The sequence below is a fragment of the Arcicella aurantiaca genome (assembly GCF_003148625.1).
Classification (GTDB): domain Bacteria; phylum Bacteroidota; class Bacteroidia; order Cytophagales; family Spirosomataceae; genus Arcicella; species Arcicella aurantiaca.
The window spans coordinates 82,049-139,719 of sequence record NZ_QGGO01000011.1 but is presented as its reverse complement, the minus strand read 5'-3'; the positions used below and the strand labels follow the sequence as shown (position 1 = coordinate 139,719).

The following is a 57,671-nucleotide window of genomic DNA, read 5'->3' as shown; positions in this document are numbered from 1 at the left end:
TGCCATGTCTTTACGCTCACGTTCAGACTGTTCAATTCTTTTCTTTATTGCCTCGGCAACCGTAGGGTTTTTGTGAAGATAATTATCAAGATTAGTTTTGATAAAATCTCCTATAAAACTTCTAACAGATTGAGAATTTGGGTCAGGCGAAATATTACTTGAACCTAATTTTGTTTTTGTTTGAGATTCAAAAACAGGTTCTTGAACTCTTACTGCAATAGCACCAACGATACTTGCACGTACATCTTCAGGAGCATAATCCTTTTTATAGAATTCACGAACTGTTCTCACAATTGCTTCACGAAAAGCTTGTAAGTGCGTTCCTCCTTGTGTTGTATTTTGACCATTCACGAAGGAATAATATTCTTCTCCGTATTGATTTCCGTGCGTGAGGGCAACTTCAATATCGCTTCCTTTTAAATGGATAATTGGATAGCGTCTTTCATCCTCAGCAGAATACTTATTTAATAAATCAAAAAGTCCATTTTGAGAAAAATATTTTTGACCATTAAAATTAATCGTCAATCCTGCATTTAAGTAGGCATAATTCCAAATCAGATTTTCTAAAAACTGCGGTATATAGTGGTAGTTTTTAAAAATTGTATTATCTGGTTCAAAAATAACGTGCGTACCATTACGAGCGTTCGAGTCAGCTCCATCAGGTGATTCTGTGATTAATTCTCCCTGACGGAATTCTGCCCACTTCGTTTTTCCATCACGGAAAGATTGTACTTTAAAATAAGAGGCTAAAGCATTAGTTGCTTTTGTACCCACACCGTTTAGACCAACAGACTTTTGAAACGCCCCAGAGTCATATTTACCCCCAGTATTAATTTTTGAAACGCAATCAATAACTTTACCTAATGGAATACCACGCCCATAGTCACGAACTTCAACACGGTGGTCAGAAATTTTAATTTCAATTGTTTTCCCATTCCCCATCATGTGTTCGTCAATAGAGTTATCCATGATTTCTTTTACTAATACATAGATACCATCATCGGCAGAAGAACCGTCTCCTAATTTACCAATATACATACCAGGACGAAGGCGGATGTGTTCTTTCCAATCAAGTGACCGAATATTATCTTCGGTATATTTTACATTTTCAGGTATTGTGGACATGATAATTTTAAAGAAAGGATTTTATAGATTAAGTGATTTGAGCATCAACATTGGCTGACATTTAAAATAAATGCCTAAAATTACCAAAACTCTTTACAATAAGAACAACCAATTAAAATTATTAGTCGTCATTAAAGAGACAAAACTACAAAAAACATTAAGATTTTATAAAATTAGCAAGATTTAATTGTTATCAGAATAATTAAACTATCAAATGGTCGTGCGAATTCACTAAAAGTTGATTTACTTTGTGTTTTGAAATATGCCAAATACCTAATTTGGTTCGTCCATACTTTGAAAAGAAACCCTTTTTTTAACCCCAAAGGCTAAGATTTAATATGTCAAAAATCACATTAGCAATTCGTTATTGTAAAGAAATGAACAGTTTAACTCATTTTACACCTACTAAAAAGTTATTGGTACTTCTGTTTATTTTCGCAACTTTTTTACCAACTGAAAATGTACTTTCTCAAGGATTTTCGCTTGGTTCACTTCAGAATCTAACTTTCCCAACTCAAATGCCGAGAACTTCAACGGCAACATCGTCTGCTCCCACAACGACAGCACGAAAAGTAGTTGAAAGCGGTAAAGAGCAAGCAATTAGCGATTCTATTAAATCGGCTCGTTCAGCGAGTTCAGTAGCTCCTGTTGTAGATTCGGCGGCTATGTCTATTCGTAAAAAACTTTATGGATTCAATATTTTCAACAATCCGAATATTTCTTTCGAGACTTCTTTGAAAATTCCAACTCCTAAAAATTATATTCTTGGTACTGATGATGAGCTTTTAATTGACATCAATGGTTTCTCAGAAGAACATTACAATCTACCAATCACTTCTGAGGGTTATATCAAAGTTCCTAAAGTTGGAAATATCTTTGTAAGTGGAATTACTATTGAAGAAGCAAAAAGAAGAATTACTGATAGATTATCAAAAATATATGTTGGTCTAAAATCTTACAATGGTGCAGCCCCAAACACAACTGCTACTGTGTCATTAGGAAGTATTAGAACGATTAGAGTTTCTATTTTAGGAGACGTTGTTGCTCCAGGAACTTACTCGGTTTCATCATTATCAAGAGTAATGAATGCTCTTTATTTAGCGGGTGGACCCAATGAAAATGGTACTTTCCGTGAAATTAAAGTAATTAGAGATAAAAAATTGATTGCACAAGTTGATTTATATGATTTATTGACAACAGGAAATCTTCGTCAAAATATTTCTTTGCAAGACCAAGATATTATCCAAGTTGGTTCTTATAAATCAAGAGTAGAAATTAAAGGTCAAATCAAAAAACCTGCAATTTTCGAAAACCTTCCCAATGAAAGTTTAGAAAGAATTATTGCAGAATATGGCAATGGCTTCCTTCCTGATGCTTATCGTCAAGTATTAAAGGTTCAAAGATTTACAGATAAAGAAATTAAGTTAATCGACTTAAACAGTGATTTATTGTCATCTTTTTATCCAAAATCGGGTGATGTAATTACGGTTGAGCAAATCTTAACCAACCGTATTGAAAATGCAGTTACTTTAGACGGAGCTGTATTTAGAAGCGGTCGTTATTCAATCAATGATAACCCAACGTTAACTAAATTAATTAAACGTGCAGAAGGTTTTAAACAAGATGCTTTTTTGAAAAGAATTTCAATTACACGTTTAAGAGAAGATTTAACGAAAGAAAATATTTCTGTAAATTATAACGACATCGTTTCTGGGAAAACGCCTGATATTGCTCTGCACAGAGAAGATATTATTATGGTTTATTCTGTTCTTGATTTAATGGAAACCTATACCGTCCGTATTCAAGGTGAAATTAACTTAAAGGGTTCTGCACCTGTTGCACCTGCGGTAACATCAGGCTCGACAGGCGTATCCGATACACCATCGACTTCTGCGGTTAGCGAAACGCCAATTGGGTCGTTCCCTTACATCAAGAATATGACTGTGGAAGATTTAATCCAAAAAGCTGGAGGATTGAAAGAATCTGCTGCAACAGGTAGAATTGAGGTTATTAGAAGAAAGAAAAATATTGGGAAAGATGACCCTGCTCAAATCACTTCAACAATTGGAGAGAAATTCAATTTTTCAATCAATAATGACTTATCTATCAACGAAACTGCGTCTAAATTCATTCTTGAACCATTTGATGAAGTATTTGTTCGTTCTTCTCCAAATTATGAGAAACAACAATTTGTATCTATTGAGGGTCAGGTAATTTTCCCAGGTGTATATGCCTTAGAAAGAAAAGACGAAAAACTTTCTGAAATATTAAAAAGAGTTGGAGGTTTAAATGCTCAAGCATATCCAAAGGGAGCAACGTTAATTCGTAAGTTCAAAATCACAAAACAAGAAGCAGATAGAAAAAGAGCTCAATTGAGCGATTTAAGTGATAATTCTTCAGGAGTTTCAGTAAAAGTTGAAGAAGTTAAAGAAGAAACAGAAGAATCTATTGGTATCGACTTAGCAAAAGCTTTAGAAAATCCGGGAAGTATTGCAGATATGCTTTTACAAGACGGAGATATTATTAGAATTCCGAAAGAACCTCAAACTGTAAGAATGCAAGGAGAAGTATTATATCCTACTTCAACAAGATTTTTAGATGGAATGTCATTTAAACATTATATCTCTGAAGCAGGAGGTTTTACAGAAATGTCAGCAAGAAGACGTTCTTACATTATCTATGCAAATGGTTCAGTTGATAGAACACGTAAATTAGTTGGTCTATTTAATATATATCCAAAAGTAGAACCAGGTTCTGAAATTGTAGTTCCCAAATTGAATACTAAAACAGGTGCTACTCAACAGTTAATTCAGACAATTGTAGCAGTTTCAACGGTATTATCAAGTACAGTTGGGTTATTAGCGCTACTAAGAACACTTAAATAAACTTATTTTTACTCAGGATGTCAGATAATCAATATAATATTTTACCAGAAGACCAATTTTCATTCAAAGATATTGTTGTAAAATTGGTCTCATTCAAGGATTTAATACTACGAAATTGGAAAGTCCTTATTTTAGCTGTTATTGTAGGAACTGGAGTTGGCTATCTCTTTGAAAAATTAACGAAAGAACCCGCCATTTATATCGCTAAAATCGTTTTTAATATGGAAAACGGAGGTGGCGGTGGTGGAGCTGGTGGTCTTCAAGATTTAGCAAGTGCTTTTGGAATAAGTGCAGGAAGTTCTTCAGGAGCGAATTTGTTTAGCGGAGACAACTTCCTTGAATTATTAAAAACTAAAAACCTATACAATCGTGCAGTATTGACGAAAGTAAATGTGGGTGGAAAAGATGTCATTTTTGGAAATTACTATTTGAAAAAAAGTGGAATTTTAGAAAATGAATTAGAAGATGACCAAGCGATTCAAACATTTAAGTTTGACCATGACAGCTATGAAACTGCAACTCCCAACGAAAAATCAAGAGTTAGACTTGTTCAAGCTTATTTAATGCCAAATACGGTGGTTGCGAACGATAGTAAAAAAGCATCATTTTTGACCCTTGCAGTTACGAGCCGCAATGACACTTTATCATACGTTTGGGCAAATTTATACTTGAAAATTGTAACCGATTTTTACAAAGAAACTAAAACACAGAAAACACGTGAATTAAGAGATTTGATTAAACATCGTGTTGATTCCCTAAAAAGAGAATTATACTATACTCAAAATGCTGCTGCACGTTACGCTGACCAAAATCAACAAATTATTGTTCAGGAAGGCTTAGTTCAACAACAAAGATTACAAACTAATAGTGGACAATTACAAGGTATGTATTTTGAAGCGTTGAAGAATTTGGATAACCTTAATTTCTCAATGGCAAAAGAAACCCCACTATTAACCCGCATTGATGATGCAGAATTACCAATTTCTCCAGAACCAGACCCAACAAAAAAAGGACTTGTCATTGGTTCAATCATTGGTTTATTATTAGCAATTATTTATGTGGCGTTTAAAGAAACTTTAAGCGAAATCAAAACAAATTAGTAAAAAACAAATTTATGCACGAAACAGTCATTGAGTCAGGAAGGTCAGAAAAGTATTATTGGCAAGACTTGTGGAGATTTAAAGAATTGTTATTCATTTTGGCAATTCGTGATATTACAGTAAAATATAAACAAACATTTGTAGGCGTTGCATGGGCTATTTTTCGTCCAGTATTAACAGTAGCCGTTTTCGTTTTTGCATTCGATAAAGTGGCTAAAATTGAGAATAAATCAGAAATTCCTCTGCAAATAATAATTTTCACAGGGGTAATATTTTGGAATTTCTTTGCTATGTCTTTTCAACAAGTAAGTAATAGTATTACAGGAAATGCTAATTTGGTTTCAAAAGTATATTTCCCAAGACTATTAATGCCATTGAGTTCAGTAGCAGTTCCATTATTAGACTTTTTGGTTGGATTTGTAGTAATGATTCCTTTTTTAATATACATGGGATATACTCCAACATTCAATATCTTATTTGTACCGTTCTTTTTAGTTTTAGCTTTTTTCTCAGCATTTAGTTTAGGCGTAATATTCGCCTCTTTAAATGTTCAGTTTAGAGATTTTCAGCAAATTGCTCCATTGATTGTTCAGTATGGTTTTTTTGTTTGTCCTATTGCTTATCCAATAGCAACTATTCAAGAACTGTCTTGGTATCCTATTTATCAATGGATAAATCCATTAGCTGGCATAATTGAAGGATTTAGATGGTGCTTGATTCCAAACTATCAATATTTTCAATGGGACACCATCATTCCATCAGTAATATTTGTAACAATCACAACCATATTATCTGTAATATTTTTCCGTAAAAAAGAAAATTCTTTTGTGGACTATATTTAATAATAGCAGTTTTTGTTACAGAATTATATATTAAAATTGAAGACATGGAGTAAATCTCCTTTGCAAAATGACAGTAATTGAAGCAGAAAATATAAGTAAAAGATATATCATTGACCATATTAATGGCAATGCAAAAGGAAATACTCTCCGTGAAATTGTAACTGACAACATCAAAAATCTTTTTACAAAAAAAGAGACCAATCAAGTTAGTCACGAAGACTTTTGGGCATTAAAGGATGTTAGTTTTAATATTAACCAAGGAGATAGAGTTGGAATTATTGGTTCTAATGGAGCAGGAAAATCCACTTTATTAAAAGTATTAAGTAGAATCACCGAGCCAACAGAAGGTAAAATCACCATTAAAGGTAGGGTTGCCAGTTTGTTAGAAGTTGGAACAGGTTTTCACCCTGAATTATCAGGACGTGAAAATATTTTCTTGAACGGTGCAGTTTTGGGAATGAAACGCCAAGACATCAAAAAACAATTTGATGCAATCGTCGATTTTGCAGGTGTTGAAAAGTTTTTAGATACTCCCGTAAAACGCTATTCATCAGGAATGTATGTTCGTTTAGGATTTGCAATATCTGCTCACCTTGAACCCGAAATATTAATTGTTGATGAAGTATTAGCAGTAGGTGATGCTGATTTTCAAAGAAAATGTTTGGGTAAAATGAAAGATGCTTCAACTTCTGGAAGAACCATTCTTTTCGTTAGCCATAACCTTACCGCTGTACAAGGACTTTGTAATAAAGCCATGTTTATGCAGAAAGGACAATTGATGGAGATGGGTGAAACTAATCAAGTTTTAGCAACCTATTTAAGTCATGTTCAAAAAACTGCCTTAGAATCGTGGTGGGATACGCCAGAAGAAGCTCCGGGAAATGATAAAGTTCGTCTGAAAAGCATAAAATTAGTTCCAAGTTATTTAGACAATCAAAAACATCTTGATGTAAGAACTCCATTCAAAATAAAAATTGAATTTTGGAACATGATGGAAAATGCTAATCTAAATATTAGCCTTCACCTAAATTCATTAACGGGCGAATGTATTTTCAATATTGGAACAGAATCAAGAGCTTTTGACAAAGGAGTTATTTATGCAGAATGTGAAGTGCCTGCTGATTTCCTTAATGATGGCTCATATTCGATTTCGTTTATGGTTGTAAAAGATACTGCTTCTGCCATTTACAACTTTGAAGAATCTCTTATTTTTGAAATTGAAGATTACCGTGAAGGAACAGCATGGTATGGTAAATGGCCTGGTTATGTCAGACCAAAAATCAATTTCCCTATTACTCAACTTGAACTTGAAAGCATTAGTTAGAGAATGATAACTATCATGTTTTTGCTGTAAATTCATCAAAAGCCACATAATCTTCACAATCTGACTAAATATCAAATGATAAACGTTACCAAAACATATTTACCTCCCTTAGAAGAATACCAACAATACGTTGAAAAAATCTTTAAAAGCAACCAACTGACCAATAACGGCCCGATGGTGAAAGAATTAGAACAAAAACTTAAAGACTTTTTGGGAGTTAAACATTGTTTATTTGTTAGCAACGGTACAATTGCCATTCAAATAGCATTGAAGGTTTTAGGCATAACAAAAGAAGTTATCACAACGCCTTTCTCCTATTGTGCTACTACTCATTCTTTAATTTGGGAGAACTGCAAACCTGTTTTTGCAGATATTTTAACAACCGATTTTTGTATCGACCCAGAAAAGGTAAAAGAACAGATAACAGAAAATACCGAAGCAATTTTAGCAACTCACGTTTATGGCAACCCATGCGATGTTGATAAATTAGCCCAAATTGCTGCTGATAATAATTTAAAACTTATCTATGACGCAGCTCATTGTTTTGGGGTAAATGTTAATGGAACTTCGATTTTTAATTACGGAGATATAAGTACGTGTAGCTTCCATTCAACCAAAGTTTTTCATAGTACCGAAGGTGGAGCAATTTTTACGGATAATGATGATTACGCCTATCTAATTGACCGTTACAGAAGTTTTGGACACATCGGTGATAATTATTTGACAATTGGCATTAACGGTAAAAATTCAGAATTTCATGCAGCAATGGGATTGTGTGTTCTACCGAGAGTGGGAGAAATAATTGAGGCTCGTCGTCAAATATTTGCTTTATACGATTCTCTTTTAAATTGGTCGAAATTAGTAAAACCTGTTGTTTCTCTACCAACTGAAACAAATTATGCCTACTATCCGATATTCTTTGATTCAGAAACTACGCTACTAAAAGTAAAATCAAATTTAGAAGCTAAAGGAATCTTCCCAAGGAGATATTTTTATCCGTCATTAAGCAGTCTAAAATTTGTAATTGAAGAAAGTAACTGCCCAATTTCCGACGATTATGCTAAAAGAGCCTTAGCTCTGCCTTTATATTATGATTTGAGTCACGAAGATGTTAGAGTTATTGCCAATATTGTCAATGATTGTCTATAATTTTCTTCTCAAATTAGCTAACTCATAAATATCAGCATACTACAATAAATGGTATTTTTCTATCCAATAATTTTTCTAATATTTATCGGTTTTGTTATCCGTGTTGCGGCTCGGGTATGCAAAAAATCATTAATTGACATTATCATCACTGCGTATGTAGTATTTTGTGGTAGTGTAATTTTTACTGGTTTTGTACTTTCAGAAGTCGATAAAATTAATGATAGACGCTTTTGGGCATGGGGTGTTTTCATCCCGACCTTTATCTTCTATATTCTTTTTGCCAAGTTTTTTGCAAGAGATAGACGAGAAAACTTCACATTCTTTGAAATCATTGGAAGTAGAATTCAATTAGTTTGGAATTGGTTTGGGGGACTTTCGCTATTTTTAAAATTTGTATTTGGGGGTTTATTTTTAACCTTTGGAATAGTTGAAATTACCAATCTATTATTGATATTCTATACGCCACCTAACGAATGGGATAGTATGACAGGGCATTTGAATCGCCTTTTATATTATTTAGACCACGGTACAATGGCTCATTTTGGAGGAACAAACTGGAATATTGACACCTATCCAAAAAGTATTTGTACCATTCAGATATACAATTATTTGATGTCTGGTAAAATTGAAAACTGGTTCAAAGCCATTCACCATTCTGCTTATTTAATAGTTGGTTTCGGAGCATTCGGGATAGCACGTAGTTTAAGCAATAATTTCTCAGCAGGTGTATTTTGTGCCTTAGCAATTTGGTTACTTCCCAATGTTTTAATGCAGTCGGTAACTACCGAAACTGACATCGTATTAGCATCATATTTAACTTGTTTAGTATATTTCTTATTTACCTATCGTGAGAAACTTTGGCGTAGATACCTGTATTTGGCAGGCATGACTTTCGGAATTGCCTTAGGACATAAAATCACATTTGCCTTTTCATTTCCTCCACTATTTTTCATTATACTTTACACTGTTTTTTATGAAGAAAAATGGAGCAGAGTCATTGACATAAAAAAGCCAAGTTTCAATCCACAAAAACAATATGAAAAAATCACAGATAATACTTCTGTGTTTTGGCTAATTTTTGCCCGCTTCAAACACCTTTTTGTAGGTTTACTTATTGGTATTTGCTTGTTTACATTACCAACAGGATATTTGAAAAACATCCAAGTTTATAAACATCCAATTGGACCTCCAACAGCTTTAAAACATCAATCTGTTGAACGAGCAGGAACAACAAAAAACTTAATCATTCAAGGTTCACGAAATGTGATTCGTTATACCATCGACATGGTGAATTTAGACGGTTTAAGAAACTGGGATAAAGGTGAAAACATCAATGATTTGATGAAAAAACCACTCATCAAATTAGAAAAGAAAACGCCTTTAAGATTAGAAGAAACAACTGATTTTACGATTATTCCTTTTACTTATCACAAAAGATTTGAATTTTTCAATGCCAATCCATCTTGGGGTATTTTTGGTTTTGCATTTATTCTACCTTTGATATTTTTAGTTTTAACAGGTTTTATCCGTAAAGGAATCGGGTATTATATATTAGGAATAGCGTTTTTACTACACTTCCTTGCACTTTCATTTACGGCAGCTTATGACCCATGGAAAGGTCGATACATGATAAGTACCGCAGTTTATGCCGTTCCATTTTTATCCCTTTTATTTACAAATTGGAAACTTGAAAGTTTTAAATTTAGTGTACAAAAAATTTATGTAGGTTTAGTCGTATTTGTCGGAGCATTATCCGCAATATTGGCAGTTTATCTCAATGAACGTTGTTTGCCATTTGCAGCAATGGGTAGAAAATCAGCATTTGATACAGAAAGAGTAGCTTTTCAGACATGGGCAAGACCAGACATTACGCCTGCTTATCAGAAATTCAACCAAATAGTTCCTCAAAATGCCACAGTTGCCGTTGCAACTATTAACGATGACTACGAATATCCACTTTGGGGAAATAAGTTAACTCGGAAACTAATTGTTGTAAACCCATTTGAAAAAGGTGTTCAGCCAATGCCTAAAAATGCAGAATATCTATTTTTTGCAAAAAGTGTAATCAAACCCATTAAAGGTGATATTAGGTTAGGGACAGATACAACCTTGACAAATTTGATTGTAAAAGGTGAAGATTATTATTTAAGAAAATTAAACTAATAAGTAACACAGACTTTAGTCTGTAATCCAAAAGTTTGTAACAGACTAAGGTTTGCGTTACAAAATGAATAATCCTATGAAACTTGCCATTATGCAACCCTATATATTTCCTTATATCGGGTATTTTCAATTAATCAATGCAGTTGATAAATTTGTAATTTACGACGATGTCAATTTCATTAACAGAGGTTGGATAAACAGAAATAGGATTTTAGTAAATGGAAAAGATAGTTTATTTACCATTCCGTTGAAAGATGCAAGTCAGAATAAATTGATAGATGAAATTGATGTTAATTGGGATGCGGCTTGGAAAAATAAATTTCTAAAAACGATTGAACAAAGCTATAAAAAAGCCCCATTTTACAAAGAAGGACTTGAAATTATCGAAAAAACGTTCAATGTGGAAGAACTTAATACTTCAAATGTAATTTTCAATAACCTAAAAGTAATTTGTGAGTATTTAGATATTAAAACTGAACTTGTACCTTCTTCAACGATTTACCAAAATACTGATTTAAAGGCTCAAGAAAGAATTTTAGATATTTGCTTACAAGAGAAAGCCAATCATTATATTAATCCAATTGGCGGCTTAGAATTATACGATAAAGCATATTTTGAATCGAAAAACTTAAAACTCAATTTTATCAAAGCAAAGCCAGTTGTTTATTCACAGTTCAAAAATGAATTTGTGCCTTGGCTTTCGATGATTGATGTTTTGATGTTCAATTCAAAAGAAAAAATACAAGAGTTTTTAAAAGAGTACGAACTTGTTTAATCAATAGCGTTCTAAAGCTAAAATTTCTATAAAATGGCAAAAGTAGTAGTATTCGGAACCGAATTAGTTGCTGAATTAGCACATTATTATCTGACCAATGATTCAGAACATGAAATCGTTGCTTTTACAGTCAATCAAGAATATATAAAAGAACCTACTTTTTGTGGGATTCAAGTTGTTCCTTTTGAGGAAGTTACAACGCTCTTCCCTCCTACTGAATATAAATTTTTCGCTCCACTTTCTGAACGAAAAATGAATCAGGTAAGAGCCAAAGTTTACCAAGAAGCAAAAGATAAAGGCTACGAATTCATTTCTTATATCAGTTCAAAAGCAACAGTTTTGACAGATAAAATTGGTGAGAATTGCTTTATTTTAGAAGATAATACTATCCAACCCTTCGTGACGATTGGTAATGATGTGGTACTTTGGTCGGGTAATCATATCGGGCATCACAGTACCATCAAAGACCACGTTTATTTTACTTCTCACATCGTACTTTCGGGACGTTGCGTGGTTGAACCTTATTGTTTTATAGGGGTAAATGCTACTATCAGAGACGGAGTTCATTTGGCAGAAGGTACGTTAATTGCGATGGGAACGAACTTCACAGGTAAAAAAACCGACGAATGGAGTATCTATAAAGGTAACCCTGCTGAAAAAGCCAAAATTTCGAGTAAAGATATTAATTTGTAAAATGTACCATAGATTCAATTCTATGTTTACCAAAAGAATTTAGGTTTGCAAAAAAGATAATTCAACTAAATATCCACTTTTCGCAAATCACTTTTCGCTTACTATAATAAGATGAATAATTACGAACAAAATTTTATTTGCCCTAAAACAAAAACGAAACTTGTTTTATCTGAAGATGGCAAAACATTACACAACACTTCTGAAGCTGAACCACTTAGCTATGAAATTGACGAAATCGTTGATTTGACTTTTCCGAAAGAGCTTTTTGAACAAGATAGAAAAGAACGTGTTGCTTACGATGATGCCTTCCAAAGATATGACCGTGGTGTAACTTGGGTTTTTGAATCATTAAATGCTGACGAACAAGAAAATCGTGAGAAAATGTGTTCGCTTTTAAATCTTAAACCTGGAATGAAGGTTTTGGAAGTTGGAGCAGGTACAGGTAAAGATTCGGAATTAATTATCAAAGGAATTGCTCCAAATGGAGAAGCTTTTCTTTCAGATTTATCGCCAAAAATGTTACAATTAGCCAAGCAACGTCTTCAACCAGACGGAGTTACGGTTAATTATTTCATTGCCAACGGTACCTATTTACCATTTGAAGATAATACTTTTGATGCTGTTTTTCACTTCGGGGGAATCAACACTTTTGCAGAACGTAAAGAAGCTTTTGAAGAATTTAATCGTGTAGCAAAAGTCGGTGCAAGAATTGTAGTTGGTGACGAAAGTGTTCCTGCATGGTTGAGAGAAGAACCAACTTACAAAACTTTGATGAAAGCCAACCCCATGTTTGCTGACGAAGTGCCTTTGCAAGATTTACCTAAAAATATTGGAAATTTTGAATTACACTGGATTTTTGGTTTTGGATATTACGTAATGGCGTACAATAAAACCGCAGTAAAACCAGAAGTTGATGTTAACTTACAAATTCCGGGAAAAGATTTTGAAGATAACTGGCGTTTAAGAGCAGAGAAAAAATAAAATAGTTATGAGTTATGAGTTATGAATTATGAATTAAAGTACACAAGTTTATTCATAATCATAACTCATTATTCATAATTCACAACTAAGATTATGTGGATTAAAAAAGGAGTAGTTTATAAACCAAACGGTTCGTTGGCACATAGTATGTCGCACGCACAAGTACCATTTGCGTACAAACACGATGATTTTTTAAGAGTATATTTTTCGTCGAGAGACGCACAAGGACAATCACGCCCAACATTTATTGATGTTGATTATGAAGACCCTACCAAGATTTTGTATATTCATAACAAACCTGTTTTAGAATTGGGTGGACCGGGTGAATATGACGAAACAGGTGCTATGCCAGCGTGGTTTGTGGATATGCCAAATGGAGATATTTGGTTGTATTATACAGGTTGGAATAGGTCGCATAATTCATACAGACTTTCGATGGGACTTTCTGTAAGTACCGATGGCGGTTTGACCTTCAAAAAAATGTTCAGAGGTCCAATTATGGACAGGTCTATTTACAATCCAATTTGGGCAGCTCAACCTTCAGTAATGTACGATAATGGCGTTTGGAGAATGTGGCACATTTCTGGACAAAAATGCGAATATATCAACGGCATTCCAGAACCATTCTACGACTGCCGTTATGCAGAGTCAAAAGATGGGATTCATTGGGTTTCAAGCGAAAAACCAGTATTACCTTTTGATGATTTCCTTCATGCAGTTGGTCGCCCAAGTGTGTATAAAGAAGACGGTATTTATAAAATGTATTATTCTTATCGCCACACAGTAGATTATCGTACAGACCGTAATCAAAGTTATCGTTTAGGTTATGCAGAATCAAAAGATGGTCTTGATTGGGAACGTAAAGATGACTTAGTCGGTATTGCAAAATCTGAAAATCCTGCCGATTTTGACTACCAAATGATTAATTATGCTCATAACTATGAACATAATGGTAATAAATATTTGTTGTATAACGGAAATGGGTTTGGAACATCAGGCTTCGCTTATGCAAAGTGGGAAAAATAAGAAACTGAACTGATTATTATCATTCAGCAACTTTTTAGAGTTACCTACCTTTAACGATTATAAACGTTAATAAATTTATTTATGGCATACTCAAAAGAACAATTCAATAAAGATGGATTTCTGATATTGAAAAACTTCTTTAACCAAGAAGAACTACAAAAAATATATACAGATGCTCGCCAATTATTTGCCATTCAAATCAAGCAAATTTTAGGGAAAGACGTTGATATTAATAATAAAGACGAATTTGAACAAGCTATGTTTGAATTCTTTGAAAAAGATTTTACGGCTTTTGTAAACACAGGAAAACAAACGCAACATCTTATTTCAATGCACCGTTTGGGTACTGACGAACGTATCATTGCTTTATTGCAAGACCTTGGTTATGAATTTCCAACCATTGCGGTTCGTCCTGCAATGCAATTCAACAGCCGTTATCTTTCAAAAGGTGGAAGCCATTGGAAATTGGGAGCTCACCAAGACTGGAGAACAGGACAAGGTTCATTAGATAGCGTTGTACTGTGGTTTCCTTTGGTAGATTGTAATGCAGATTTAGGTTCATTACAAATTATTCCTGCAAGTCATACAGACGGTTTAATGAAAGCTGATACTTCTGGCTATACGGGAAGCATTCAAGAAGAAATTGAAGAAGCAAAATATGTGCAAACAGAATTTGAAATTGGTGATTTATTGATTTTTTCTGCATTCTTAATTCACAGGTCAGGAGAAAACATTACCAAGAATATTCGCTGGTCAATTCAATTAAGATATAATAACATTGCTGAACCTACTTTTAGAGAAAGAGGTTTTCCGATGCCATATATTTATAAACCAGAAGAAAATTTGGTTACTCCTAACTTCCCGCAAAAAGAACAGTTAGAACAAGTTTTTGCATAAACAATACAATATTCAGTATCTTTACAGACCTACAAGCTTTCTTGTAGGTCTTTTTTATTCCAATTTCACCCAAAACTTCTCAATATTCTTTTAAATCTACCGTTTATACATTCATGAAAACCTTGGCATAGTTTTCTACGTAGTTATAGTAAAAATTTGACCATTAAATAGACCCTAAAAATCTTCAAATGAAATATTTATCCTTGCTAATTTTTTGCTTTGTTTTTATATCATGTACAACTGAGATTGAGCTTCTTGTTCCCGAAACACCATCAGGTATAGTCAATAATGTCCCCTTAGTTTATGAAGAAAAACTTGATATTGCCTACGGAAAAAGTCTCGCTCAAACCTATGATTTATATCTCCCAAATACACGTAATGAACGAAATCCTGTAATAATACTTTTGCATCCAGGTGCATGGAGAATTGGTGATAAAATGTTCGTTAGTTCAATTGTAAAATCATTAATGAACAAACGGGTAAATTGTGCTATTGTTAATATGAATTATCGCTTAACTTCTACAACAGGCATAACCTATATTCAACAATTGGAAGACATCAACAACTTACTTCTAAAAATAAAAGGAGAATCAAAAACACTTAAAATTTCAACTAACTTTTTTGTAGTTGGCTTGAGTGCTGGAGGACATTTAGCGATGCTTTATGCCAATAGCCCCATAGGAAATAAATTAGCAAAAGGAGTTGCAGGTATTGTTCCACCGATAAATTTAACTTCCAAAACCCTAAGAGAGGGTAATATTGGTACAGATATTACAAAATTGATTGGTAAAACTTATACCGAATCTCCAAGCGAATATATTAAAGCAAGTCCAATCTTTCAGTATAACCTTGCAAGTCCGCCGACCATCGTGTTTTTTGGAGGCAAAGATGAAACCGTTCCCGTAGAGCAAGCAAATTTATGTAAACAGGTTCTTTTATCGAGCAGAGCAAAAAGCGAATTCAACTTTTATGCTGAACAACCACATGAATGGAATAATTGGGATGAACCAATAGATAAAATCATTAAATTTGCCGAAAAATATTTATAGTCTTTAACAGACCTAAAAAACCAACAATGATTAAAGTTAGCGTAATTGTACACACATATAACCATGAAAATTATATTCGTCAGACACTTGATAGCATTCTAAATCAACAAGTTAATTTTGAATATGAAGTGATAGTAGGCGATGATGCTTCTCCCGATTCGACACCACAAATAATTAAAGAGTATCAGCAAAAATTTCCGCAAATTATTAAACCAATGCTTCATCCTAAAAATTTAGGAGGCTTTGGAAAAAATAATACTTTAGCAACACTTTCTGTTTGTAAGGGACAATACATTGCCGCAATGGATGGTGACGATTATTGGACAAACCCTCTTAAACTACAAAAACAGGTGGATTTTTTGGATAATAATGCAGATTTCGTTGCGTGTTTCCATAATGCACTTATCCATTTTGAAGATGGCTCACATCCAGATTCTTATGTAAATGATAAAACTCAACGAGTTGTCACAAGCATTGAAGATTTGGTTGGCGAAGATGAAATCTGGTACATGGCAACGTCCGCAGTGATGTTCCGAAATGGTATCATGACGCATTATCCAAAATGGTTTCATGAATCAAAAAGTGGAGATATTCCAAGATACATCCTACTGGGTAAACATGGAAAATTCTATTATATTGATGAAGTCATGTCGGTTTATCGTAAAAATGGAGGTGGAATGAGCTTTACCGACGGAAAACAAGATGCAGATTTTCTTTTTAATAGAATCGGAATGTATAAAGGTATCGACGGCGAATTAAATTATAAATTTCATAAAACTGTAAATAAGAATATTGCTCGCTATTATTTAATGCTTGCCAATTCTATTCAATATGGAGATAATTTCTTTTTAAGCCGTTTTTACGCTTTAAAATCTTTATATCTTTCAAGACCAAATGCCAATAATCATCTGAAAGAAGTATTACAGGATTACATAATTCCTAAAATTTTTATGAAAATTTATGCCAACGTAAAATGGCAAATTAAAAAATTATTCTAACAAAAAAGGACTCTCAAATCATTTTGAGAGTCCTTTTTGTTTAGGTTTTTTGCTTCTTCTTTTTCGCTGCTGGAAAAAGTACATTATTAAGAATTAAACGATAACCGGGTGAATTAGGATGAAGGTTTAAATCAGTCGGTTCTTCATTCACAAAATGTCGATAATCTTCTGGGTCGTGACCTGCATAAAAACTAAAAAAACCTTTCAAAAATGTACCATGAATATACCTTGCCTCATTCAAAGAGCGATTTTCTCCCAACACTGTTACCTCTGGTTTCAAAACTTGCTTTTTAAATGAAGTAGTTTGTCCCATAAACCCATGAATGGTAGTCTCATGGTTCTGAGTAAGCATTGTCGGAATTGGGTCCCATTTTGCCGAGAATTGAAACAAATTAAAAAAGTCATTTTCCTCTTGCACAGGTCTGGACTCATTTGGATAAGCCTCAATATTAGAAAACTCAATTACTTGTGGATGATAAATTAAATTAAAATTCTGAAAGGCAAAAGTATTTGAAAAATCTAATTTAGAATCCGCCGCATTATCATAGCCATCTCCATCATAATAAGCATCAACAATATCAAGTCCATCTGCCGCTAAAGCAATATCATACGTATCTGTGGCGGTACACATCGCAAACATATATCCACCACCTGCAACAAATTCTTTAATTTTTTTAGCAACATTTAATTTTAATTTTGACACTTTATCAAAACCAAATTTAGCTGCATTTTTCTTGTCTTCTCGCAATTGTGCCTGATACCAAGGCTGTGAACTCTGATTCCAGAATTTCCCCATTTGTCCTGTAAAATCTTCATGATGCAGGTGTAACCAGTCATACTCAGGTAATTTACCATTCATAACTTCCTCATCAAATACTAAATCATAAGGGATTTCGGCATAAGTCATGGCTAAAGTCACGGCATCATCCCAAGGTTGTACTGTTTTGGGAGAATAAACAGCAATTCTCGGTGGTTTCTGCAATTTCACAACATCCATATTAACATCTGGGCTACTTACTTCAGCTCTAATTTGTGCAGCATCTCCTTCAGAAATTACCTGATAACTAACTCCTCTAATAACTAATTCATTTTCAAATTTCTGAGTTTGCGGAAACATAAATGCCCCGCCTCTATAATTTAATAGCCATTCAACTTCAGTATCATTATTTTTCAAAATCCAGTAGGCAATTCCATAAGACTTCAAATGGTTTTTTTGGGATTCATCCATAGGAATAAGTATTTGTGAAGCCCACAAACGCCCAGCCATGAGGAAAAATATGATAAACGGAAAGATTAACCTTTTCATTGGAGTAGTAATTTTTAAGAACTCAATTAAATTTGTTAACGAAAAATAGGCAAAATATAAAGCCCTTAACAATATTAAAAACATTAACGAATGTAAAACAAAAATAGTGCAAAACTTCATTGAAGACACTGAAGTAATGGATTATCTTAAAAATGTTCGTTGAATATAAGTTTCAAGACCAAGCATTTCAAATCACAAAGCAATGAATATATTAGAAAATACAAGAGAAGCTCTGCGTTCAATTAAAGGTAATTTATTAAGAACAATCCTTACGGCTCTCATTATTGCGATAGGTGTAACAGCTTTGGTTGGTTGTTTAACGGTAATTGATGGGATTCAGAGTTCGGTCAATAATAGTTTTGCTGGACTTGGAGCGAATGCCTTTGACGTAAGAAATAGAGATATTTATAAAATTAGAAAGCAGGGAGAAAAAGAAAAACGATACCCTAATATCGATTACAGAGAAGCAAAACTCTACAAAGAAAAATACGGAAAAGCAGCGATTGTTGGTCTTAAAATTAATGTTACTTTCAATGCAGAGGTAAAGTATGAGTCGAAACAAACAAATCCTAACACACGGATTATGGGTACAGACGAAAACTTTTTTGATATAAAAGGATTTAAAATTAACTCAGGAAGGATTTTCTCAAGCAACGACCTTGAAAAAGGAACAAACGTCTGTATCATTGGCGTGGATGTGATAAGTCAACTATTTGATAAAAACATCAATCCACTTGATAAGGAAATTACCGTTTTAGGTCAAAAAATGAAAGTTATTGGACTTTTAGAGAAAAAAGGAAGCATGATGGGTGGAGGAGATGACCGTGTTATTTTTGTTCCCTTAGAAGCTGGCAGAAAAATGGCAGTTGGCAGAAATCTTACTTATGATATTGTAACATCAGTACCTAATATTAAAGATATTGAAAATGTTATTGAAGAAGCAAGAGGAGTAATGAGAACCATCAGACAAGATGAACTTGGTTTTCCTGATTCATTTTCTATCGAGCGTTCAGATTCATTAGCTAAACAATCAGAAAGCATTACAGATATACTTAGAATGGCAGGTTTTGGAATTGGATTCATTACGCTTTTAGGTGCAGCAATTGCTTTAATGAATATTATGCTTGTATCAGTGACAGAAAGAACTCAAGAAATAGGCATTCGGAAATCATTAGGAGCAACACCATTTTTAATCAGATTGCAATTTCTAATGGAAGCTATCGTAATTTGTTTATTAGGTGGCTTTGGAGGAATTATTTTGGCAATAGTAATCGGTAATTTATTTTCTAAAATAATCATGGGAGATTCTGCCAGTTTTATAATTCCATGGGTTTGGATGACCTTAGGCATTACTGTTTGTGTAGCAGTAGGACTTTTCTCAGGAATTTACCCTGCTTACAAAGCATCAAAGCTCGACCCAATAGAATCTTTACGTTATGAATAATTTATTTTTCTTAGAACTCCTTAGTTATCAGAAGATTAGGAAATTTGTTAAATAAAAGTTACTTTTTTTACCATTTTGAGGTTGTGTAGTCCAAATCTATCCTCTATATTTGCATCAAGTTTGAGAAAAACAAATGCCCGGATGGCGGAATTGGTAGACGCGCTGGTCTCAAACACCAGTGTCTTCACTGGCATGCCGGTTCGACTCCGGCTCCGGGTACTTCAAAACCCTACAATTAGTAATTTAATTGTAGGGTTTTTTGCATTAAAACCCTACAATAACTTATGAAAACACATCAACCAGTAATCTATGCGGAAATTATTATTTTATTAAGCATTATTTTATTGATTTTAAAAAACAATAAAATAATAATTGGGAAACAAATCACCTCTTATTTAATCATCGGGTTACCAATAATATTTTTCTTCACAGTAATCCATCTACATACCGACAATATTCCTTTTCAAGACGATTGGGTTTTGTTAGATTCTTTGTATCAAATGAAAACTGCGACTAATATCTTAGATTTTAGTAAAGCCTTTTTTCAGCAAGTAAATCAACATCGCTTTGGCTTTGAGAGAATCGTATTTGTGATAATTGATGAAGTTTTTGGAAGTGAAAATATAAAAGCACAAATCATTATAGGCGATTGCTTCTTACTTGGAATAGTCTATCTATTCTTTCATTTTTTTAAGAAGTTAAATTTATCCATCTCATATTTCACCCCTATTCCTCTCCTATTATTTAATTTAACTTTCTTTGAGAATGCTAATTGGGGTATTGCTGCTATCCAAAATACACCTATAATATTTTTTGCATTCCTTACAGTATATTTTTTAAGTAAATCTTCTACTATTTCCTTTTATGTAGCCCTTATTACGGCAACCATAACCATGTTTACTTCAGGGAATGGTTTATCCATTTGGCCAATAGGTTTTGCTATTTTACTTCTACAAAATCGTAAAAAAGAGCTACTTGTTTGGTCAATATTTGCTACACTTCTTTTATTATTCTATTTCAATTTTGATTACACTTTTATTCAGAGTGATAGGTCTTTTCTATTCCAGCACCCTTTATTGAATATTATTTTCGTATTAACATTTTTCGGAAATGTATTCTTTCAAAATATTCCACATCCATACGTAATTCCCATTTATGGAGATATAGTTGCTTGTATTATTCTTGGATGCTTTCTTTTCTCCATAATTATTGGTGTTTTATGGAAAGTATTTCAAGAAAAGAAAGGAAAAATATCTCCCCAAACATTACAATTATTCGGTTGGTTGGGCTTTTTAGCCATTACAGGGTTAATGCTCATACTGAGCCGTCCAGTAGAGATAAAAACTTATCATGGAGGCGAATTTCTCTCTCGTAGATACATGATATTTGGAGCAACCTTTGCTTGTGTGGGATATTTAGCTTATTTATTTCTTATTGAACAAAAAAAACAAAAGCTCAATTGGGGGTTTTATGCTTTCTTTTTGATGGGAATTTTCATCAATCTAAATAGTTATTATACCTCAATTCCAAGTATTTATCGCCAACAACAAGAACTTAGATTAGATGGGCATTTTTGGAAAAAAGATACAATGTTGCTTAGTTTTGGAGAAAAATACAAAGAAAAACTTGGCTATAATCATCCAACATACCAGATAAATCTCATAAAAAAAGTGGACTCGTTAGGGATATACACACTTTCTGACAATGAGATTAAGCCAATATTTGAGATTTTGAAAAAGGCTACAATTCAAAAATCGGGGCTTTTTGAAGGAAAAATAGATACAGTTATGTCAATTGGCACTACAATTTCATTAGAGAAACGACCAAAAGTTTCATTTGTTGGAATAAACTCACAAAATAAGGGAATTGTAAAATATATTGGTCTCAAAACAGAAAATAATGCGTTTATCTTTCCAGCAATTTTTATTCAAAATAATATTCAAGATTGCTTTAAAAATCAAACGTATTATAGTTCTAAATTTCATTATGATATTTGGCAGGCTAAAATACCTTCTGGTAAGTACGAAATTTGGTTAATCAGTGAAGAAAATAATAACTATAAAGCTAAATTCAGCAATAAAATAGTTCAACTTTAAAAGACATAAAAAAGGCTTCTCAGAAACTTGAGAAGCCTTTTTTATGACCTAATGAATGATGGCTAATATCTACTTATGATTTCTTCAAAATGGCAAAGAACTCTAAGCCAAAGCCTGCCAAAACGATAATTGGTCCGAGTGTTAAACCTAAAAATCCAAAGCCAAATTCTTCTTTATCAAGACTCATTACGAAAAAGCCAATTAAAATAATGGCAATTCCCGCTAACATCAATGAATAGTTTGTTTTTCCGAATGGAAATTTTTCTTTATTTGTCATAATTTTATTTTTATTTCTGCTAATTCAGAATTGTTTAAAATCAATATAATTCATCAAGAGATAATTTCAAATATCGTTCCACCGACTGAAATGTACTCAATATACCTATTAAAGTTCCTATAATTAATATTCCTAACGTTAGGATTATCAATTTTGAAGTTTCTTGTAAAACACCTAAACCTTCTATTTTTTGGACTGCTAACTGTTGTAAAATAATTAAAAGGGTACACGCAACTAAACCGCTTATTAATCCTTGCAATGCTCCTTTTACTACAAATGGCTTACGAATAAACTGGTTAGTTGCTCCAACCAATTGCATACTTCTGATTAAAAATCGCTGAGAATAAAGGGATAATTTTATGGTATTATTTACCAAAATCACAATAATGACCAATAATAATACTACGAAAACGGAAAGAATTAAATAGATTTTAGAAATATTTTTATTTACTTCATCTACAAAATTTTCTACATAAGCCACCTCATGAACACCTGATAGCTTTTCTAAATCTGCTTTTATTTCCTTTAATTTCACTTCATTAAAGAATTCCTCTTTAATTTTTACAGAATATAAATTAAATAATGGATTATTGTTGCCTAAAAGTTTACGATAATCTTCTCCAGATTCTTCAATAAATTGTTTAGCCGCAACTTCTTTTGAGATAAAATTAATTTGTGGAGAATTGTCTTTTTTTAAGACAAAATCTTTTTTGGCAATAAGTTTAAAAATAGAGTCTAACTTACTCGTTGTCAAATCATTATCGAGATAAACTTGTACTTCCACGTTTTGTTTAACTAATTCAGCCAACTTTCTGGCATTGAGTGTCAACAATCCACAAAGACCAATTAAAAACAAAGCTATCGTCAAACTAATGATGACCATTGCATTTGGAGTATTGCCTAATTTTTTAATTTTGGACATAGTTCAATAAGTAAGGCTTTGATAAATAATATTAATAACAAAATTACATTTTTTTAGCTCTTTTGTATCATTCTTAACGCTTTTTAACAAAAAAGCCAACCGCTAAAGTTGGCTTTTTTGTTAGTTTCTTCTATCTATTTCATCTCGAATTTTGGCAGCTTTTTCGTACTCCTCATTTTCGAGAGCTTCTTTAAGCATATTATTTAAAACTTCAACAGGATTTTCTTTTAAAAGTTCTGCAAAAGTTTTTTGCGGTTTTACTTCTTCTTCTAATTCCTCTAACAAATCATCTTTTCCAGTTTCATTAATTGAGATTCCTGCCTCTGATAAAACGTTTTCGTAAGTATAAATGGGTACATTAAAACGTAAACCAATGGCGATTGCATCAGAAGGACGAGCATCAACAAAGGTATCTTTTATACCGTCTGAACAGTGTATTTTAGCAAAGAAAACACCTTCTTTTATATCAGTAATTGTTATTTCACTTACAGAGTAATGAAAAGTTCTGGCGAAAGACTTGAATAAATCGTGCGTCATCGGGCGATTTGGCTCAATCTTTTCAATTTCAATAGCAATTGCTTGTGCTTCAAACATTCCAATAATGATTGGTAGCCTTCTTGGTCCATATTCTTCTCCAAGAACTAATGCAAATGAACCTGTCTGCGACGAACTCGGTGATAACCCTAATATTTCTAATTTTATTTTCTCCACTTGATATATATTCTAAAATAATTGAATGTTGGTAACAAAGATATAAACCTTAAATTTTTTAAAAAAGTTTTCATACAATAGATTCAAAAGAAAAGACCTACGAAATAAATTATCGTAGGTCTTTCTTAATTATTTTGATGAAGTATTTTCAAATAAGTAGGGGTGTTGGGCATTAGCGTTAGAACTTCCTATTAATCAGGATATTGCAACATAGCCAAACATCATAGCAGCGGCAAACCGCCTAATTCTTAACGAATACTTATGGATTACAAAGCTTTTACTGCTTTGGTCAATCTTGGTAAAATATCAAAAACATCTCCTACAATACCATAATCAGCTGCTTTGAAGAAAGGTGCTTCTGGGTCTTTATTGATAACAACAATTACTTTTGATGAATTGACACCTGCCAAATGTTGAATTGCTCCCGAAATACCTGCAGCAATATATAAGTTTGGAGAAACTTTGATACCAGTTTGCCCAACGTGTTCGTGGTGAGGTCTCCAATCAAGGTCAGAAACAGGCTTAGAACAAGCCGTAGCTGCACCTAAAGCATTGGCAAGGTCTTCCACGATTCCCCAATTTTCAGGCCCTTTCAAACCACGTCCTGCTGAAACCACTAAATCAGCCTCTGGCAATGAAATCGAACTCGATGCTTTATGCGTTCCTGTCACTTTAACCGCAAAATCGGAATCCTTTAAAGCTGGTGAAAATGATTCAACACTTGCAGATGCTCCAGATTCTACAACTGAAACTGCATTTTTCTTGATAGCGATAATTTTTTTATCACTTTTCATTTCAACAGTAGCAAAGGCTTTTCCTGTGTAAATGCTTCGAGTAACTTTAAATCCGCCTGATAAATCTGGTAGTTCAGTCACGTTTGAAACAATTGACGCTTTCAATTTACCTGCAAGTCGTGCTGCAACGGCATCACCTAAAGATGATTTTGCTAAAATGACAACTTCTGAGCCTTCTTGAGCAACTGCTGAAGCCAATACATCTGAATATGCTTGGATATTACCTGTTGCAAGGCGAGCGTCATTGGCATGAAGCACTTTTGTAGCTCCAAAACTACCTGCTTTGGCTAATTCTGCTTCTGATGCTTCGCCAATAGCTAAAACTGTTGCAGTTGAACCTTTCATTTTGGCAACTTCTACACCATAATAAACGGCTTCGAGCGATGATTTTTTCAAGGCTCCATTATCTATTTCTGTGAATATGATTACTGACATTTTGATTTTAGTTATCAGTTATTGGTTATTAGTTATTAGTAAAAATTACAATAACACCATTTCCAAAAACATTAATGTTGTAAATGTTATAAAACTTTTGCCTCGGTTCTTAGTAAAGCGATTAATTCTTCTGCATTTTCCGCAGCAATCATTTTACAAGCACCTTTTGGAGCTGGTAATGTAAACTTCTCTGTAACAGTCAAATCTTCTCCAACTGGCTCAACTACTTTTAATGGCTTTGTACGTGCCGTCATAATTCCACGCATATTAGGAATTTTCCATTCTGCAATGGGTTCTTGACAACCTAAAACTAATGGTAATGAGGCTTCAATATCTTCTTTGCCGCCTTCAATTTCACGAGTCATTTTAGCAGTTGTACCGTCAATTTCTAATTTCATCACTGGCGATAATGAAGGAATTCCTAACATCTCTCCTACCAAACCATGAACCACGCCACTGTTAAAATCAATTGATTCACGACCCATTAAAATTAAATCATAATTTTCTTGAGCAGCAATTGTGGCAATTTGAGTCGCCGTAAAATAAGAATCTTTCGGCTCACAATTTACACGAATAGCATCATCTGCACCAATTGCCAAACATTTACGAATAACTTGCTCAGAATCAGCTTCTCCAACGTTTAAAACGGTAACTGTTCCGCCTAATTTTTCTTTTAATTCTACCGCACGTGAAAGTGCATAATCATCGTAAGGACCTGTGATGTAGGTTACGCCTGCTTTATTAAATTTGGTATCTCCGTCCGTAAACGATATTTTCGCTGTGGTATCGGGTACACTCGTTACGCAAACTAAAATTTTCATGGTATTTTATTTTAGGCACAAAGGCACGATGGCACTCAGGCACAAAGATTTTAATTGTAAAGAATTGAATTTAGCATTTTAAATACCAATTTTTCAATTTATAATGCAATATTAATAAAAAGTTTTAAAAATAGTATGCAAGCATACCATTTTTTCTAAAATAATTTTAAAATGATAAATAGATTAGAAATTTTGAGAGAATTTGTAAAAGAAGAACCACAAGACCCTTTCAATCATTATGCTTTAGCGACGGAATTATTAAAAACGGATAAACAAGAAGCTAAAACAATTTTTGAATATTTGGTAAAAAATCACGCTGATTATTTAGCTACTTATTACCATTTGGGAGCTTTGTATGTGGAATTGGGGGAAAATGATTTGGCATTAGCAACTTATCAGGAAGGAATTACTTTGGCACAAAAGGTTGGGAATGAGAAAGCGTTAAAAGAATTAAAGGGAGCCTATCAAATGTTTTTGGATGAGTTGGAGGATTGAGAGCTTTCTCTGATTATAAAAATACACCCTGTTTTCGTTATATTTACAAAAAAATAAAACAATGAGTATTGCCAGATTAGATAACGAAGTATTTTTCAAAAAAGCCTTTACCGACGAAATCGTTTTTAAGGCTTTTGTTAAGGATATTGTTGGAATTGACGTTCAACCTGATAAGATTGAAACAGAAAAAGCCTTTCAACCGAAATTAGGAAACATAAACTTTAAGTATGACATTTTTGCAGAAGACAGTAAAAAAAGAGTAGTTATTGAAATTCAAAAAGTAGAGTACGACCATAATTTTGACCGATTCTTACATTACCATTTACAAGCAATATCTGAACAACAACGAAGTAGCGAAGATTATTCGGTAGATAAAACCGTTTATACGATTGTTGTTATGACAGCACCATATAAAATCAACGAAAAAACACGAGAATTTTATAGAGACGAAGTATTGATTTCAACTTTAAATCCTAAAAATTTAAAAGGGGTAGAACGAAGAATTTTTAATCATGAATTGATTTATCTAAACCCAAACTATAAAGATGAAGATACACCACAAAACTATCGTGATTGGTTAGATTTAATTTATGAAAGTATTCATAACCCAGAAAACCCTAAGATAAATACTCAAAATGAAGGTGTAAAAAGAGCAGTTGAAATTGTTAGTTATGAAAATATAAATCCTTACGAATGGGAAGAATCGAAACAAGAAGCAGGCAGACGAAAAGTAATAAAACTTGAACGAGAAGAAGGACGAGATGAAGCCAAAGTTGAAATTGCCCAAAACGCTATTCTTCAAGGGTTGGATGATAATTTTATAGCTTTGATTACTGGACTTTCGTTGGAGGTGATTCGAGAAATACGAGTTGAGACGGATAATGAAAGTAGGAATGTGAAAACTATTTAAATTTATAACAATCAAACATGGACACTTACAAAATCTACGCTCTTCATTTTGAACCTCAAAAAAAAATATTGTTGAATCGATTCATTGATTCAGAAGGCAACTTACTGATTAAACCTGATTATGAAATTGAAATTGATAAAAAGCATTATGAATTTATTACAAACATCGTGAGCGAATTCCCAAAAAAGTTAGATTTTGGCTGGATGTGTCTTCCATTTTACAGAGATGTATTTGTATGGAAAAACTTGGATGGAAAAGTGTTTCGTACATTTGAGATGTGCTTCAGTTGCGACCATTATGCTTTATCCGATGGTCAAATTGACAATTTGATTATCGAGTTCTCGGAAGAAAATATATTTGAAGAATCTGTAGAAAGACTTAAATCCTATTTTAGATATTTTGATAAAGTTGTTGATTACCAAAGAATTGGGGATGAGATAACTTTTTTTAGTGGTGAAAATAATCAGTCCGAAAAGCCTAAAAAAGAGAAGATTATTTTGCCAATTAAACGCCCTTGGGCTAAATCGTAACAATTAAAGATTTATACATTTTTGATGTATAAAATGCTTTTGGAGGATTTGTAACCCGATGCTTCTGCATCGGCTAATTATAATCCGATGCAGAAGCGGAATGCCGCCCAGCATCGGGTTACAAATTTTTCCCCGCTACAAAACCAGTCGTCCAAGCAGCTTGAAAGTTAAATCCACCCGTAACGGCATCAATATCAAGCACTTCTCCTGCAAAGAATAACCCTTTTACAATTTTACTTTCCATTGTATTTGGATTTATTTCTGCTAAATCTACGCCTCCGCAGGTGACAAATTCTTCTTTGAAAGTGGTTTTCCCTTGAACTTTATGTGAAGAATTAATGAGATTTTCTATCAATTTATTGATATGCTTTGAAGTAATGTCTATCCAACGGAGGTTTTCATCAATCTCAGAAAGCTCACAAAATCGCTTCCAAAGTCGAGAAGGTAAATCAAATTGCTGATTAGATTGGATTAATTTCTTTGGATTTGACTTTTTAATTTGGGCAAAAGTTTCACGTATTACATTTTCTGAAATCGTTGGAATCCAATTGATTACAATTGAAAAATCATACGCTAAATCAGCTAATTCTCTTGCTCCCCAAGCTGATAATTTTAAAACGGCAGGAGCAGAAAAGCCCCAATGAGTAACTAATAAAGCTCCGTCTTGCAATAGTTTTTTACCTGCTACTTTTACCGTTGCGTGAGGAACACTCACTCCTGCTAAATCTAAAAACTGCGACGTTGGAACATTGAAAGTAAAAAGTGATGGAACAGGCGACAAAATATGATGACCAACCTCTACAAGCCACTGATAACCAGCTACATTAGGGTTACCGCCTGTTGTGACTAAAACAGCGTCAGCATTCATTATTTCGCCTGTCTGCAATTCAACACCCGTAATTTGTTTATCATTTATTTGCAATGAACTCACTCCAAAAGACGTTCTTACATCAACACCTAATTTGCGAGCTTTTTGTTCCAGACATAAGGCAATCGTTTCTGAATTATCAGTCGTTGGAAACATTCTTCCATCGGGTTCATTTTTCAAGGCAACACCCTGTTTTTCAAACCAATTAACGGTACTTTGAGCATTAAATTGATTGAATAATGGTCGTAAAAAACTCCCTCCTCTCGGATAAAATTTTGCTAATTGTTTATTGTCGAAACAAGCGTGTGTTACATTACAACGACCGCCACCCGAAATACGAACTTTATTTAAAACTGTCCGATTCTTTTCCAGAAGTATTACTTTTGCATCGGGATTATTCTCAGCGGCAGAAATTGCTCCGAAAAATCCTGCGGCACCACCACCAACGACAATTATTTGTTTTTTGCTCATGTTTTTTGTTTATTATCACAAAAGTATTTTATTATTAGCCACTAAGTCACAAAGACACAATTATTTTTATTAGTAGTCTCTAAATTTAATCGTTCATTTTAGTATTTATTAGCCACTAATTCACAAAGACTCAATTTTTTTATTATGGTCTCTAAATTTAATCGTTCATTTTAGTATTTATTAGTCACAATGACACAATTATTTTTTATTAGTAGTCTCTAAATTTAATCGTTCATTTTAGTATTTATTCACGCAATTATTCATTGACACTCCATGAGTAAAATCAAATTTTTAGTTTTCCTTTTTTTATTAGGCATAGTTTTATATTATTTTGGTAAACCAGAACCAATGCAGTCATTGAAAAATGATTTTAACAAGGTTTTTGGCAATACTTCAAAAAATGACCCAGAACCTTGGACTCGGGCAGGACGTGGCGACACCATTGCAAGCGACGACGGCTCTTCTATTGCAGAAGATATTGGCAATAAAGTAAAAGAGAAAATCAAGGAAAAAGTAGATGAGCAAATTGAGGAAAAAGAAACATCGCTTTTCGATATCTTCAAAAGTAAAAAGGGAGATGATGATGATTCAGAAGAGAATTCAGATTTAGCCAAATACATCCCTTACTCAAAAAAGAATACAGATATTGTTCATCATAAAGCCTTCATTCTGAGTTATCAAGAAGAATATGAACTTGCTTCATGGGTTTTACATCGTTTAGTAAAAGATGCCGTTTATGGACATGAGAGTCGTTCTAATGAATTTATCCCAGACCCTTTGGTAGAAACAGGCTCGGCAGTTACGCAAGACTATTCACGGTCGGGTTATGACAGAGGTCATTTATGTCCCGCAGGCGATTTTAGGCATGATAAAGAATTGCAAGATGAAACTTTTTATATGTCAAATATGGCTCCTCAAGTAGCAGATTTTAACCGAGGAATTTGGAATGATTTAGAAAATAAAGTACGCTCATGGGTTAAAAAACGTGGTGAACTGATTATAGTGACAGGACCAATTTTGAAAAAAGGTTTACCAACTATTGGTAGAATGAATCAAATTGCTGTTCCTGAAAAATTTTATAAAATTATCTATGACCCTGCCACTGAGGAAGCCATTGCTTTTTTATTCCCCAATGAAGGTTCAGTAGATTTGGTAAAATCCTTTACTATCAGCATTGATGAATTGGAAGTTATGACTGGCATTGATTTTTTCGCCAAATTACCTGACAGTTTGGAACAGAAAATCGAGCGTGAGAATAATGTGGATGATTGGTATTGAGTATAATGGATTAGGATTTAGGTTTTAAAGATTAGTAAAATATACATTAAAAATAAAATCTTTCTCTGTTGAGAAACAGAACTTAAAACAATGATAAAAAAATCAAATTATCAACTGTGTATCCTCCTATTTGTAATTACTTCATTTGCGACAAAAACGTATGCACAAGCTAAAATAAAGCTATTTAATGAGAAAAATTTAAAGGGTTGGTACGCTTATGAACCTGTATCTGGCAAGCAAAAAGATGCCTCAAAAGTTTTTCATGCAGAACAAAAAATGATTCGTTTGTATGGTGAAAAAGTTGGGTATTTAATGTCTGAAAAATCATTTAAGAATTTTCAGTTAAGTATTGAATACAAATGGAATACGGATTCGTCAGTAGTTAGAAAAAGCAATAAGAAAAACAGTGGTATTATGTATCTCGTACCCACTTCAACGCCTGATACTTTATGGCCAAAAGGCATACAATTTCAAGTAAAAGAAGGTGCTACGGGTGATTTTGTGTTTCTTCAAAACGTGGTTTTAGAAGTAAAAGGAAAGAAAACCGAAGCAGGGAAAAGCGTTGTTTCAGCACGTTTTGAAGATGCAGAAAAACCTTTTGGTGAATGGAATAAAGTTATTATTACTTCTAAAGATGGAATTGTAAAACAAGAATTAAACGGAAAATTAGTCAATGAAGGGAAACAAATTGAGGTTTCAGAGGGACGAATTTTATTACAATATGAGGGGTATCCGATTGATTTTCGGAAGATTTTGATAAAAGAGTTATAACTTGTAATTAATCATGCTACAAATAAAAAATATACAAAAAACATACGGGAGTCTAACTGTTTTGAAAGGAATCGATTTAACGATTAATCAAGGCGAAATTGTATCTATCGTAGGAGCTTCGGGTGCCGGGAAAAGTACGCTTTTACACATTGCAGGCACATTAGACAAACCAGATATTGGACAAGTTTTTATTGATAACCAAGAAGTTACGAGTTTAAAAAATAATGATTTAGCAAAATTTAGAAATGAGAAATTAGGCTTCATTTTTCAATTCCATAACCTTTTAGGAGAATTTACGGCTTTAGAAAACGTGTGTATGCCTGCCTATATCGGAGGTAAAGAAAAGGGTGTAAAGGAAAAGGCTGAAGAGTTATTAGTTTTGCTTGGCTTACAGGATAGAATACATAATTTACCTTCTCAAATGTCGGGAGGTGAACAGCAACGTACTGCCGTTGCCCGTGCTTTGATAAATTCGCCAACAATCGTTTTTGCCGATGAGCCTTCTGGTAATTTAGATTCTAAAAATGCCCAAGAATTGCATCAGCTTTTCTTTGATTTAAGAGATAAATTCAATCAAACTTTTGTAATTGTAACGCATAATGAGGAATTAGCCAATATGGCAGATAGGAAATTGGTAATGCAAGATGGGTTAATAGTTGATAATTAAAAATTAATAGTGAATAATTAAGAATTGCGAGTTTAACTATTAATTCTTAATTATTCACTATTAATTCTCAATATTAAGCTACCGCAAAACTCGAAACAGTTTTTGCTTCTAAAGTTGACTCGCCCATTAAGTAAATATCAACTGCACGTGCAGCCTCTCTACCTTCTGAAATAGCCCAAACTACTAAAGATTGTCCTCTACGCATATCTCCTGCCGCAAAAACGCTATCAACTGAAGTTTGATAATTGTTTGCTTTTACATTTCCTCTTTCGTCGAATTCTAAACCTTTTTCTTCTAATTGAGCCAACAAACCTTCTTTTTGTGGGTGCAAGAAACCTGCGGCGATTAATGCTAATTCAACAGGAATTTCACGTTCATTTGTATGAACTTGCTGTGCTTTTCCGTCTTTTACTTCCATTACGATATCAGCTAATTTCAAGCCTTTCAAGTTTCCATCGGCATCACCAATGAATTCTTTTACCGCAATTGACCACTGACGATTTGCTCCTTCTTCGTGTGACGTAGATGTACGCAACATCATTGGCCAGTTTGGCCACGGTGTCTGTTCAGCACGTTCAGCAGGAGGCATTGGCATTACTTCTACTTGTGTAATTGATTTTGCTTTATGACGGTTTGACGTACCAACGCAGTCAGAACCTGTATCTCCACCACCAATAACGACAACATTTTTATCTGTTGCGTAAATTTCTCCCATTGGATATGATTGTCCTGCATGATTAACAACACGGTCGATGCCAGCAACTCTTTTATTTTGTTGAGAAAGGAACTCCATGGCAGGATAAACACCTTTCAAGTCCGCTCCGGGAATTGGTAAAGTTCTCGGCACAGTTGAACCACCAGAAAGCACTACTGCATCAAATTCGTCTAATAAATCATCTGCTTTAATGTCTTTTCCTACGTTAGTATTTGTTTTGAAAACAATTCCTTCTTGCTCCATTACTTCAACACGACGTTGAACAACCCATTTTTCTAATTTGAAATCTGGAATACCATAACGTAACAATCCACCAATTTTATCAGCACGTTCAAAAACAGTTACTGTATGCCCTGCTTTGTTTAATTGAGCCGCAGCAGCCATTCCCGCAGGACCTCCACCAATAACTGCCACTGTTTTACCAGTGCGTTTTGATGGAATATTTGGTTTAACTAAACCATTTCCGAAAGCATATTCAATGATTGATTTCTCAATATATTCAATTGTAACGGGCGGTTTATTGATACCTAACACACAAGCTGACTCGCAAGGTGCTGGACAAATACGACCTGTAAACTCAGGGAAGTTATTAGTAGAAGATAAAATCTCATACGCATAAGCCCAGTTTTGGTCATAAACGGCATCATTAAATTCAGGAATAATGTTTCCGAGTGGACAACCATTATGACAGAAAGGAACGCCACAATCCATACAACGGCTTGCTTGGTCTTTTACTTTTCCTGCTTCAAAATCAATATCTATTTCTTTATAGTCTTGGACACGTTCAGCGACGGGTCTTTTCTTAGGAGTTTCTCTTGTTACTTCTAAAAATCCTGTTGGTTTTCCCATTTTATTTAATTCGGATTTTATATTTCAATAAATATGATAGTATTTATCGAAGAGATTTAATGTGATTAGAATTATAATTAATCCAAACGTCTATTTGTCAATTTTTCAATATCTTTTGCCGAAATAGAATCGGTTTCAGATTTATCATATATTTCTAACAAAAAGACTCGATTATACTCTTCTTTTGTTTCAGTTTCTACCAAAACCTCTAAATCAAAATAAGTAATAACTCTTGCTCCACCGCTTTTACCTTTTCCTTTACTTTTTATCGCAAGCCTTATTTTGTAAACTCCACTTCCAAGAGATACTCCTAAAGTAGGGTTTTCTTTTAAATCATTAGATAGTTTTTGAAGTTCTGATTTTAAAGAAGCATATCTTTTCAAAAGAGGTTTAGCAGATTTTTCAAAATCATCAGTAGTAATTACCTTAGTTTTCATTTAAAAAATCTTCTAAACTTCTTCCTTCTGTTCTTTTACCAGCTTTTACGTCTTTTACTTCTTGTAAAGCATTATCAAGATTATCAAATATTTGTAATTTTTTCTTAATCCGTTGCAACTCATCCCATTCTTTAATTGGAATGATTACTGCTGTATTTTTTCCTTTATTATTTACGATATATTGCATAATAAAAAGAGTTTGAATTTAGATTCTAAATTACAATAATAATCTTAATGTGCGATTTCCACTTGAATATCTTTGTAAACAACGTTTTTATCTTCCAAAACCTCCGCAACGCTGATATTTCTTGAAGACAATGCTTTCTTGAAATCTTGTGGCATTACTTTGATAAATTGCGGTAAAATAGCCGTCCAATTATCTAAGACATTTTTCGCAACGTCTGAGTCTGTGTATTGTAAGTGTTGAGAAACGTACAATTTCAAGATATTTTCATCTTCAACTGTCAATTCTTCAATCGCTACCATTTCACCATTCAATTTAGGAGCAAAGTCTTTGTTTTTATCCCAGATATAAGCAACTCCACCCGACATACCTGCACCAAAGTTTCGTCCAGTTTCACCTAAGATAACCACTAAACCTCCTGTCATGTATTCGCAACCGTGGTCACCAACACCTTCTACTACTACTTTTGCACCAGAGTTTCTTACACAGAAACGCTCACCTGCCATACCTCTCAAATAAGCCTCTCCAGAAGTTGCCCCGTAGAATGAAACGTTACCAACTACTGAGTTTTCAGAAGGATTGAAAGTTGCTTTTTTGTCAGGATAAACAATCAATTTAGCACCACAAAGTCCTTTTCCGATATAGTCATTAGAATCACCTTCTAATTCAAATGTAATACCATTTACAGAGAATGCCCCGAAAGATTGTCCAGCCGTACCTTTAAACTTGATGTTAATAGTATCGTTTGGTAAACCTTTTGCACCGTATTTCTTCGTGATTTCGTTTGATAACATCGTACCAATTGTACGATTCACATTGATTACGTTCAATTCTGCCGAAACTTTAGAGCCATTTTCAAGAGCAGGTTTTGCAATATCTAATAACTGCCAGTCAATTTGGTCTTGCAATCCGTGGTCTTGGTCTTCTTGCTTATAAAGAGCTACATCCAAATCCATTGGTTGCTTGTATAAAATTGGTGCTAAGTCTAAGTTTTTCAATTTCCAGTTGCTCAAAGCTTCTTTCATTTCCAATCTATCCGACTGCCCAACCATTTCATTTACAGTTCTGAAACCTAATTCAGCCATGATTTCACGCAATTCAGTTGCCAAGAAAGTAAATAAATTTACTACGTGGTCAGCTTCACCTGTGTACATGGCACGCAAACGTGGGTCTTGCGTCGCCACACCTACTGGACAAGTATTTACGTGACATTTACGCATCATGATACAACCAGCAGTTACTAAAGCCGCTGTTGCAACTCCAAATTCCTCAGCACCTAAAAGAGCTGCTACTGCAAGGTCTTTACCTGTTCTGATTTGTCCGTCCGTTTGTACCGTTACACGTCCACGCAATTTATTTCTTACCAACGTTTGGTGTGCTTCTGCTAAACCAAGTTCCCAAGGTAAACCAGCGTGACGAATTGATGAAAGTGGTGATGCACCCGTTCCTCCATCATGTCCTGCGATTAAGATATGGTCTGCGTGAGCTTTTGCCACACCCGCTGCAATCGTTCCTACACCTGCTTCTGATACTAATTTTACCGAAATACGAGCCGCACGGTTAGCGTTTTTCAAGTCAAAGATTAATTGTGCTAAATCTTCAATTGAATAAATATCGTGGTGAGGAGGAGGAGAAATCAAACCTACACCCGGTGTTGAGTGACGAGTTTTACCAATCCAGTCATCAACTTTATGTCCTGGTAATTGTCCACCTTCTCCCGGTTTTGCCCCCTGAGCCATTTTAATTTGGAGTTCGTTGGCATTACTCAAATAATGAGAAGTTACCCCAAAACGTCCAGAAGCTACTTGTTTAATAGCAGAATTTAACCAATCTCCATTCGGCAATTTATCAAAACGGATTGGGTCTTCTCCACCTTCTCCAGAGTTTGATTTACCACCAATGCGGTTCATCGCAATAGCTAAAGTTGTGTGTGCTTCGTAAGAAATTGAACCGAAAGACATCGCACCCGTTGCAAAACGTTTGAAGATATTTTCAATTGGTTCTACTTCGCTAATATCAATTGGTTTTCCTTTTTTGAATTTCAATAATCCACGAAGGGTTAATGCTCTTTCAGCTTGGTCATCAATGATTTTTGAATATTTTTTATACTGAGCGTAACTATTCGATTTTGTCGATTGTTGCAACAAGTGAATTGTCTCAGGATTAAATAAGTGAGCTTCTCCACGTTGTTTCCATTGATAAATACCCCCAACTTCCAATTTAGGATTTGCTACTGGTACTTCTGGATAACCGTTTTTGTGTTTGATTAAGGCTTCTTTAGCGATACCTTCCAAATCAATACCCCCAATTCTTGAAATTGCTCCTGAGAAATACGTATCAACTACTTCTTTACTTAAACCAACAATTTCAAATATTTGAGCTCCTTGGTAAGATTGAAGCGTTGAAATACCCATTTTAGAGAAAATTTTCAACAATTCACCATTAACGGCTTTGATATAATTGGCTTGTAATTTTTCGTAAGGATAATCAACTTGAAGAATGCCTTTTTCTTTCATTCCATTAATTGTTTCGAATGCCATGTACGGATTCACCGCTGATGCACCAAAACCAATCAAAGTTGCAAATTGATGTGTTTCCCAAACGTCTCCTGCTTCAACAATTAAACCAACTTGAGCTCTCTTTCCTTGACGAATCAAATGGTGATGAACTGCGGCAACTGCTAATAATGAAGGAATCGGAGCGTGTGATGAATCAACACCACGGTCAGTCAATAAGATAATTGCGTATCCATCATCAACGGCATCTTCTGAATATTGACAAATTCTATCCAAAGCTCTTTTCAATTCACCTGCTTTTCCATTGGCACGGAAAGTTGTATGGATTGATTTAGTTTGGAAGTTTTTATGGTCTATCCAACGAATTTTCTCAATTTCAGCGTTTGTTAAAACTGGCTGACGAATTTCAATCTGGCGACAGTGTTCTGGAGATTCTTTTAATAAGTTTCTCAAACCACCAATATCAGAAAGCAATGACATGACAGTACGCTCACGGATTGAGTCAATCGGTGGGTTGGTAACTTGTGCAAATAATTGCTTGAAATAATATGATAAATGTTGAGCTTGGTCAGAAAGAATAGCCAAAGGCGTATCAACACCCATTGAACCAAGAGCTTCTTTCCCTGTTTCAACCATTTGAGCTAATAAAACTCGTAAATCTTCCGTAGTGAATCCGAAAACTTGTTGACGTAATAATAATTCACGTTCAAACGGTGCACGGTATTCAGAACCTGCTTTTGGCAAGTCTTCTACTTTAATTTTATTGGCTTTCAACCATTCGCCATAAGGCTGTTGTTGACAGATTTTTTCTTTTAATTCTGTATCTGGAATAATACGACCAGCTTCCATGTCCACAACGAACATTTTACCAGGTTGTAAACGACCTTTTGATACGATTTTAGCAGGGTCAATATCCAAAACACCTGCTTCAGAAGCCATGATTACGAAATCATCGTCAGTAACCCAGTATCTTGATGGACGTAAACCATTTCTATCTAAAGTAGCCCCAATGATTTTTCCGTCAGTAAACGAAATAGAAGCTGGACCATCCCAAGGCTCCATCATGGCAGCGTGATACTCGTAAAAATCCTTTTTGTATTGTTCCATCTGCTCGTTGCCGTCCCATGCTTCTGGAATCAACATCATCATCACGTGTGGAAGCGAGCGTCCACTCATGTACAACAATTCGATGGCATTATCCAAAACGGCTGAATCTGATTGTCCCAATTGAGCAACTGGTAAAATCATTTCCATTTCTTCTTTTGTGAAAAATTCAGACTCAAACAAAGCTGATTGAGCTTGCATCCACGCAGAGTTTCCTTTTACCGTATTAATTTCACCATTATGTCCGATAAAACGGAAAGGTTGAGCCAAACGCCATTCTGGGAAGGTATTTGTCGAGAAACGAGAGTGAACAATTGCTAAAGCAGAAGTAAATTCTTCACGTTTCAAATCATCAAAATATCCCGGAACTTGCATGGTCGTCAACATACCTTTATAAATAATGGTGTGTGCCGACAAAGAACCAAAATAGAATTTATTATCTACACCTTTGACAGTTTCGTTAATGATTCGGGCAGTAACTTGACGGAATACATAAAGTTTACGCTCAAAAGTCATTTCATCAGTAACCGTTGCAGGGCGTTTGATGAAAAGTTGTTCCATTTGAGGTTCAGTATTACCCGATTCAGCTCCTTGAATTTCGATATTTGTACATGGTACAACACGGTATCCAAGAATCTCTAAACCTAATTTCTTAGCTTTACGAGTAATAATTTCTTTACACTCCTCACGAGTAGCCGCATCTTTAGGGAAAAAGGTCATACCTACGCCATACTCACCAGCGGCAGGTAAATCAATTCCTAATTGAGTACACTCTTCTAAGAAAAATTCATGAGGAATTTGAAGAAGAATCCCTGCTCCGTCACCTGAATTAGGGTCACAACCGCAGGCACCACGGTGGTCCATGCGAATAAGCATTTGAATAGCGTCAGTTACAACTTTGTGCGACTTTCGCCCTTTCATGTTCGCAACGAAACCGATTCCACAAGCATCGTGTTCAAATTCTTTGCGATACAACCCTTTATTGTCGAAATTAGTCATGGTATTAATTTTTGGCTTTTACAGAGCAATCGTTAAATGCTGATTGCCATCCGAACTTTCCAGTTAATAAGATTTCTCTTATCAAATAATTCTACTTTATGATAGTGGGAAATATTATAGATTTATAACTTATTTAATAATTATGTTATAAATCAGGTAAAAATTTAACAAAAACGAAATTTCAAAGTATTGGATTTCTCAAAAGCATTTACTTTCTATTTTGCTGTTACAAATATATACAAGAAATTCTTTGGAAAAAATAGACTTTTGCCGAATAATCATTGGAATTATACATTTTCAATATTTTGTAAAATTTAATCTTGGTTAGATACAATTATGAGAATTCTCTTACAAAAACCTAAAAAAAACACTTTCACAAAAAATCCTTTAAAGATAATTATTTTTCACATCAAAAATTTACGATTACATCAAAATTCCTTACAAAAATACGTTTTCATAAACTCATTTTAAAATAAAAAGCATTTTCTTGGTTAATGAATATTTTTTTTCAGAAAAAGGAAAAAACTTAACACTTATTCATTCTATTTACTAAATAAAAATTAAACAAAAGATAACCATATAGTAATTTATACTTACACCCATAGTCAACTAAATCAAATTAGAATAGTAATAACTTCATTCAAAAAAGTAGAAATTAGCCATAGAATATGAAAAATATCTTGTTATTTTGATAAAGAACTTGTTTAATGTTATCGTTTCTAATTTCCTCGAATATGAATCTTAAACCTAAATTTTGGAACTCAGACAAAATCGTTTCTATATCAGCTATTTTGATTAGTTTAACCACAATGGCTATTTACCTTTATCAAACACATTTGATGAAAAAACAGCAAAATGCCGCTGTAATGCCTTATATCAGAGTAATGTACTCATTTGACCATGACCGATTTGAGGTTTTAGTCTTGAATGAAGGACTTGGCCCTGCCTTTATCGATGAAGTTAATACGTACTATATGGGCAAAAAATATGAACATCAAGATTTACCCGATTTTTTTCAAAATGAATATACAAAGATTGACAGTACCTTGTCATTGAACTATTCTAATATTTCGGAAGATATGTTATTTACGGCAGGAAAAACCTTATGGGTAGTTTCTACTAAAAACTCAGAAGAAAAAGCACAAAAATTATATGACCTATTTTTGAATAATAAAATCGAAATGGAAATAACTTTCAGTTCAATTTATGGCGAAAAATGGAAAGTTCGTGGCGTGTCTAAACGTCCAGAAAAAATTAGCGATTAAGACAACCTTTTTACTTAAAAAATGGTCTTTAAATTAAAACACTATGAGAAAATTTTACCTAATTATATTGCTTGCAATTATATACGCACCGTCATTATATGCGACGCATATCGTTGGAGGTGAAATTGAATTATTGGCTTTAAAAAACCAAACGAATGCCTCTCATCGGCTTAATCTGAATCTTTATTTTGATAACATCAATGGTTCGACTGGAGCTATTGACCAAAACTTAACTTTAGGTATTTTCAGGAAAAGAGATAATTTTTTAATGGGCTATGTGATTGTGCCACTTGTTAGTAGCAATCTTATCCAATATACAAACCCAACCTGTACACAAAGCAATCAGGTGCAAACTCGTTTATTACAATATTCAAGTTTAATTTATCTAAATCCAGACGACTTTGCTGATGCTCAAGGGTATTATATCGTTTGGGAACGTTGTTGCAGAAATAATATTATTTCAAACATTGTTTTACCTCAAGAAGCCGCATCTGTATTTTACTTATCTTTTCCAGCTCTGAAAAAAGATGGCGTAGCTTTTGTAAACTCTTCTCCTTCTTTCACAACTTTGAAAGGAGATTATATTTGTCTAAATCGTCCATTTACTTTTGAATTTGGAGCAACCGATGCCGATAGCGATAGTTTAGTATATAGCTTAGTGACACCTTTAAACGGTTATAGTAATAAAGATTTCCCTAATCCTGCTCTTCCACGTGGTAGTAGTAATTATCCTCTGGTAGCTTGGGGCAATGGTTTTAGTCTTGGCAATGTCATGGGAGGCCCACAACCCTTAGCGGTCAATCCACGAACGGGGCAATTAACGGTTACAGTTGATAAAGAAGGCTTATATGTTTTTTGTGTTTTGGTAGAAGAATATAGAAAAGGCGTGAAAATTGGAGAAGTTAGAAGAGATTTTCAGCTCAAATCTTTAGACTGTCCCACTAATAATGCCCCCGTAGCTTTGTTTAGAGAGAAAGGGAAAACCGAATTTTATAAATCAGAAAGTACCATTACGATAAAATACGGCGAAAAGAAATGTTTGTCCTTGATGGGAAACGACCGAGATTTGAATCAGTCTATTTCCATGAAGGTTGTTGCTGTTAATTCAAAATACAATCCCACATTATCGCCTTCTAATTTATCAAATTCAAGTCCCAAAGACACATTAAGGTCTGAAATCTGTTTTGATGAATGCACAGAATCTACCGATGGGAAACCATTACTTTTTGACATTATCGTTACTGATAATGGATGTCCACAACCACTTTCGTCAACCTTGAGATTAAAAGTATTGATTGAACCCAAACCAAATGCACGCCCAACTATTATTTCAGATTTGTTAAATCAAAGAGCAGAAACATTACTTGGGAATACATTAAAATTTAATCTGTTCGGAAATGACCTTGATAATGACAGCATTACCATTATTGCCACAGGAAGAGGTTTTAATTTATCTCAAGCAGGAATGTCATTTGCTGGCGGGTCGGGCGTTGGAAAATTAACCAGTCCTTTTACGTGGACGCCAATTTGTGATTTGAAACGCACTACTGATTACATCGTGGACTTTATTGTGATTGATAAGCGATGTGGAAGAAATTTAAGAGATAGTATTTCTGTAAATCTAAAAACTCTCAGCCCCCAAATCCCCCCGCCAACAGTTTATACAAGTTTACCGAATAATACCATTGATATAACACTAAATGGCACAGAACCTCAAGCCATTTTATTTGATGTAATTGGCGAAGAAATTGACCCAAAAACCATTATCAGACTATTTGCCGTACCCAATGGCTTTGATTTAAAAGCTAATGGAATGAGCTGGACTGATAAATCGGGAAATATAAAAATTGTAAACCCTTTTTCGTGGAAACCTGATTGTAGTTTGTTGCAAGGCAAAGAATTGATGAGTTACAAAATTGATTTCATCGTAGAAAATAATTCTTGTAATATTGACAAATACGATACTGTTGCCGTAAATATTACCTTGAAAAATAAGGTTGTTAATTTTGAAACCTTTAAACCTGCTAATGTTTTTACGCCAAATGGAGACGGGAAAAATGATTATTTTTCCTTGGATTTACCAGAGAATTCATGTTTAGAACAATTTGAGTCGATTGAAATTTTCAATCGTTGGGGAAGTTCCGTTTATAAGTCTTCAGACAAAAATTTTAAATGGACAGGCGGTGATTTAGCCTCTGCTGATTATTTCTATCAACTTAAATTTACCCAAAGAGAATTTAAAGGTTGGATTAGTTTGGTGAGGTAACACTTTGGCACTTTAAAACTTGCCCTAAAAGAGCCGTAGGTTCGGTAAATTTTGTAGCCCCGAAATTTATTTCGAGGAAATAGCGGAATATTTAAAGGTTTGCTTAGATGAACCGTTCCTACGGAATTCAATGGATTGTTATGTCATTTTAACCCCGAAATGAATTTCGGGGCTACAAGATGAAGCAAGCCTACGGCTTTTGAAAGATTACCAAAGTAGATTAAATCCTACGCTTTTGAAAATTTGAATGAACGCTTTTTAAACAAATGAGGAGCAAGCCCCAAACCTGTTAATAAAAACCCAAACATCAATAATGTGCTTGTATTGGCAAAAAATTGACCTGATGCCAAAATTCCCATGACCAAAATTGTTGAAAGTGGTAAAGAAAAAGCTAAAATGAGTACCGCCAAATTCAAGTCAAAAGTTCTTCTTTCTTTTGGTAAGTTTTTGTCATCTTCTTTTAGATTAATTGCCGAAATATGGGCAAAAGGCCAAAAACTACAAGAACTCAACGGCACTACCACAGCTAAAAGGATGAGGTTTGGGTTACTTATATTGAATACATTTATGATAAAAACACTAAATAAAAGTGTAATTCCTGCTCTGAATAACAAAATTGAACTTACCAATTTAATTTTCCCCTCTTTGAATTGGACGGCTAAACCAATGTAAATCAAAACCAAAGGAGTCATCAAACTGCTGGCACGGTTAAACAATTCTGAAACAACCGTTGGCAACGAAGTCATATTTAATCCTACTGAAAGAAATACGATTGCCAATAACATAATGATATTTATGGGTTCTTTTACCAAGCTCAATAAAAGGCTTTTCACCTTTCCGCTTTCTTGAACTTCCTCTTCTCTATTGTTTTTCAAATACATTTTTAGGGCTACAAAATACAGGAAATTCAAGGCGAAAAATTTATTTCCTACATCTCCCATAGCCGCTAAAGCTAAAGATTCGTCCCCTAAAAATTCATTTATAAAAGGAAAACTTGATAAACCTGGAGCTAATGAGGGCAAAAGCATCGTTAAGGTTCTTCCAGAAGTGCTGTCTTTGTCGATACCAAAAATTGGCAAAAAGTAAGGAGCTGATAAAAAGATAAAAAAGTTAAATGCAAGAATTAGAATTGGATAAATTAAAAGCGATAAACTAATTTTAATGCCCATCAATGCTATGAATACCGTTGAAGGCAAAGCAATTGACAAGATTATTTCTTTCACCCCGTTTATTTCTGTTTTGTTCTTGATTTTACCTCTAAGTGCAAACCCTATTCCGATTAAAAGGAGGAGGATAAGCGTTTTTTGTAATGCCTCAACCATAATTTTTTATTGTAATGAAGTGAATTTGAAAATCTAAACTCTAAAATGTGAGGAGCTGTGCAAAAGTCAACAATCAACTATACTAAGCGAAAAGCGATTTGCGAAAAAGCGAATAAGTAAACTACTAAAAACCAATAGATTACATAGTTCCTTTTTGGCAACCCCCAATCCGTTTATAGACAACGACATGACGTATTGGAATTAGATTAGACAACTTTTTTGAAAGTTGTCTAATCTAAACAACATTATCCCAATATATATAATGTCAAATTATTCCTAATACTTATAACAAATTAATTATAAGAGGTTTACACAACTCCAAATAATAAAATCATTGATAATTATGACAATTCGCCTAATGATTTTACAAATAATTTCATTTCCTCCATTGTTCCCATACTTACTCTACACCAAGGTTTATTTTGAATATCAAAAGCCCTGACCATAACGCCTTTAGCAGTCATTTTAGCCAAGAAATCCTTTCCCGGAATATTGATTGGAAAAATCACAAAATTGGTATAAGATGGAATATATTTGTAGTTCATCTTTTTAAGATTTTCATACAAATATTCTTTACACTCGGTATTGAGTTTTTTAGTCATTGCTTGAAACTCCTTGTCTTCAAAACTGGCAATTGCTCCTAAAATTGACGTATGAGAAATTCCCATTCCTCCACGTGTAATTTTTTGAATTTTATCTAAAAATTCTGGTTGAGCTACGGCATAACCAACACGAAGCCCAGCCATACCCATGATTTTTGAGAATGTACGAGCAATGATGACATTTTTCTTTTGAGCTAAAAGAGAAACCATAGATTCTGTTCCTGTTCCTTCGGCTAATTCAAGATAGGCTTCGTCGATAAATACAGGTACTTTTTCTGAAACTCTTGAACAAAAATCTAACAAATCTTTTCCTGCCGTAATGCTACCAACTGGGTTATTTGGATTACAGATATAAACCATTTTGGTGTCTTTATCAATAGCGGCTTCCATAGCAGGAAGGTCATGCGACCAGTCACTTTTACAAGGAATTGCCTTCCAAGTTGCCCCAACAGACTCAGCCACTTTTATCAATGACATATAAGTTGGGTCGGCAGAAACAACATTTCCTCCTTTCATGAATAATACTAACGCTACTTTTTCGAGTAAATCAGAAGAACCCGGCCCCATCATAATGTGGTTTGGGGTTACGCCTTCTTTCTTCGATAATTTATCAACTAAAGTGGCTAATTCTTTCCAAGAATATCTGTTTCCACCCATCACAGATTCGGCTACGGCTTTTTGCGTACTTGAAGGTGGGCCATAAGGATTTTCGTTAGCATTTAAACGTGCCAACATGGCACTTACATTGGGTCTTTCATCTAAAAAATGCTCTCTAACAAGTGGACTATAATAAAGTCTATTTTGTGAGTCTATTCTTACGGGAGCTTCTGGAAAAGCACCCATTGAAATATGTGGAGCTAATGCCATACCACTAATGGTCATTAAGCTTGATTTAAGAAGATTGCGTCTGTTAATAAGGTTTTTCATCGAATTTATTAGTTTTGTTTGATAAGATTATTTTGTTGCTGTTAAGCGAAAATACTTTGTAAATGATATGTCTTTATAAGTTCCAGAGCAACTTAATGCCACCGACGAACCTGCTACTGGAGCAGTAATCCCGAGTGATTTCCACGCAATTTTTAGCGTTGAACGTCCTTTGTCATCCGTTGTTACATCTGAGATTTTTGCTCCGCTACGTAGTTTGAAAGTAACAGGAATTGCTTTGGCAGGAATACTGTCTATACCTACTTTATAATCAAGTAACCCGTCTTTATTCAATTCCAATAATCGAACAGTAATGGAAGCATCCACCGAAGCCGAAGAACTAATTGATGGCTCTGTTGTTAAGCCAGAAGTTTTACCTGCGGCATCTTCAAAAATTACCAAAACAGGAGCTACAACTCTATCCACGAAAGGGTCGTCAACTTTACAAGAAACCGTAATAAAAGCGATAAAAAGGAAACAGATATATAGTATTTTTTTCATAATTGGAATCGTTTAAGTTAAAATAATGAGTAGCAATCGGGAAACACATCGCTACTCTGTCCACCAAAGTTTCGCTTTCATATTATCCGTACCAATCAATTTAATTCCTTCATCAAGTTTTGCTTTGTTCAACGAATATTCAGTGGTTGGATACGGCAAGCGAGTCGGTACAATTCCGTCATTTTCAAATACTGCACGTGGGTCTCTTGCAGAAAATTTAGGAAAGCCTGTTCTTCTAAATTCCGTCCAAGCCTCCACTCCTTGTCCGAAAAGGGCAATCCACTTTTGCTCAATAATTTTTTCTTTGGAAATTGTTCCAACGGTTTTTAGATAGTCTGTTGGAGTGCTTAAACTATATTGTGCAAACGACGCATCAATACCTTTTTTGAAATAATCATCAGCCGTTCCTGTAATGTCACCATCGAAAGCAGCTTCTGCCAAAATGAGTTGCAATTCACTGTAAGTCATAATAACACTTGGTGTATTGGCTCTGGTAAAATAATCTCCCAAAACCGACCCTGTACTCAAATAAGTGGTTGCAATGGCATCTGGAAGCCCATTGGGTACACCTTCATAAGCATTCGACTTATTTTTGTTGGCGAAAACTCCCAGACGAGTATCATTCAATCCTGATAATTTATCGACCAATGTTTTACTAATATTCCAGTCAGTTCTGCTACCAATAATCATTACTTCGTGCCATTCATTATTGCTTGGTCTTGTAATGGTATTTGCCAAAAGAGCATTGTCGGAATTGCTTGTAAAAATTGGGAATTTCACAGGGTCTGCTAAGATTTCACGCATGATGGCACGTGATTCAGCCGACTTTTTGGCAGCTTGTCTGTTCGCTAAACGAAGTCTGAGAGAGTTAGCAAATTTCTTCCATTTCAAAATATCGCCACTATAAATAATATCGCCTGTAATACTTGGTCCTCCGACAGTCAGTTTCTCGTTTGCCAATTTCAAGTCATTTAACAAATTTTCATAAACCTTGTCCATCGAATCATACGTTGGCGTATAAACGGGCGAAGTATCCGTTCCTTTGAGGGCATCTGTGTATGGAATTGCCCCGTACATATCTGTCAATAAAGAAAAAACCCAAGTACGCATCACGATGGCTGCCCCTTCATAATTTTTGTTTGGTGTTTTGCCTGTTGTGCTTGATTCGGTGATAATTCTTTGAAAATTTACCAAACCATCATTATAAAGCGACTTCCATGTATTGTTGTAAAAAGTTGGCGTTATTCCATAATTATCACCTTCGTTTGAATAAATATTTCTGGCTAAATACTGAATCCAGAGCATTGCACCGTCTAAATTGAGCCGTTCAAAACGGGTATTTCCTCCCCAATATCTATCAACCGATTTCTCTACGGCATACGGAAAAAGATATTGAGAACCTATTGCAGTTGGGTTATTGGGGTCGGTATTGAGTTCGTCAAATTTGCTGGTACAAGCATTCAGCAACAACAAACTTCCAATGGCTAAAAATGAATATATCGTTTTATATAATTTCATATCTTTCAAAATTTAAGGTTAATGTTATGCTTTAATTGTAATTGATTTTTAGAAACCAATTGAGAGATTCGCCCCAATACTTCTTGAATTGGGTAATTCTCCATAAGCAAAACCTTGTTGATTTGCCCCAAAACGGTCAACTTCTGGGTCGATGTGTGGTGTATTCTTGAATAAAATTGCCAAGTTTCTACCCACTATTGAAATTTTAGCATTTTGTATTCCGATGCTTCTCAAGAAAGTTTTTGGAATGTTATAGCCAAAAGAAACTTCTCTCAACTTCACAAACGAAGCATCAAATATGGCAGCTTCGTGATAGCGACGTGGATTATTATAGCCAATTAGTTGGTTGGTTGCTACAATTACATCATTCGGAACATATTGTGGATTTTCAGTAGTACCAACATTCATGACACCTTTTCCGATGATACCTTCTTCACGACCAAGAGCAGTTTCGGCATATTGACCTGTCCAACGAGCAGTACCAGTTCCTTCGTCAAAAATATCTCCGCCCATTTTTACGTCAATCAAAGCAGATAAAACAAAGTTTTTGTATGAGAATGTATTGTTCATCCCTCCCATCCAATCTGGTTGAATATTCCCAAGCACTCTTGGCGTAGATTCTACCACAGGAAGTCCATTTTGATACACAATTTGCCCGTCTGGAGCGTGTTTAAAACCAATTCCGAACAAAGAACCATAAGGCATTCCTACTTGTGCAATTGAGGTTAATCCTCTTCTTTCTTGCAAGGTGTAAGTAGTCAATCCTTCGGCTAATTCAACCACTTGGTTTTTGTTTTTTGAGAAATTCAGGGCTAAATCCCATTTAAAACCTCTTGCCGATTCCAATATTTTTCCAGAAAGTGTTGCTTCAATACCTTGATTGGTAATTTTACCAGCATTCAAAATACGTTTATCATAACCACTTGCTTTTGAAATTTCAACACCAAGAATCTGATTTTGAGTAGATTGTAAATAATATGTCAGGTCAAGACCAAATTTATTTTTGAAGAATTTTAAGTCGATTCCTGCTTCGATACCCGTTGTGATTTCTGGTTTTAAAGTAGCATTAGAAATGGTTAAGTTTTCATAATATTCTGGCAATGAACTGTTCCAAGAACCGCCAGAACGGAAAGTTTGAAGCAATTGATAAGGGTCGGCATCGTTACCAACTTGAGCCCAACTACCTCTTACTTTTGCATACGAAACAATTTCTTTTGGATAATCAATTAAATCCGACAAAACGGCACTCGCTGAAACCGAAGGATAGAAATAAGAACGTGCATTAGAAGGCAATGTACTTGACCAGTCATTACGAGCAGTAACATCTAAGAAAAGAGCATTCAAATAGCCAAATTGAAACGAACCATAAACACTTTGTACCTCTGCTTTCTCAATTCTACTTTCAATTGTGTTTTGACTTGGATTTGAATTTGCCAAATTATACACCTTATCTACCACCAACTCACCCACGTAAGCATAGTTACGTTTGTACATATTGGTTCTTTGAGCTGCTCCAGCCGAAGCCACAATACTTAAATCATTCGTGATGGCTTTGTCGTAAGAAAGTAAAACATCGTGGTTTGTTTCCTGACGACGCAATACTTCTTCAGAATATCTCCCCGGTGTTAAGTTTCCATTCCTTACACGCTCGAAATTGACAATGTTTACTCTCGTATCCGACCACATATCTGTACCACTTCGCATCATCAATTTTAAAGAGGGCATAATAGTAAAATTCAAAGCGATATTGCCAACCAAACGGTCTTTATCATTGGTATAAGGCAATTTTTCACTTAAATAAAATGGATTGGTAAAGAAAGTATGTTGCCAGTTAGCAGGGTCAGTATCGGGCAATTTTCCTGCAACAGCTCTTTGAATATGTACAGCAGAATAGTCTGCCCAATTAGCCAATTGGTCCCAAGAAACGTGTCTATGCGACCAAATAAATTGGTCTCCATTTTGGTAAGTTCTATTACCTCCAGACTTCACATATTCACCAGAAACAACAGCAGTTAGGAATTTGGATACTTTATAATTTGAATTTAGTTTGAAGTTATTTCTATAAAAATCATTGAAAGCCATTAAACCCGTTTGGTCTAATTTGCCCAAACTTAAACGGAAACTACCCTTTTCATTTGCTCCAGAAATGGCAACATTATTAGACAAAGTAGTTCCTGTACTCCAATATTCATCCCAGTTATTAGGTTGTGGCGTTAGCGGAGCAACATTTGTTCCTGTGTACCATTGACGCACCAATCTTCCGTCCATCGGAGCTCCCCAGCTTTCATCTGTACCGTCAGTACCAGTAGTTCTTCCCGGTGAAACACTGCCATAAGCTGCACGATATTGGTCATAAGCATCAGGAGCAATAACACCACTCCAACCATCTGAATACCAAGTAGTATAACCAGAACCTCCGCCATAAGTATTCTGAAAATTGGGTTTTACTAAAGGTCTTTCAGCCGTAAAATTGGTATTAATTTCAATGCCTAAACCTTTTGTTCCTGCACCATCTTTAGTTGTAATCAAAATTACCCCGTTGGCGGCTCTTGAACCATAAAGTGCGGCGGCATTGGGTCCTTTCAGCACTGAAATATCTTTTATGTTATCAGGATTAACTTCTGAAATTCCTCCTCCAAATTGCTTATCAAATTGTTGCTGAATAGGAACACCATCAACTACAATTAATGGCTGATTATTTCCTGATACCGATGAAGAACCACGAATCTGAATGGTAGAGCCACTTCCGGGGCCACCATTACTGCCAATTCTTACGCCTGCAATTTTTCCTGAAAGAGAATTCGCAATGTTATTAGAACGTGCTTCCACCAAACCCTCTCCTTTGAGTTCTTGTTGAGAATACCCCAAAGATTTCTTTTCTCTCGAAATCCCTAAGGCGGTTACAACCACTTCATTAAGTTCTAAATTATTGGGAACAAGACTGATTTGAAAAAAAGTTTTATTGTCAATCGTTATCTCTTTGGTAGAATATCCGACAGTGCTTATTTTCAAAACATTACTATTAGCAGGCACTTTAATTGAAAACTTACCATTTGCATCTGTCACTGTACCATTTACAGTTCCTTTTATAAGTATTGATGCACCAGGGAGCAACCCATCTTTTTCCGAGTTAATTATCCCTGTTATAATCCTATCTTGAGCTGAAGCTACGAAAGATAAAAGCAATAAGAATATTATGTAAAAGTTTCTCATCATTTATACGTGAAGGGGTTTAGTTTGCCGTCTCTTCAAAACTGATTTATTACATTACTCCGACCGCTCGGTATGTAATAATCAGTATGAAGAGAAAAATTTGAAATATCATTATCTCTTAAAAAATTAAGAGGTTTCACCGTGAATGTCAACCAAACGATACGCTTGTAAAAGCATATCTAATAATGCGTGAATTTGAAATTTTAGCTCTATAAATTTTGAGAAAGGGCAGAATTAAGTACTTGTTTTATCAACTCTCATTCTGCGGTCGGAAAGAGTCAAAAGCAAAAACAATAATTGTACTTATTCAAGAATAACTACATAAAACTATACAAACAATTTTAATTTCAAAAATAAAAACGATAAAAAGTTAAATTTTATAAAATAAATACTAAAAATACATTTAATAGTAATAAAAAACATCAAAATACAATCAAAAAAAGGTTACACGAAGGGTTAATCATAAAATCAAACAAGATTTAAAATCAACAAAACCTTAACACATTTCTGCAAAAATCCTACAACAAAGAATCAAAATAGGCTATTTTATGCCAATATTTTGCAAAATAATAAAAAACAGGTTTAAATATACAAATTCTAAAAATTGAACTTTTCAAAGAACTAAGTATTTATACATTTAACTAATTAAGTATTTTTAATCAAAAAAAAAGGAGGAATTCGCTGAATTCCTCCTTTTTATGATTAAAAACTTCTATATATCTAAAGTCAATCCTTCAGTTGATAAAATCGTATTTTCAAATATTTTTTTAGCTTCAAGCAAAAAGGGTTCAAGGTCTTTATACCTTGATGAATAATGACCAATGACTAACTTTTTAACCTTGGCTCTTTCAGCTATTTCTGCTGCCTGAGCAGCCGTAGAATGACAAGTTTGGGTTGCTCTTGCAGTTAAATCTTTTAAAAAAGTGGCTTCATGATAAAGCAAATCTACACCTCGTACAATTTCAATGATGGGTTCATGAAAAAGAGTATCTGAACAGAAAGCATAACTTTTGGGTTCAACTTCTGGCTTCGTCAATGTTGCATTTGAATATTTTAATTGTCCATTTTCGTCTAAAATATCATAACCTTCTTTCAAACTTTTAATTTCATCTATCGACAAATCGGCAGGTAACACTTCTTTTCTTAATTTTCGTTTTCCTCTTTTCTCTTTAATAAGAAATCCACAACATGGCACACGATGTACTAATGGAATTGTAGTTACGGTAACACATTCATTTTCAAACAATTGATACGTTTTTTCTGTTTCGGTTTCAATAAAATGAACTTTAAAATTTAACCACGCATCAGAATATTTCAATTGAATGGTAATAATTTCAGCCAAACCTTTTGGTCCAAATATCCAAAGGTCGTCCGTTCTACGGTGCATATTGAGCGTAGAAATCAGTCCGATTAATCCAAAATAATGGTCGCCATGAAGATGAGTAATGAAAATATACTTCAATCGTGTAGAACGCAATTTATAACGTAAAAGCTGATTTTGTGTACCTTCTCCACAATCAATCAAATATCCATCTTGCTCAATATGAAGATAATGTGCCGTCGGATTGCGTGTAAGTACGGGCGTAGCCGAACCTGTGCCTAAGATAGTTAATTGAAAACTCAAAGTAGTATTGGTTGATGTTTAGTATGAGTGTTATTTATCAGAGATGTAAAACTAAAAGCCTTACCAAACTAACGTCGGATAAGGCTTTTTGTTTGTCTTTCTAAAAATTAATAATCTTCTTCAGAAGCACCTCCGCCATATTCGCCGTGGTCGTATTCATCATCTTCGTCTGATTGAAAATCATTTTCTAATTCATTCAAATAAACAGCGTCAATTGCTTCTTGAACAGTTGGCATTACTGTCAAATCTTCAATTTTTGCACCGTCTAATTGGTCAATTATTGCTTGGTCTTTAGTTACAATGATAAAAAGCCCTAATTCGTTTAAACAAATTTTATTGGCTTTACGAATCACTGAAATTCCAAATCCGTCTAATTCATCAATAGAACTAAACTCTACTATCATATTTCCGTAACCTTCTCTGAAAAGTTTTCTAATAATTGATTCAAAGTCGGCTGAATTCTCTTGGTTAAGAGAAGTTTCTTTAAGTTCGATTAGAGCAAACTGCTCGTTTTTTTCTACCTTAAATTCCATAAAATTATAAATGATTTTAAAATTGATGTAAAATTACGCTATTGACGTTAAATATGTATTAACGTTAGATTCAACTCTGCCTAAAATATCTTCTGAATAATCTTTTTCAAATTTCTTACCTGTTACTTTTTCAAACAACTCAATATATCTTTCTGAAATTTGATTTACCCATTCATCAGACATTTCAGGAACGCTTTGTCCTTCTTTTCCTTGAAAACCGTTGGCGATTAACCATTCTCTAACAAATTCTTTCGATAATTGTTTTTGTGATTCTCCATTAGCTTGGCGGTCATCATAACCTGCTAAATAGAAATATCTTGAAGAGTCAGGTGTATGAATTTCATCAATTAACGTAATTTGACCATCCTTATTACCAAATTCGTATTTTGTATCTACCAAAATTAACCCTTGTTGAGCAGCCATTTCAGTTCCTTTGGCAAATAGAGCCAATGTATATGCTTCTAATTGTACATAATCAGCTTCTGAAACTAAACCTTGTGCCAGAATTTCTTCACGAGAAATATCTTCGTCATGTCCTTCGTGTGCTTTGGTAGTTGGTGTGATAATTGGCGTTGGTAAACGGTCATTTTCTTTTAAACCTTCTGGAAGTGTTACTCCGCATAAAGTACGCAAACCAGATTTGTAGGTTCTCCAAGCATGACCTGCCAAATAGCCTCTTACAACCATTTCAACAGGATATGTTTCACATTTTAAACCAACACTAACATTTGCATCTGGCGTTGCGACCAACCAATTTGGCACAACGTCACGAGTGGCATTTAAAAAATGTTCAGCAATTTGATTTAACACTTGTCCTTTGTAAGGAATCGCTCTTGGAAGCACTACATCAAATGCAGAAATTCTATCAGAAGCCACCATTACTAACAAGTTTTCAAAGGAATAGACATCTCGCACTTTACCTTTGTAGAACCCCGTTTGACTGGGAAAATTAAAATTGGTTGTATTTATTGTGTTCATGTTTGTGTAGGTATGAGGTATGAAGTATGAGTTATGAGGCATATTGGATAAAATTATCCTTATAGCCTATACCTACTACCTCATACTTACTACCTAAAAAAAATTACATTCTTTCAATTACAATTGCTGAGGCACCACCGCCACCATTACAAATTCCTGCGGCACCATATCTTCCCTTTGTATGTCGTAATACAGAAATCAATGTCGTTAAGATTCTTGCTCCCGATGCTCCAAGTGGATGACCCAATGAAACTGCTCCACCAAAAATATTTACTTTTTTATGAGGAATATCAAGCATTTTTTCGAATGCCAAAGGTACAACTGAAAAAGCTTCGTTTATTTCAAAATAATCAATTTCTTCTTTGATTAAGTTTGCCATTTTGATGGCTTTTGGCACTGCTACGGCTGGAGTTGTGGTAAATAAAGCAGGTTCTTGTTCAGCATCTGCAAAACCTACAATTTTTGCTAAAGGCAACAAACCTAATTTTTCAGCTTTCTTTCTTGACATCAAAACCAAAGCAGCAGCTCCGTCATTCAAGGTTGAAGCATTTGCAGCGGTAACAGTTCCTCTTTTTTCAAAGGCTGATTTCAGTAATGGAATTTTATCGAAATTAACGTTTTTGTATTCTTCGTCTTCCGACACTACTACTGTTCCTTTTTTGGTTTGTACTTCTACTGGAATGATTTCGTCTTTAAAATTTCCATTTTCAGTCGCTTCTGCCGCACGTTTATATGACTCTATGGCATAATTATCTTGTGCTTCACGACTAAATCCATATTTACGGGCGGTTTGGTCGGCATAAAAACCCATCGCAATATCATCGTAAGCGTCAGTCAAACCATCTTTTTCCAAACCATCAACTAATGTTCCAGAACCATATTTGTAACCAAATCTTGCTCTTGGCACATAAAAAGGAGCGTTAGACATACTTTCCATTCCACCAGCTACGGCTACTTCGGTAAGTCCCAACATAATACTTTGAGCGGCATAAATAATAGCTTTTGCACCAGAAGCACAAACTTTATTAACCGTAGTACAACGTACCTGAGCAGGCAAACCAGCTCCAAGAGCGGCTTGGCGTGCAGGAGCTTGACCAACATTGGCAGAAATCACATTTCCCATGATAACTTCTTCCACGAGTTCAGGTTTTATTCCTGCTTTTTCAATAGCTCCTTTAATAGCAATGCTTCCTAATTGAGTGGCTGAAAGGCTTGATAATGCCCCTCCAAAACTTCCAATCGGCGTTCTTACTGCCGATACAATATACACTTCTTGCGTATTCATAAATTAAATTTTATACTTACCAGTTTTGCGTGATTCGTGACTCTCTACTTTTTACTAAATTGTTTCGTTTTTGAATATATTGAATTTCATCATTTTTCATTCCGTCAAGAATGGTTTTTGCTTTTTCAAGTGTTAAACCATAGTTTTTCAAAGTCTTCAATAATTCTTTTTGAGAATTATCTTCGGCAACTTCTGAATTTTGCTGTTGCTGATTGGGAGGTGGATTTTGTGGTTTCTTATCAGCTTTAGGTTTTTCTTCTTGCTTATTTTTTTCTGCGTGATACTGTTTTTTTAACAATTCATAGTTATAACGTGCAATGTCATTATCTGGTCTCAAAATTAAAGCCTCTTTAAACAATGCTAAGGCTCTGACTGTATCTCTTTCATAGCAAAAAATAATTCCTAATTGTGAATAGGTCGTTGATGCTAAATTAGGTTCTTTTAAACTTACTAATTGAGCGTATTTTTTCCGAGCTGCCAAAGTATCCTTTTGTTCAAATAAAGAATGAGCAAAATTAAGTGTCACCTCAGACGGTGTAAAGAAAGATTGTTTTCCCAATAATTGATACTGTAATGATGCTTCCTGAAAATCACCTTTCAAAAATGCTTTCTGAGCTTCCATAGTAGCTTTGTTACGAATATTGATTTTCGTAATGGAGCTATTATCAATTATCCAGAGAAATATGTAAAAAATAATTGAGTTAATATTAGTTAGTCGTTAAGTAAAACACGTTAAGTTACCTTTGAGTAACTCAAATTACAGTGAAAACGCATGAACGTTATTCATTTAAACAAGATGTAGAAAGGAAAAAACAGGAAGGGAATATTACAATTGAAAAGTTCTCACAGTGAAGAATACATCAATTCCAAGCAAAAATAATGCAATGATTAGAAAATAAAAATATTTATTTGCGATAACATCAATTTGACGCTCATCTATTAGCTGTGTTTCGATGTTTTCTACGCCCATTATCAATTCGTTCATGCTTTCAGAAACACTTTTAATTTCTAAATAATTGCCTTTGGTTTCGGCTGCTAATTTCTTTAATGATGCTGTTTCTAATTTTGTCACAACAATATTTCCATCTTTATCTTTCTTAAAAGATTTGCCTTCTCTAATGGTAATTCCATCGGTTGTGCCAACGCCTACCGTAAAAAAATTAATCCCTTTTCGTCTAATTTTTGTCAGTAAAGCCTTATTGTCAGTACCAAAATTTTCACCATCACTGACAAGCACTATCACTTTTGATTGTGTTTTTGCCTTTGCCTTTGAAAATCTATCCAATGCTAATTCAAGAGCAGGCGTAAAATTTGTTCCTCCTTCGGGTAATAAATCGGTATTGATTTTAGGGACAAGGTAGTTTATCGCATTAATATCAAACGTAAGAGGCGACAACAAAAGGGCATCTTCCGAAAACACAATCAAACCTATTCTTTCTTTATTAAAATGATTGACAAAACGGTTTATCTCAAATTTGGCTTTTTCTATTCTACTTGGCTGAATATCAGTAGCATCCATAGATTTAGAAATATCAATCAGCAATAAAATATCTTTCCCTTGTGCTTTAATTGTACCTTTTAATTCTCCAAATGAAGGATTTAGCAAGGCTAATAACAACAAGGAAAAATATACACCCCTCAATAAAAATTTCAAAACACTTGACCCCGCAGAAGTTCCCAAACGGCGTGCAATCCAGAATATTCGACCTAAAAAGATTAGGTACAATATCAAGAATATTGCTAAAAACCATTGTTCTGTACTACTAAAATCGGAGGTAAAATTCATATACTGACATTAAATAATTGAGAGTTAAAACCGTAAAATCTGAAATTGAGTGGTATCTCTCACAACTTTTCTACGAAAATAATACACTGATACGATAAAACAAGTGAGGAATGAAATCAAGATTGGCATCGAAAATGAAACATTGAATTAAGAACTTCAAAAAAACATCTACCTTTGTTATCGAAATAATATAATCATGAAAGAATTTATCAAAAAAGATAAGCCTCAGCAAACGAAAGAAGCTAAAAAAAACAAGAATCATTTTGAAGTTACCGAAGAGACTCAATTACTGACATTTCTTTTGGCAAGTATGCCACATAAAAGTCGTCATAATGTTAAAGCTTTGCTTAGAGATAAACAAGTTTTAGTTGATAATAGAGCTATTACGCAATTTAATCATATTTTAAAACCAAATCAAACTGTTGATATTAAGGATAGTAAAGCTCCTCAAGAACAACGTTATAAAGGACTTAAAATCATTTTTGAAGACCAATATTTAATCATTATCGAAAAAAACGAAGGGACACTTTCTATTGCTACTGAAAAGCAAAAATTACATAATGCTTACAGTATTTTAAGTGACCACGTGAAGAAAGAAGACCCAAGAAATAGAATTTTTGTGGTTCACCGTCTCGACCGTGAAACGTCTGGATTAATGATGTTTGCCAAAAGTGAAAAAGTACAAGGCTTACTTCAAGAGTCTTGGAATGCAACCATTCAAGAAAGAACATATTTGGCAGTAACGGAAGGGAAAGTTAAAGAAGAGACAGGAACGATTGAATCTTATTTAGTTGAAAACAAAGCTCTTACTGTTTACTCAACTCGAAATCCTGACCACGGAAAACACGCTATCACACATTACGAAGCTATCAAATCAAGTGAAAATAATAGTCTTTTGAAAGTGAATTTAGAGACAGGACGTAAAAATCAAATCCGTGTTCACATGAAAGATATTGGTTTTCCGATTGTTGGAGATGAAAAATATGGAGCTAAAACCGACCCAATTGGTCGTTTAGGTTTACACGCTTGGGTATTGGCATTTGTTCACCCAATCACAAATGAACAAATGTATTTTGAAACCCCAATTCCAAAGAAATTTCTTTGGTTATTTTAATGAATTTAGTCTATTAGTGAAGGATTTATGACTCATAAACCCCTCACTAATAAACCTTTCACTCATAGACCCCTCACTCATAAACCCCTCACTCATAAACTCATAAACCCCTCACTCATAAACTCATAAACCC

The 57,671-nt window shown here is 34.3% G+C and carries 47 protein-coding genes and 1 tRNA gene (1 of these 48 cut by a window edge); 25 read left to right on the top strand and 23 right to left on the bottom strand.

What is annotated here, in order from left to right:
- Positions 1-1,125, bottom strand: partial view of a DNA topoisomerase IV subunit B gene (locus LV89_RS12135; protein WP_109743162.1) — the 5' portion only. The gene continues 750 nt to the left of window position 1, outside the view; the window shows 1,125 of its 1,875 coding nt (coding positions 1-1,125); its start codon is at positions 1,123-1,125; its stop codon lies beyond the left edge, outside the window.
- Positions 1,126-1,463: 338 nt separating this feature from the next.
- Between LV89_RS12135 and LV89_RS12130 the strand changes: the two genes are divergently transcribed.
- From LV89_RS12130 to LV89_RS12070, 13 genes are all read left to right on the top strand, one after another.
- A complete protein-coding gene (locus tag LV89_RS12130) occupies positions 1,464-4,010 on the top strand; it encodes a polysaccharide biosynthesis/export family protein (RefSeq protein WP_109743161.1) in 2,547 nt (848 codons plus the stop codon).
- Positions 4,011-4,027: 17 nt separating this feature from the next.
- Positions 4,028-5,110 (top strand): hypothetical protein, encoded by a 1,083-nt coding sequence (locus tag LV89_RS12125; protein ID WP_109743160.1) that lies wholly within the window; start codon positions 4,028-4,030, stop codon positions 5,108-5,110.
- A 14-nt stretch (positions 5,111-5,124) separates the two neighbouring features.
- The gene (locus LV89_RS12120; RefSeq protein WP_109743159.1) at positions 5,125-5,952 is read left to right on the top strand and encodes an ABC transporter permease; all 828 of its coding nucleotides are present in this window, start codon (positions 5,125-5,127) and stop codon (positions 5,950-5,952) included.
- A 67-nt stretch (positions 5,953-6,019) separates the two neighbouring features.
- A complete protein-coding gene (locus tag LV89_RS12115; RefSeq protein ID WP_109743158.1) occupies positions 6,020-7,276 on the top strand; it encodes an ABC transporter ATP-binding protein in 1,257 nt (418 codons plus the stop codon).
- A gap of 75 nt (positions 7,277-7,351) precedes the next feature.
- Complete coding sequence (locus tag LV89_RS12110) at positions 7,352-8,425, top strand: DegT/DnrJ/EryC1/StrS family aminotransferase (RefSeq protein WP_109743157.1); 1,074 nt, start codon at positions 7,352-7,354, stop codon at positions 8,423-8,425.
- Positions 8,426-8,473: 48 nt separating this feature from the next.
- Positions 8,474-10,588 carry a glycosyltransferase family 39 protein gene (locus LV89_RS12105; protein ID WP_109743156.1) on the top strand — a complete coding sequence of 705 codons (2,115 nt, stop codon included), beginning with the start codon at positions 8,474-8,476 and terminating at the stop codon, positions 10,586-10,588.
- A 76-nt stretch (positions 10,589-10,664) separates the two neighbouring features.
- Entirely contained in the window at positions 10,665-11,363 is a 699-nt protein-coding gene (locus LV89_RS12100; RefSeq protein ID WP_109743193.1) for a WbqC family protein, read from the top strand.
- Positions 11,364-11,396: 33 nt separating this feature from the next.
- A complete protein-coding gene (locus tag LV89_RS12095) occupies positions 11,397-12,056 on the top strand; it encodes an acetyltransferase (protein WP_109743155.1) in 660 nt (219 codons plus the stop codon).
- Positions 12,057-12,167: 111 nt separating this feature from the next.
- Positions 12,168-13,037: a class I SAM-dependent methyltransferase gene (locus tag LV89_RS12090; RefSeq protein WP_109743154.1), complete on the top strand. Its 870-nt coding sequence runs from the start codon at positions 12,168-12,170 to the stop codon at positions 13,035-13,037.
- Positions 13,038-13,130: 93 nt separating this feature from the next.
- Entirely contained in the window at positions 13,131-14,063 is a 933-nt protein-coding gene (locus LV89_RS12085; protein WP_109743153.1) for a glycoside hydrolase family protein, read from the top strand.
- Between the two features lie 81 nt (positions 14,064-14,144).
- On the top strand, positions 14,145-14,960 hold the full coding sequence (locus LV89_RS12080; protein WP_109743152.1) for a phytanoyl-CoA dioxygenase family protein: 816 nt from the start codon (positions 14,145-14,147) through the stop codon (positions 14,958-14,960).
- 188 nt (positions 14,961-15,148) lie between these two features.
- Entirely contained in the window at positions 15,149-16,009 is an 861-nt protein-coding gene (locus tag LV89_RS12075) for an alpha/beta hydrolase (protein ID WP_109743151.1), read from the top strand.
- Between the two features lie 26 nt (positions 16,010-16,035).
- Positions 16,036-17,007, top strand: coding sequence for a glycosyltransferase family 2 protein (locus LV89_RS12070; protein ID WP_109743150.1), 972 nt, complete (start codon positions 16,036-16,038; stop codon positions 17,005-17,007).
- A gap of 40 nt (positions 17,008-17,047) precedes the next feature.
- Here LV89_RS12070 and LV89_RS12065 read toward each other — a convergent pair whose 3' ends face one another.
- On the bottom strand, positions 17,048-18,313 hold the full coding sequence (locus LV89_RS12065; protein WP_109743192.1) for an asparagine synthetase B: 1,266 nt from the start codon (positions 18,311-18,313) through the stop codon (positions 17,048-17,050).
- Between the two features lie 202 nt (positions 18,314-18,515).
- Between LV89_RS12065 and LV89_RS12060 the strand changes: the two genes are divergently transcribed.
- From LV89_RS12060 to LV89_RS12050, 3 genes are all read left to right on the top strand, one after another.
- Positions 18,516-19,757 carry an ABC transporter permease gene (locus LV89_RS12060; protein WP_109743149.1) on the top strand — a complete coding sequence of 414 codons (1,242 nt, stop codon included), beginning with the start codon at positions 18,516-18,518 and terminating at the stop codon, positions 19,755-19,757.
- Between the two features lie 135 nt (positions 19,758-19,892).
- Positions 19,893-19,976, top strand: a tRNA-Leu gene (locus LV89_RS12055).
- Positions 19,977-20,041: 65 nt separating this feature from the next.
- Positions 20,042-21,853 carry a hypothetical protein gene (locus tag LV89_RS12050; RefSeq protein WP_109743148.1) on the top strand — a complete coding sequence of 604 codons (1,812 nt, stop codon included), beginning with the start codon at positions 20,042-20,044 and terminating at the stop codon, positions 21,851-21,853.
- Between the two features lie 73 nt (positions 21,854-21,926).
- Here LV89_RS12050 and LV89_RS12045 read toward each other — a convergent pair whose 3' ends face one another.
- From LV89_RS12045 to LV89_RS12025, 5 genes are all read right to left on the bottom strand, one after another.
- Positions 21,927-22,130 carry a DUF3098 domain-containing protein gene (locus LV89_RS12045; protein ID WP_109743147.1) on the bottom strand — a complete coding sequence of 68 codons (204 nt, stop codon included), beginning with the start codon at positions 22,128-22,130 and terminating at the stop codon, positions 21,927-21,929.
- A 40-nt stretch (positions 22,131-22,170) separates the two neighbouring features.
- A complete protein-coding gene (locus LV89_RS12040; protein ID WP_109743146.1) occupies positions 22,171-23,052 on the bottom strand; it encodes a cell division protein FtsX in 882 nt (293 codons plus the stop codon).
- Between the two features lie 120 nt (positions 23,053-23,172).
- Entirely contained in the window at positions 23,173-23,763 is a 591-nt protein-coding gene (locus LV89_RS12035) for a bifunctional nuclease family protein (RefSeq protein WP_109743145.1), read from the bottom strand.
- A 266-nt stretch (positions 23,764-24,029) separates the two neighbouring features.
- Positions 24,030-24,992 carry an electron transfer flavoprotein subunit alpha/FixB family protein gene (locus LV89_RS12030; RefSeq protein ID WP_109743144.1) on the bottom strand — a complete coding sequence of 321 codons (963 nt, stop codon included), beginning with the start codon at positions 24,990-24,992 and terminating at the stop codon, positions 24,030-24,032.
- Between the two features lie 86 nt (positions 24,993-25,078).
- Positions 25,079-25,813 carry an electron transfer flavoprotein subunit beta/FixA family protein gene (locus tag LV89_RS12025; protein WP_109743143.1) on the bottom strand — a complete coding sequence of 245 codons (735 nt, stop codon included), beginning with the start codon at positions 25,811-25,813 and terminating at the stop codon, positions 25,079-25,081.
- A 171-nt stretch (positions 25,814-25,984) separates the two neighbouring features.
- Here LV89_RS12025 and LV89_RS12020 point away from each other — a divergent pair, with 171 nt between their 5' ends.
- The 3 genes from LV89_RS12020 (at position 25,985) to LV89_RS12010 (ending at position 27,748) form a co-directional block, all read left to right on the top strand.
- Complete coding sequence (locus LV89_RS12020; protein ID WP_229201507.1) at positions 25,985-26,308, top strand: tetratricopeptide repeat protein; 324 nt, start codon at positions 25,985-25,987, stop codon at positions 26,306-26,308.
- Positions 26,309-26,369: 61 nt separating this feature from the next.
- Positions 26,370-27,218 (top strand): PD-(D/E)XK nuclease family transposase, encoded by an 849-nt coding sequence (locus tag LV89_RS12015; RefSeq protein ID WP_109743142.1) that lies wholly within the window; start codon positions 26,370-26,372, stop codon positions 27,216-27,218.
- A gap of 17 nt (positions 27,219-27,235) precedes the next feature.
- Complete coding sequence (locus LV89_RS12010) at positions 27,236-27,748, top strand: hypothetical protein (protein WP_109743141.1); 513 nt, start codon at positions 27,236-27,238, stop codon at positions 27,746-27,748.
- 118 nt (positions 27,749-27,866) lie between these two features.
- Here LV89_RS12010 and LV89_RS12005 read toward each other — a convergent pair whose 3' ends face one another.
- Positions 27,867-29,087, bottom strand: coding sequence for a BaiN/RdsA family NAD(P)/FAD-dependent oxidoreductase (locus tag LV89_RS12005; RefSeq protein WP_109743140.1), 1,221 nt, complete (start codon positions 29,085-29,087; stop codon positions 27,867-27,869).
- 273 nt (positions 29,088-29,360) lie between these two features.
- Here LV89_RS12005 and LV89_RS12000 point away from each other — a divergent pair, with 273 nt between their 5' ends.
- From LV89_RS12000 to LV89_RS11990, 3 genes are all read left to right on the top strand, one after another.
- Positions 29,361-30,365: a DNA/RNA non-specific endonuclease gene (locus LV89_RS12000; protein ID WP_109743139.1), complete on the top strand. Its 1,005-nt coding sequence runs from the start codon at positions 29,361-29,363 to the stop codon at positions 30,363-30,365.
- Positions 30,366-30,455: 90 nt separating this feature from the next.
- Positions 30,456-31,136 carry a 3-keto-disaccharide hydrolase gene (locus LV89_RS11995; RefSeq protein ID WP_109743138.1) on the top strand — a complete coding sequence of 227 codons (681 nt, stop codon included), beginning with the start codon at positions 30,456-30,458 and terminating at the stop codon, positions 31,134-31,136.
- A gap of 13 nt (positions 31,137-31,149) precedes the next feature.
- Positions 31,150-31,803, top strand: a complete 654-nt coding sequence (locus LV89_RS11990; RefSeq protein ID WP_109743137.1) for an ABC transporter ATP-binding protein — start codon at positions 31,150-31,152, stop codon at positions 31,801-31,803.
- Between the two features lie 73 nt (positions 31,804-31,876).
- Here the strand turns inward: LV89_RS11990 and LV89_RS11985 are convergent, their stop codons facing one another.
- From LV89_RS11985 to gltB, 4 genes are all read right to left on the bottom strand, one after another.
- The gene (locus LV89_RS11985; protein ID WP_109743136.1) at positions 31,877-33,367 is read right to left on the bottom strand and encodes a glutamate synthase subunit beta; all 1,491 of its coding nucleotides are present in this window, start codon (positions 33,365-33,367) and stop codon (positions 31,877-31,879) included.
- A 77-nt stretch (positions 33,368-33,444) separates the two neighbouring features.
- Positions 33,445-33,804, bottom strand: coding sequence for a type II toxin-antitoxin system RelE/ParE family toxin (locus tag LV89_RS11980; RefSeq protein WP_109743135.1), 360 nt, complete (start codon positions 33,802-33,804; stop codon positions 33,445-33,447).
- Positions 33,794-33,991, bottom strand: coding sequence for a type II toxin-antitoxin system prevent-host-death family antitoxin (locus LV89_RS11975; RefSeq protein WP_109743134.1), 198 nt, complete (start codon positions 33,989-33,991; stop codon positions 33,794-33,796). The genes LV89_RS11980 and LV89_RS11975 overlap by 11 nt, the downstream gene beginning before the upstream one ends.
- A gap of 44 nt (positions 33,992-34,035) precedes the next feature.
- Positions 34,036-38,607, bottom strand: a complete 4,572-nt coding sequence (gltB, locus tag LV89_RS11970; protein WP_109743133.1) for a glutamate synthase large subunit — start codon at positions 38,605-38,607, stop codon at positions 34,036-34,038.
- 734 nt (positions 38,608-39,341) lie between these two features.
- On the opposite strand from gltB, the gene LV89_RS11965 reads away from it, so the two are divergent.
- The gene (locus LV89_RS11965) at positions 39,342-39,872 is read left to right on the top strand and encodes a hypothetical protein (protein WP_109743132.1); all 531 of its coding nucleotides are present in this window, start codon (positions 39,342-39,344) and stop codon (positions 39,870-39,872) included.
- A gap of 43 nt (positions 39,873-39,915) precedes the next feature.
- Positions 39,916-42,138 carry a T9SS type B sorting domain-containing protein gene (locus LV89_RS11960; RefSeq protein WP_109743131.1) on the top strand — a complete coding sequence of 741 codons (2,223 nt, stop codon included), beginning with the start codon at positions 39,916-39,918 and terminating at the stop codon, positions 42,136-42,138.
- 227 nt (positions 42,139-42,365) lie between these two features.
- Here the strand turns inward: LV89_RS11960 and LV89_RS11955 are convergent, their stop codons facing one another.
- The 11 genes from LV89_RS11955 to LV89_RS11905 form a co-directional block, all read right to left on the bottom strand.
- On the bottom strand, positions 42,366-43,460 hold the full coding sequence (locus LV89_RS11955; RefSeq protein WP_109743130.1) for an AEC family transporter: 1,095 nt from the start codon (positions 43,458-43,460) through the stop codon (positions 42,366-42,368).
- 341 nt (positions 43,461-43,801) lie between these two features.
- A complete protein-coding gene (locus LV89_RS11950) occupies positions 43,802-44,989 on the bottom strand; it encodes a pyridoxal phosphate-dependent aminotransferase (protein ID WP_109743129.1) in 1,188 nt (395 codons plus the stop codon).
- A gap of 27 nt (positions 44,990-45,016) precedes the next feature.
- Positions 45,017-45,487, bottom strand: a complete 471-nt coding sequence (locus LV89_RS11945; protein ID WP_109743128.1) for a hypothetical protein — start codon at positions 45,485-45,487, stop codon at positions 45,017-45,019.
- Between the two features lie 51 nt (positions 45,488-45,538).
- Complete coding sequence (locus LV89_RS11940; RefSeq protein WP_211321198.1) at positions 45,539-47,005, bottom strand: SusD/RagB family nutrient-binding outer membrane lipoprotein; 1,467 nt, start codon at positions 47,003-47,005, stop codon at positions 45,539-45,541.
- Between the two features lie 48 nt (positions 47,006-47,053).
- The gene (locus LV89_RS11935) at positions 47,054-50,218 is read right to left on the bottom strand and encodes a SusC/RagA family TonB-linked outer membrane protein (protein ID WP_109743190.1); all 3,165 of its coding nucleotides are present in this window, start codon (positions 50,216-50,218) and stop codon (positions 47,054-47,056) included.
- A 712-nt stretch (positions 50,219-50,930) separates the two neighbouring features.
- A complete protein-coding gene (locus LV89_RS11930) occupies positions 50,931-51,842 on the bottom strand; it encodes a ribonuclease Z (RefSeq protein WP_109743126.1) in 912 nt (303 codons plus the stop codon).
- Between the two features lie 107 nt (positions 51,843-51,949).
- A complete protein-coding gene (locus LV89_RS11925; protein ID WP_109743125.1) occupies positions 51,950-52,375 on the bottom strand; it encodes an STAS domain-containing protein in 426 nt (141 codons plus the stop codon).
- 33 nt (positions 52,376-52,408) lie between these two features.
- Complete coding sequence (locus LV89_RS11920; protein WP_109743124.1) at positions 52,409-53,353, bottom strand: phosphoribosylaminoimidazolesuccinocarboxamide synthase; 945 nt, start codon at positions 53,351-53,353, stop codon at positions 52,409-52,411.
- A gap of 103 nt (positions 53,354-53,456) precedes the next feature.
- Positions 53,457-54,638, bottom strand: a complete 1,182-nt coding sequence (locus LV89_RS11915) for an acetyl-CoA C-acyltransferase (protein ID WP_109743123.1) — start codon at positions 54,636-54,638, stop codon at positions 53,457-53,459.
- Positions 54,639-54,654: 16 nt separating this feature from the next.
- The gene (locus tag LV89_RS11910; RefSeq protein ID WP_109743122.1) at positions 54,655-55,260 is read right to left on the bottom strand and encodes a hypothetical protein; all 606 of its coding nucleotides are present in this window, start codon (positions 55,258-55,260) and stop codon (positions 54,655-54,657) included.
- 204 nt (positions 55,261-55,464) lie between these two features.
- A complete protein-coding gene (locus LV89_RS11905; protein WP_109743121.1) occupies positions 55,465-56,424 on the bottom strand; it encodes a vWA domain-containing protein in 960 nt (319 codons plus the stop codon).
- 196 nt (positions 56,425-56,620) lie between these two features.
- Here LV89_RS11905 and LV89_RS11900 point away from each other — a divergent pair, with 196 nt between their 5' ends.
- Positions 56,621-57,538 (top strand): RluA family pseudouridine synthase, encoded by a 918-nt coding sequence (locus LV89_RS11900; RefSeq protein ID WP_109743120.1) that lies wholly within the window; start codon positions 56,621-56,623, stop codon positions 57,536-57,538.
- Positions 57,539-57,671 lie beyond the last annotated feature (133 nt).

What these genes read in the sequence shown, in the direction of transcription:
- LV89_RS12130 (WP_109743161.1), top strand. Translation starts at nt 1,464, where the DNA reads ATGTCAAAAATCACATTAGCAATTCGTTATTGTAAAGAAATGAACAGT.
- LV89_RS12125 (WP_109743160.1), top strand. Translation starts at nt 4,028, where the DNA reads ATGTCAGATAATCAATATAATATTTTACCAGAAGACCAATTTTCATTC.
- LV89_RS12120 (WP_109743159.1), top strand. Translation starts at nt 5,125, where the DNA reads ATGCACGAAACAGTCATTGAGTCAGGAAGGTCAGAAAAGTATTATTGG.
- LV89_RS12115 (WP_109743158.1), top strand. Translation starts at nt 6,020, where the DNA reads ATGACAGTAATTGAAGCAGAAAATATAAGTAAAAGATATATCATTGAC.
- LV89_RS12110 (WP_109743157.1), top strand. Translation starts at nt 7,352, where the DNA reads ATGATAAACGTTACCAAAACATATTTACCTCCCTTAGAAGAATACCAA.
- LV89_RS12105 (WP_109743156.1), top strand. Translation starts at nt 8,474, where the DNA reads ATGGTATTTTTCTATCCAATAATTTTTCTAATATTTATCGGTTTTGTT.
- LV89_RS12100 (WP_109743193.1), top strand. Translation starts at nt 10,665, where the DNA reads ATGAAACTTGCCATTATGCAACCCTATATATTTCCTTATATCGGGTAT.
- LV89_RS12095 (WP_109743155.1), top strand. Translation starts at nt 11,397, where the DNA reads ATGGCAAAAGTAGTAGTATTCGGAACCGAATTAGTTGCTGAATTAGCA.
- LV89_RS12090 (WP_109743154.1), top strand. Translation starts at nt 12,168, where the DNA reads ATGAATAATTACGAACAAAATTTTATTTGCCCTAAAACAAAAACGAAA.
- LV89_RS12085 (WP_109743153.1), top strand. Translation starts at nt 13,131, where the DNA reads ATGTGGATTAAAAAAGGAGTAGTTTATAAACCAAACGGTTCGTTGGCA.
- LV89_RS12080 (WP_109743152.1), top strand. Translation starts at nt 14,145, where the DNA reads ATGGCATACTCAAAAGAACAATTCAATAAAGATGGATTTCTGATATTG.
- LV89_RS12075 (WP_109743151.1), top strand. Translation starts at nt 15,149, where the DNA reads ATGAAATATTTATCCTTGCTAATTTTTTGCTTTGTTTTTATATCATGT.
- LV89_RS12070 (WP_109743150.1), top strand. Translation starts at nt 16,036, where the DNA reads ATGATTAAAGTTAGCGTAATTGTACACACATATAACCATGAAAATTAT.
- LV89_RS12065 (WP_109743192.1), bottom strand. Translation starts at nt 18,313, where the DNA reads ATGAAAAGGTTAATCTTTCCGTTTATCATATTTTTCCTCATGGCTGGG.
- LV89_RS12060 (WP_109743149.1), top strand. Translation starts at nt 18,516, where the DNA reads ATGAATATATTAGAAAATACAAGAGAAGCTCTGCGTTCAATTAAAGGT.
- LV89_RS12050 (WP_109743148.1), top strand. Translation starts at nt 20,042, where the DNA reads ATGAAAACACATCAACCAGTAATCTATGCGGAAATTATTATTTTATTA.
- LV89_RS12045 (WP_109743147.1), bottom strand. Translation starts at nt 22,130, where the DNA reads ATGACAAATAAAGAAAAATTTCCATTCGGAAAAACAAACTATTCATTG.
- LV89_RS12040 (WP_109743146.1), bottom strand. Translation starts at nt 23,052, where the DNA reads ATGTCCAAAATTAAAAAATTAGGCAATACTCCAAATGCAATGGTCATC.
- LV89_RS12030 (WP_109743144.1), bottom strand. Translation starts at nt 24,992, where the DNA reads ATGTCAGTAATCATATTCACAGAAATAGATAATGGAGCCTTGAAAAAA.
- LV89_RS12025 (WP_109743143.1), bottom strand. Translation starts at nt 25,813, where the DNA reads ATGAAAATTTTAGTTTGCGTAACGAGTGTACCCGATACCACAGCGAAA.
- LV89_RS12020 (WP_229201507.1), top strand. Translation starts at nt 25,985, where the DNA reads ATGATAAATAGATTAGAAATTTTGAGAGAATTTGTAAAAGAAGAACCA.
- LV89_RS12015 (WP_109743142.1), top strand. Translation starts at nt 26,370, where the DNA reads ATGAGTATTGCCAGATTAGATAACGAAGTATTTTTCAAAAAAGCCTTT.
- LV89_RS12010 (WP_109743141.1), top strand. Translation starts at nt 27,236, where the DNA reads ATGGACACTTACAAAATCTACGCTCTTCATTTTGAACCTCAAAAAAAA.
- LV89_RS12005 (WP_109743140.1), bottom strand. Translation starts at nt 29,087, where the DNA reads ATGAGCAAAAAACAAATAATTGTCGTTGGTGGTGGTGCCGCAGGATTT.
- LV89_RS12000 (WP_109743139.1), top strand. Translation starts at nt 29,361, where the DNA reads ATGAGTAAAATCAAATTTTTAGTTTTCCTTTTTTTATTAGGCATAGTT.
- LV89_RS11995 (WP_109743138.1), top strand. Translation starts at nt 30,456, where the DNA reads ATGATAAAAAAATCAAATTATCAACTGTGTATCCTCCTATTTGTAATT.
- LV89_RS11990 (WP_109743137.1), top strand. Translation starts at nt 31,150, where the DNA reads ATGCTACAAATAAAAAATATACAAAAAACATACGGGAGTCTAACTGTT.
- LV89_RS11985 (WP_109743136.1), bottom strand. Translation starts at nt 33,367, where the DNA reads ATGGGAAAACCAACAGGATTTTTAGAAGTAACAAGAGAAACTCCTAAG.
- LV89_RS11980 (WP_109743135.1), bottom strand. Translation starts at nt 33,804, where the DNA reads ATGAAAACTAAGGTAATTACTACTGATGATTTTGAAAAATCTGCTAAA.
- LV89_RS11975 (WP_109743134.1), bottom strand. Translation starts at nt 33,991, where the DNA reads ATGCAATATATCGTAAATAATAAAGGAAAAAATACAGCAGTAATCATT.
- gltB (WP_109743133.1), bottom strand. Translation starts at nt 38,607, where the DNA reads ATGACTAATTTCGACAATAAAGGGTTGTATCGCAAAGAATTTGAACAC.
- LV89_RS11965 (WP_109743132.1), top strand. Translation starts at nt 39,342, where the DNA reads ATGAATCTTAAACCTAAATTTTGGAACTCAGACAAAATCGTTTCTATA.
- LV89_RS11960 (WP_109743131.1), top strand. Translation starts at nt 39,916, where the DNA reads ATGAGAAAATTTTACCTAATTATATTGCTTGCAATTATATACGCACCG.
- LV89_RS11955 (WP_109743130.1), bottom strand. Translation starts at nt 43,460, where the DNA reads ATGGTTGAGGCATTACAAAAAACGCTTATCCTCCTCCTTTTAATCGGA.
- LV89_RS11950 (WP_109743129.1), bottom strand. Translation starts at nt 44,989, where the DNA reads ATGAAAAACCTTATTAACAGACGCAATCTTCTTAAATCAAGCTTAATG.
- LV89_RS11945 (WP_109743128.1), bottom strand. Translation starts at nt 45,487, where the DNA reads ATGAAAAAAATACTATATATCTGTTTCCTTTTTATCGCTTTTATTACG.
- LV89_RS11940 (WP_211321198.1), bottom strand. Translation starts at nt 47,005, where the DNA reads ATGAAATTATATAAAACGATATATTCATTTTTAGCCATTGGAAGTTTG.
- LV89_RS11935 (WP_109743190.1), bottom strand. Translation starts at nt 50,218, where the DNA reads ATGAGAAACTTTTACATAATATTCTTATTGCTTTTATCTTTCGTAGCT.
- LV89_RS11925 (WP_109743125.1), bottom strand. Translation starts at nt 52,375, where the DNA reads ATGGAATTTAAGGTAGAAAAAAACGAGCAGTTTGCTCTAATCGAACTT.
- LV89_RS11920 (WP_109743124.1), bottom strand. Translation starts at nt 53,353, where the DNA reads ATGAACACAATAAATACAACCAATTTTAATTTTCCCAGTCAAACGGGG.
- LV89_RS11915 (WP_109743123.1), bottom strand. Translation starts at nt 54,638, where the DNA reads ATGAATACGCAAGAAGTGTATATTGTATCGGCAGTAAGAACGCCGATT.
- LV89_RS11910 (WP_109743122.1), bottom strand. Translation starts at nt 55,260, where the DNA reads ATGGAAGCTCAGAAAGCATTTTTGAAAGGTGATTTTCAGGAAGCATCA.
- LV89_RS11905 (WP_109743121.1), bottom strand. Translation starts at nt 56,424, where the DNA reads ATGAATTTTACCTCCGATTTTAGTAGTACAGAACAATGGTTTTTAGCA.
- LV89_RS11900 (WP_109743120.1), top strand. Translation starts at nt 56,621, where the DNA reads ATGAAAGAATTTATCAAAAAAGATAAGCCTCAGCAAACGAAAGAAGCT.